Genomic DNA, 56,372 nt, shown 5'->3' with positions numbered 1-56,372 from the left:
GCAGCGCGGTGCTGGCGATCGCCGTCGCCAAACTGGCGCATATTCCGGTGCTGGCGACCGACATCGATCCGATCGCCGTCAGGGTCGCCGCCGCCAATGCCCGCCTCAACCACGTCAAGGCGCTGGTCGAAACGGTGACGGCGCCCGGCTTCCACCACCCGATCTTCGGCAAGCGCGCGCCTTTCGACCTCATCGTCGCCAACATATTGGCGCGGCCGCTGATGCGGCTGGCGCCTGAGATGGCCAGGCACATCAGCCTCGGCGGCTCGATCGTGTTGTCCGGCATCCTCGAGCGGCAGTGCAATGCGGTGATCTCGGCCTATGTCGGCCAGAATTTCCGGCATGTCAGGACCTTGCATCGCGAAGGCTGGGTAACGATCCACCTGAAGCACTGAGACGCAACGCGCTTTGGACCATCCGAGGCTGTTTGCGATTGGCGAAAATCGATTCCGGTTTTCCGGGTCATGCGCTACGGTCGCGCCCGATACAGGAGGCATACGATGTTCCAGACCTTCGATTCCGCAGGCGACCCGAGCGTCGGCAAGCCGCGCGTGACGTTGCTGCGGCGATGGCTGGCGGATAATGGCCTCGACGGTTTCCTGGTGCCGCGCGCCGACGAGCACCAGGGCGAGTATGTCGCCGACCGCTCGGCGCGGCTGAAATGGCTGACCGGCTTCAGCGGTTCGGCCGGCGTCGCGCTCGTGCTGCGCGACCGCGCCTTCATGTTCGTCGATGGCCGCTATACCTTGCAAGTGCGCCACGAAGTCGATCTCGACATTTTTGCAATCGAGAGTCTCGTCGACAACCCGCCGGCCTCCTGGATCAAGGACAATCTCGGCAAGGGCGCCAGGCTTGGCTTCGACCCCTGGCTGCACACGATCGCTGAGGTCAAGGCGCTGAAGGCTTCGGCCGAGCAATCCGGCGCGACGCTGGTGCCGCTGGACAATAACCCGATCGACATCATCTGGAAGGATCAGCCCGAGCCGCCGGTGGCGCCGGTCGAGATCCACCCGATCGGCTTTGCCGGGGAACTCGCCAAGGACAAGCTGGCGCGGCTGGCGGCGGCAATCGGCAAGGACGGCGCGACGCACGCCGTGCTCACCGACCCCTCCTCGATCGCCTGGGCCTTCAACATCCGTGGCGGTGACGTGCCGCACACGCCGCTGGCGCTCGGCTTTGCGATCCTCGCCGCCGACGGCAAGCATCAGCTGTTCATGGACAGCCGCAAGTTTTCGCGCACGGTCGCCGCCTATCTCACCCAACTCGCCGATCTGCACGAGCCCGGCGAATTCGAGGCGGCGGTCGCAGCCCTTGCCAAGGGCGGCGCCAAGATCGGGCTCGATCCGGTGCTGGCGGCGGAAAAGCTCAAAATGCTGGTCGAGGACAATGGCGGCGCATTTGTTTCAGCGGCCGATCCCGCCCGCATTCCGCGCGCCACCAAGAACCAGGCGGAAATCGCCGGCAGCCGCGCCGCGCACCGCCGGGACGGCGCGGCGGTGGCGAAACTGCTGTGCTGGCTGGAACGGCAGGAGCCGGGCACGCTCGACGAAATAACCGTTGTCACCAAGCTGGAGGAAACGCGCCGGCAGACCGGCGAGGAAACGCAGATGCCGCTGCGCGATGTCTCCTTCGACACCATTTCCGGCGCCGGGCCGAACGGCGCCATCATGCACTACCGCGTCTCGCGCGCCACCAATCGCAAGCTGGCAAAGGGCGAGCTGTTCCTGCTCGATTCCGGTGCCCAGTATCAGGATGGCACCACCGACATCACCCGCACCGTGCCGATCGGCCAGCCGACCGAGGAGATGCGCGAGCGCTTCACGCTGGTGTTGAAGGGCATGATCGGCATTTCGACGCTGCGCTTTCCCGCCGGCACGCGCGGCTCGGAAATCGACGCGGTGGCGCGCATGGCGCTGTGGAAGCATGGCTGCGACTTTGCCCATGGCACCGGCCATGGTGTCGGCTCGTATCTGGCCGTGCATGAAGGGCCGCAGCGCATCGCCCGCACCGGCACCGAAAAGCTGCTGGCCGGCATGATGCTCTCCAACGAGCCCGGCTATTACAAGGAAGGCTCCTACGGCATCCGCATCGAGAACCTGATCCTGGTGACACCGGCTGAACAGGTGGAGGGCGGCGACATCGCCATGCACGGTTTCGAGACGCTGACACTGGCGCCGATCGATATCAGGCTGATCCGCACCGACCTGCTGACGCGCGAGGAGTTGCAGTGGCTGGATACTTACCATGCCTGGGTGCTGGCCGAGATCGGCCCGATGCTCGACGGCGAGACGCTGGCCTGGCTGGAGAAGGCAACAGCGCCGCTGCCGCACGACGCCAAGATCTGAAATGAGCTTCTTTCTCCCCGTCACTATACGGGGAGGTGAGGAGCGGTCCGCGAAGCGGACGAAAAGCCAATTGCTTGGCTTTTCGAGTGACGAACGCCCGGCAGGGCAATGAGGGGCGGCGCCGACCGTTCGAAACTGATCTGCCGGCAGGCGCCCTATGCCACAAACTGCCGCGCGAGGATCAGCACCACCGCCCCGGCCAGAAACATCGCCATCAGGCCGGCGCGCAGCGAGACCACAGCGGCGACGACCAGTGCCGCCCATTCCGCCGGTCCGGCGCTGAGTGCGGCGGGCGCCACCAGCGTCGTCAGCACCGCCGCCGGCACGGCGTTCAAGCCGGCCTCGACGCGTGGATGGATGTGGTCGAAGCGCGAGATCACCAGATGGCCGCCGACGCGGGTGAGATAGGTGGCGATCGCGCCGGCAATGATGATCCACAAAGTCGCGCTCATCGTTTTGCCTCCACACCGCTATGGTGCGGCGGCAGGATGACGGCCAGAAGCACGCCTGCAACGGCGCCGATGGAGACGTGCCATGGCGATCCCACAGTCTTGTAGGCAATGATCGACGCCGCGGCGCTGGCGATCACCACCGGCAGCCACAGTGGCCGGTTGCGAAAGCCCATGACCAGCCCGAGGAAATAGATCGGCAGCAGGAAATCGATGCCCAGCGCATGCGTGTCGGGGATCAGCTTGCCGAACACCGCGCCCAGCGCGCTTTCGATCCCCCAGAACACATACACCGGCAGGCCAAGGCCCATATACCAGGCAAAGCCAACGGTCTCGCCGGCTTCGGCCCTGCGCTCCGCCACCGCGAACTGCGGATCGGTGAGCACGAAATAGCCCAGCGCTTGGCTGATAACCGGCCAGTGCGCGATTCGCCGGCCGATGCTGGCGGAGTAAAGCACGTGGCGGAAATTCACCGCGAAGATCGACAGCACGATCAGCCATGGCGCGACATGCTGGCCGAACAATTCGATGCCGACCATCTGGCTCGCGCCGCCGAAGATCAGCGCGCTCATCAAGAAAGCTTCGAGAACGGAAAAGCCGTTGTCGACGGCGATGGCGCCGAACAGCAGCCCAAATGGTGCCGCAGCGACAACGACCGGCATCGACAGCCGCACGCCGTCCCAGAAGTCGCTGGCCACAGAATTTTCGCTTAAGGTCTCTGCCGACATGTCACATTCCCATCTCGCGCTGCTATGTAGGAGCCGGCGTTTGAAAAGTCAGACGAATTCGCTTGAGCCAACAAATCAGCGAAACTGATGTTGTAAAAAAATGAGGGGTTCGGATGATCGCTTATGATTTCACCGGCAGGCACGCGGTCGTCACCGGCGCCGGTGGCGGTATGGGCGACGCGATCTCGCTGGCGCTGCTCGAGGCCGGCGCCTCGGTCACCGCCATCGACGTCAAGCCGCGTCCGGCGTCGCTTGCCGTCTATGACGACCGGCTCACCTTTGCCCAGGGCGACCTCACCGACGCCGCCTTCGTCGAGCAGACCATCAATGCCGCGGGCCGCGAGCGCGGCGGCATCGATTATCTCGCCAATGTCGCAGGCGTGCTCTGGTTCGGTCGCGACAAATCGGCCCTCGAGATGGACCTCGATGTCTGGGACCAGGTCTTCAACATCAATCTGAAATCCTTCGTCCACACCGCGCGGGCGGTGGTTCCCCATATGCGGGCCGGCGGACGCGGCGGCGCCATGGTGCACTTCTCCACCATCCAGTGGTATCGCGGCGATCCGACCCCGCAGGATGCCTACCAGGCATCGAAGGCCGGCGTCTGTGCGCTGTCGAAGTCGCTCGCCATGCAGTTGGCGGGCGATGGCATCCGCTCCAATTCGATCTGCCCGGGCATGGCGTTGACGCCGCTGCAGGCGCGCTGGGACACCGAGGAGAAACGCGCGGCCGTTGCCAATTATGCGCCGCTCGGCCGCATCGGCACGCCGCAGGACATGGCCAATGCCGCGCTATTCCTGCTTTCCGATGCGGCAAGCTACATCACCGGCATCGAACTGGCAGTCGACGGTGGTCTTTTGATGCGGATGTAGCCGTGCAGTGCGCCGGGCTGATTTAGCTCCGCGGTGCCGTGCCCTGGATCGCCCTGCCCCAGTCGAGCAGCGGCTTGGCGCGCAAGGCGAAATCGACAAGCTCGTCGACCAGCGTCGGCGCGTGAATTCCAGCCGGATCGATCATGTGCTGGACATAGAAGTGCCGGTTGCGGATGGCGTCGACAAGATCGGGTTCGTTGACCTGCTCGAAGCCACGCGGCGTGCGCTTCATGCGGCCCTCGGTTTCAAGTTCGAAGCCGTTTTTCTTCAGCGTTGAGAGCAGTTTTCGGAACTCGGCCGGCCGGGCGACGATCGCCTTGCGCATCGCCAGCAGCAGGGACGGCTCCGGATTCCACCAGGCGACATCGGCAAAGCAGCGGTCGATCCCGACATAGACGAAGAACACGCCCTGCTCCATCTTGGTGCCATCCGGCGACAGCATGGCCGACAAATGCTGGTTGTAGGGCCGCTTGTCCTTGGCGAAGCGCACGTCGCGGTTGATGCGAAACAGTGACTTCTTGCGGTCTCCGCGCAAGCCCAGACCCGCCGCCGCGAAGCGCTCGGTCAGCGTCTCGACCAGATCGCAGAACGGCTCATGCAACTCGCTGTCGTAAAGCGCGCGGTTTTCCTGGAACCATTCGCGGCTCTGGTGGAAGTCGAGCGCCTTGAGGAACGGTATGGCCTTTTGCCCGAACCCTTTGAACGAACCGGCCATCACGCCTTGCCGACCCGTTGCAGCCAGGTGTCCTCGTCGATGAATTCGACGCCGAGTTCGCTGGCCTGCTTCAGTTTGGAGCCGGCGCCCGGCCCGGCCACCAGCAGATCGGTCTTCGTCGACACCGAACCCGCCACCTTGGCGCCGAGCCGTTCGGCCATCGCCTTGGCTTCGGAGCGTGTCATCTTTTCTAGCGTGCCGGTGAAGACGATGGTCTTGCCGGCAACCTCGCTGTCGGTCGACACGGTGACGACATACGGCTTCGGCTTGACCTGTTCGAGCAGTCTGTCGAGCACGTCGTCATTGCGTTCATTGCCGAAGAAATCGCGCAACGCATCGATCACTGTATCGCCAATGCCGTTGATGGAGGGGAAGACGCTGTGCGGATCCTCAGCCGCCGCCGTTTCCTTGCCGACGCGGATCAGCTCCTCGACGGTCGAAAACGTCCGCGCAAGCACGGCCGCCGTCGTTTCGCCGATATGGCGGATGCCGAGTGCGAAGATGAAGCGGTCGAGCTCCGGCTGGCGGCGCGAATCGATGGCCGCGAACAGCTTGTCGAGACCTTCATAATTGCGGTCCTCGACACCGCGCACATTCTTGCGCGCCTTGCCCGATGCCGCCTCGCGCAGCCGCGCCTGCTCCTCGCGCCGCTCGGCCAGCGCCCTGGTGACGGCCGGGCGGCGATCCCTGAGGGTGAAGATATCGGCGGCGGTCTTGACCAGTCCCGAATTGAAGAACAGGTCGATATTCTCGGCGCCCAGCCCCTCGATGTCGAGCGCGCCGCGCGACGCGAAATGACGCAGCCGCTCCACAGCCTGCGCGGCGCAGATCAGCTCGCCGGTGCAGCGCCGGCGCGAATCCTCCTTGCCGGTCTTCTCGTTGATTTCGCGCGTCGCCGGCGAGCCGCAGACCGGACAAATGTGCGGGAATTCATAAGGCACCGCATCAGCCGGCCGCTTATCGACGACCACGCTGACGATCTGCGGAATGACATCGCCCGCCCGTTGTATGACAACCGTGTCACCGATGCGGACATCGATGCCGTCGCGAATCGGCAGGCCGTTGCTGTCGAAGCCCTTGATGTAGTCCTCATTGTGCAGCGTGACGTTTTCGACCACCACGCCGCCGACCGTGACGGGCGCCAGCCGCGCCACCGGCGCCAGCGTACCGGTACGACCGACCTGGATGTCGATCTTCTGCACCGTCGTCATCGCCTGTTCGGCCGGGAATTTGTGCGCAACGGCCCAGCGCGGCTCGCCGGTGACAAAGCCCCAGCGACGCTGCAATTCCAGCTGGTCGACCTTGTAGACGACACCGTCGATGTCGTAGCCGAGCGACGAACGCAGCTCCTCGATCTTGTGGTAGTGCGCGATCAGCTCCTCGACCGACTTCGCCCGCACCATCAACGGGCTGACCTTGAACCCCCATTCGGCGAATTTCTGCACCGAATCATATTGGGTCGGCGCCGGATCCGCTGTCGTGTAGCCCCAGGCATAGGCAAAAAACTTAAGATTGCGGCTGGCGGTGACGGACGCATCCTTCTGTCGCAAGGAGCCCGCTGCCGTGTTGCGCGGATTGACATAGTCCTGGCCCCCCACCGCCGCCGAGCGGGCCTTCAGTGCCTCGAATTCCGCATAGGTCATGTAGACTTCGCCGCGGATCTCGATGGTCTCGGGCCAGCCCGATCCTTTCAGTTTGGCGGGGATGTCGGCGATGGTCCTGAGATTGGCGGTGATGTCTTCGCCGACAGCGCCGTCGCCGCGCGTAGCACCCTGCACGAACACACCGCGTTCATAGCGCAGCGACGCCGACAGGCCGTCGATCTTCGGCTCGGCCGTAAACGCGATGTCGAGGTCCTTGTCGCGGTCGAAGAAGCGCCGGCCACGCTCGATGAAATCGGTGACGTCCTCGTCTGTGTAGGCCTTGGCGAGGCTGAGCATCGGCACCGCATGGCGCACCTTGGCAAAGCCTTCCGCCGGCGCGGCGCCGACCCGCAGCGAGGGCGAATCCTCGCGCACCAGACCGGGAAAGCGCTCCTCGATGGCAAGATTGCGCCGCCGCAGCGCGTCATATTCTGCGTCCGTAATCGTCGGCGCGTCCTCGGCATGATAGCGCCGGTCATGACCGGCGATCTCCTCGGCCAGCCGCTGGAGCTCATCCGCGGCTTCGCTTTCGCTCAACGATTCGACTGGTTTTTCAGACATGCAGCGGTCCCTGGACAGTGGCGAGGCACCATAAATCAGGATTTCGGAAAAAGCATTCCTGAACAGCGGGATGGAGCCATATCCTGACTCAGTCCGAAAGCCTTGCGACGACTACGCTGCAGCAATATTCTCGCGTAGCAGCCGTTCGGCGGCTGCGCGCGCCTCTTCGGTGATGGTGGCGCCGGCCAGCATGCGCGCAATCTCTTCCTGGCGCGCCGCCCGGTCCATTTCGGCGATGCCGGTGGCGACCCTGTCCGAGCCGCCGGATTTGGATATCAGGAAATGCGTCGCAGCACGTGCCGCCACTTGCGGAGCATGCGTGACCGACAGCACCTGCACGCGCTTCGACAGCCTGGCCAGCCTTTGGCCGATCGCATCGGCCACGGCGCCGCCGACGCCGGTGTCGATCTCGTCGAAGACCAATGTCGGCGCCGAGCCACGGTCGGCCAGCGCCACCTTGAGCGCCAGCAGGAAGCGCGACAGCTCGCCGCCGGAGGCGACCTTCATCATCGGCCCAGGCCTGGTGCCGGGATTGGTGCGCACCCAGAACTCGACCTGGTCGATGCCTTCTTCCATGCGGTTCTCGCCATCGCTGGCCAGTTCGACGATGAACTCAGCCCGTTCCAGCTTCAGCGCCGGCAATTCGGCCATCACAGCCTTGGTCAGGCCGACCGCGGCCGCATGGCGAAGGGCGGAGAGCTGGGCTGCGGAAATATCGTAGGCTTCGCGCGCCGCTGAGGCCTGCTTTTCCAAGAGATGCAGGCGCCCCTCGCCGGCATCAAGATCGGCGAGATCGGCGGACATGGTGTCGCGCAGTTGCGCCAGATCGTCGACGGCCACACTGTGCTTACGTGAGGCCGCACGCAGCGAAAACAGCCGCTCCTCCGCCTTCTCCAGCCGCTGCGGGTCGTATTCGGTAGCGCGCAGTGCCGCCTCGACGCCCGATTGCGCTGCATCCAGCGACAGCATCGCCTCGTCCAGCGACTTCACCACATCCTCGAGCAGTCCCGGCGCTTCGCTGGCCTTGCGCTGCAGGCGCCTCAACAGGCTGGCCAGTTGCGGCAGCGGCGAGGACGGGCCTGACAGCACATCCTGTGCGTCGTGTATTTCCGAGGCGATCTTTTCCGCCCGCATCATCGTTGCACGCAACTCCGCCAGTTGCGTCTCTTCGCCGGGCTGCGGATCGAGCTTTGCCAGTTCCGCCACCGAGGCCCTGAGATAATCGGCCTCGCGCGCCGCAGCCTCGACCTTGGCGCGGTGCTTGGCAAACTCCTGCTCGGCGCCGCGCCAGTAGCGCCACGCCTCGCCGGTCGCGCGGGCGGCGCCGAGATGGCCGCCAAAACTGTCCAGCAATTCGCGATGCGCGCCTGGATCGACCAGGGCGCGCTCGTCATGCTGGCCGTGGATCTCGACCAGCGCGTGGCCGATGTCGCGCATCAGCGTGACGCTGGACGGCTGGTCGTTGACGAAGACACGGGTACGGCCATCCGCCGTCTGCAGCCGGCGCAGGATGATGTCGCCGTCATCCTCGATGGCGTTCTCGGCCAGCAGCGCGCGCACCGGGTGGTTGCGCGGCACATCGAAGACGGCAATGACCTGGCCCTGGGCAGCACCGTGCCGCACCAGCGAGGCGTCGCCGCGGGCGCCAAGCGCCAGCGACAGCGCGTCGAGAAGGATGGATTTGCCGGCGCCGGTTTCACCGGTCAGCACGGAAAGGCCGGGCTGGAAGTCGATATCCAGCTTCTCGATCAGGACGATATCGCGGATCGACAGTCTGGAAAGCATCAGAACCCGGACCTCAAGCAATTCCAGGAAAAGTGCGTAGCGGTTTTCCGTCCGGAATTGCATAGAACAAAAAGTTAGGACGGTTCAGCGCCTCAATCAAACCACTGAACCGCTGTGAAGCGGCATGCGACCGATGGAGTCGCAGCGCCGCACTATCTTTTTGTTTGAGCGTCGGATCAATCCGAAAAGCGCGTTCCGCCTCAGTCGATGCTCGGGCGTCAGGCGCCGGTGATCAGCTTGCCGGCCTTGGATATCCACGAACCGGCATTCTCGCGCGGCTCAAGCCCGTTGCTCTGCAACAGCTTGTAGGTATCCTTGTACCATTGGCTGTCGGGATAATTGGTGCCGAGCACCGCAGCGGCGGTTTGCGCTTCCGAGGTCAAGCCCATCGCGTAGTAGCTTTCGGCCAGACGCGCCAGCGCCTCTTCGACATGGCGGGTGTTGGAATAGTTCTCGACCACGTTGCGGAAGCGCTTGACGGCAGCAATGTATTCGCGCCGCTCGAGATAATAGCGGCCGATCTGCATCTCTTTGCCGGCCAGCTGGTCGTTGGCGAAACGGATCTTTTCCTTGGCGTCGTCGACATATTCCGACGTCGGCCAGCGCGTCACCAGATCCTGCATCGTCTGCACGGTCTGGCGTGCTTCCTTCTGATCCTGGGTGACGTCCTTGATCTGCTTGTAGTAGCTCAGCCCGATAATATACTGGGCGTAAGCCGCGTCGTCGGTCGACGGATAGAGCGTGAGATAGCGCTTGGCCGAGCCGATCGCTTCGTCATAACGGCCGGCGCGATAGTCGGCGAAGGCGCCCATCACCATCGATTTGCGGGCGAATTCCGAATAGGGGTGCTGGCGGTCGACGGCGTCGAACTTCTTGCTCGCCTCATCCAGGCGGCCGGCATTGAGATTGGCAAGGCCTTGATTGTAAAGGACGTCGGCCGGTTCGGTCTGGTCGACATAGGTCGACAGGTCGACGTCTTTCTCGGACGACATGCAGGCCGAGAGGAACAGCGATGGCACAACCACCGAAAGCGCCAGGAAAACAGCCCGATACGGCGCTTTCGATTGACCAACTCGCTTGAAGAACATGATTGGATTGCGCCCTTTCGGCGTTAGTTCAATGCCTTTCGCATGGCGTTCCCTCAAAACTGATCCCCACTTTTGAGCGACATGCGCCTAACAGACGGCAGCAGCCATAAACCATAACTGCCTTGCCCAGCAACGCTATGTCTAGCCAATCGCACATTTTTGTGGCGGCTTGGTGTTGCCCGGAAAGCTATGCACTTTCACGGCCGGTGATGCATCCGTGCAACACCGGCCAGCGTTCAGAAAGCCAGAAATACGTTAAGAATCAGATCACCCAAGGTGCAAAGACAGGGCCGGTGACGGCGCTCATCTCGGCGGTGCGGCCGCGCTCGCGGCGCGTGGTCTCGACGACCTCGAAGGCCGAACGGTCGGACAGAAGCCGCCGCAAAGCAGCCGCATTCATCCGGTGACCGCCGCGATAGGAGCGGAAACAACCGATGAAACGGGCGCCGGCCAGCGCCAGATCGCCCATCGCGTCCATCGTCTTGTGGCGAGCGAACTCGTTGGGGTAGCGCAGGCCGCCCATGTTGATCACCCGGTTGTCGTCGCCGATCACCAGCGAGTTCTCCAGCGAGGAGCCCAGCGCATAGCCGGCCGCCCACAGCCGCTCGACATCCTTCATGAAGCCGAAGGTGCGGGCGCGCGCGATATCCTGGCGAAAGATGTCGGGGTTGATGTCGGAGGCGAATAGCTGGCGGCCGATCGCCGGGCTTTCGAAATCGATCTCGACCTCGAAGCGCGTGCCGCTATAGGGCCTGAACTCGGCCCAGGACGCGCCATTCTCGATGCGGACGGGCTTGACCACCCTGATGTAGCGGCGCTTGACCGCCAGCGTCTCGATGCCGGCTTGGTCGATGGCTTCCACGAACGCCACCGCACTGCCATCGAGGATCGGAACCTCATGACCGTCGATCTCGATGACGATGTTGTCGATGCCGAGCCCGAAAAGCGTCGCCATCAGATGTTCGACGGTGGCGATATGCTCGCCTGCCGGATCGCCGAGCATGGTGCAGAGATCGGTCGCGCCGACTTCAGCAACCAGCGCGCGGAACTCGCGGCTCTCGCTTCCGTTCGAAAGGTGGAAGAGCACGCCGGTGTCGGCGTCCGCAGGGAGGAAATTGACGGTGACCGGTTTGCCGCTGTGAACGCCGGTACCGGTCAGCGTTGCACGCGATTTCAGTGTCGTCTGATAGTCTTGCAAGACAAACCCCATAGCCCAAACGCCTAAGTCCGCTTTAACCCAAAAGGCGCGGCTCTTTTTTATCGGCAGGCAGGGCCACTTCCCCGAATCCCAGCACACCGAAAGTGCTGCGGCAAAGATAATGGTCTGTCAGGGAGACTCCAAATCACGGTTTCTTACTCTGTGTAACCGCGACAGACCTTGAGCGTCACATCGTAACGCCTTGTTATTAAACCCCTTTAAACGTTAACAGGCAGACAACCTCTCGTCTGCCTGTTAACAAGTGTTACATACCGTTAACGGCTCAGTTGGCCTGGCGGCGCAGGAAAGCCGGTATCTCCAGCTGGTCGTCTTCCTGGGTCGACCTGGTCTGCGGCGTCAACCGGCCCTGATCGTCGAGCTGGCCGCGGCGCGGCGCGTAAAGCTGCGGATCCTGGCTGGCAAGGCGGCGCATTTCCGGCGCCGCCTGGCGCAGTTTCGGTTCGCGCGGCTGTGCCGGCTGCAACCGGGCCGGCTCTTCTTCGCGGCGCGTCAGTCCGTTGGTCAGCCGCTTGAGCAGCCCCATCGGCCCGCTGTTTTCATGGTCGGCCGGACGGCCCTTGGCTTCCACCTCGGCCCGCACCACCGGCGGAAAATCCTCCACCCGCGGCATGCGCTGCGGTGCGGCAGCCACCGGCTGCGGCATTTCCCGCATCGGCGCCGGTTGCATCACCTGCTGCACGACAGGCTGCGGCTGGGCAGGCGGGGCCTGGAAGATCTTGCTCTGCGGGCGGAAATCTTCCGCCTGGGCCATCGGCGTCGGACGAGCCATTGCCGCCGCATTGGCCTCGGCAAGTTGGATCGCCTCGGCCACCGGATCGGCCGCGCGCTGCTCATAGGTCTGCTGCTGGACCGGTGCCGGACGGCCTTCCGCCCCCGGAGCCGCTGGGCGGCTGACCGGCTTCTGCTGCGGCGGCACGGCCCGGATCGAGATCGGCGCCGCGGCAATTTCAGCTGCCGATTTGTCGATGCCGGTGGCGACCACCGAGACGCGGATGACGCCTTCGAGTTCCTCGTCGAAGGTGGCGCCGAGGATGATGTTGGCGTCCTGATCGACTTCCTCGCGGATGCGGGTCGCGGCCTCGTCGACTTCGAACAGGGTTAGGTCGCGGCCGCCGGTGATCGAGATCAGCAGGCCCTTGGCGCCCCTCATCGAGGTCTCGTCGAGCAACGGATTGGCGATCGCCGCCTCGGCGGCGGCCATCGCGCGGCCCTCGCCCGAAGCTTCGCCGGTGCCCATCATCGCCTTGCCCATTTCGCGCATCACCGAACGCACGTCGGCGAAGTCGAGATTGATCAGACCTTCCTTGACCATCAGGTCGGTGATGCAGGCAACACCGGAGTAGAGCACCTGGTCGGCCATGGCGAAGGCGTCGGCAAAGGTGGTCTTGTCATTGGCCAGCCGGAACAGGTTCTGGTTGGGGATGACGATCAGGGTATCGACACATTTCTGCAGCTCCTCGATGCCGAGATCCGCCGTCTTCATGCGGCGCTGGCCTTCGAAATGGAACGGCTTGGTGACGACGCCGACGGTGAGGATACCCCGTTCGCGCGCCGCGCGGGCAACCACGGGAGCCGCACCGGTTCCGGTGCCGCCACCCATACCGGCGGTGACGAAGCACATATGGGTGTTGGAGAGATGATCGATGATCTCATCGATGCACTCTTCCGCCGCCGCACGGCCCACTTCAGGCTGCGAGCCGGCGCCGAGCCCCTCGGTGACATGCGCGCCGAGCTGGATCAGCCGCTCGGCCTTCGACATGGTCAGCGCCTGTGCATCGGTGTTGGCCACGACGAACTCGACACCGCGCAAGCCCGCGGTGATCATGTTGTTGACGGCATTGCCGCCGCCGCCGCCGACACCGAATACGGTGATCCGCGGCTTGAGCTCGGTGATGTCCGGCTTTTGCAGATTGATCGTCATTGTCTCCGTCCTTTGCCTTTCCCGCCGCTTCGCCGCCGCGGCCGCCTATGGGGCTGTCCCCGTCAATTAGAAACTGTCTCTCAACCACTGACTCATGCGATGCAGTTTTCCGCCCGTCCCGGTCATCCTGAGACCGGAAATTCCTTTCGCCGGATGGCTCTCGAAGCTCGCCATCTGCGGATAGATCAGCAGCCCGACCGCCGTCGAGAAAGCCGGCCCCTTGGCAGCTTCCGGCAGGCCCGCCACGCCGAGCGGGCGTCCGATGCGCACATTGCGTCCCAGAATGCGGCGCGCCGCCTCGGGGAGACCCGCAAGCTGGCTGGCGCCGCCGGTCAGCACGACGCGTTTTCCCACGGCATTGCCGTAGCCCGACTTGTTCAGCCGGTCGCGCAACAGTTCCAGCGTCTCGTCGATGCGGGCGCGGATGACGCGCGTCATCACCGAGCGCGGGATCTGCAGCGGCATCTCGCCGTCTTCGCCGATCGGCTGGATCGAGACCAGGTCGCGATCGTCGGCACTGCCAGGCAGCGCCGAACCATGCATCACCTTCAGCCGCTCCGCGGCGTCGAGCGAGGTCGACAGGCCCTTGGCCATATCGAGCGTCACATGATTGCCGCCGATGGCAATGGCATCGGCGTGGACGAATTTGCCTTCCGAAAACACCGAGATGGTCGTCGTGCCGCCGCCCATGTCGATGCAGGCCGCACCCATTTCCAGTTCGTCGTCGACCAGGGCCGCAAGCCCGCTGGCATAGGGCGTCGCCACCATGCGCTCGACCGAAAGATGCGAGCGGTTGATGCAGAGCTCCAGATTGCGCAGCGGCGCGGCATCGCCCGTCAGTACATGCATATCGACGCCGAGTTGGTCGCCGACCATGCCGCGCGGATCGCGCACGCCGCGCTCGGAGTCCAGCGAAAAGCCGACGGGCAGCGAATGGATCACGTCGCGTTCGGCCTTGAGCGCCTGCTTGGCGCCGGCGGCAAGCACGCGCTTGATGTCGGCTTCGTCGGCCTGATGGCCACCGAGATTGATCGTGGCCGAATAGGTTTCGCTCTTCAGCCGGCCCGCCGTCATGTTGACGATCAGCGAATCCACCGTCAGTCCCGCCATGCGTTCGGCGGCGTCGACGGACAGGCGAATGGCGTGCTCCGCACGGTCGAGATCGACGACCACGCCCGACTTCACGCCTTGCGATTTCTGGTGGCCGATGCCGATTACCTGGATGCGGTGCGAGCGGCCGCGCAACAGCTTGCCGTCCTCGCGCGGCTTCAGTTTCGCCACCACGCAGCAAACCTTGCTCGAGCCGACATCCAGCACGGTGAGCGTGCCGGAACGCCGCGAAGAGGCATCGCTGTTGCCGCCAAGCCAGCTCATATCTTCGTCCCCGACTTGCGCTTCAGATTTTGCGGCTTTTCATTGAGCGCGGCCTGGCGCTGCGTCGCCGCTTCCGGCGTCAGCTGCACCACCAGGCGATCGGAGATGCGCATGTCGACGGCGGCGATGTCCCGCGTCAGAAGCCCGTTGTCGTGGTCCATCCGAACCAGATCGGCGATCGCCTGATCCTCGCCATCCTCGGGCAGCTTGATCGTGATGCCGTTTTCCAGCTTCAGGTCCCAACGCCGTTCGCCGATGCGGATATAGCCTTTGACCCGAGCCGCGAGCTCGGGAAATTTCTTGATCTTGGCCACGAAGTCGGGCGCCTTGGCCGGTGCGCCGGTGCCGATGATCAGCGGCAGCAGCGCCTGCTTGCCGCCGGAGAACGGCGCGATCACCGCGCCGGAGCGTTCGATGACCGAAAGCTCCGCGCCCTGCTGCCAGAGCGCATAGGGCTCGCGCTCCTCGACACGCACTTCCAGCGTATGTGGATAGACCTTGCGCACCGCCGCCACTTCGACCCAGGGCAAGGTATCAATACGTTCACGCGCGGCCTCGGCATCGAAGCCGATCAGTGACGTCCAGCCGTCGAGCTCGAGCCGGTCCAGTATGTCGATCTCCGAAGTCTGGCGGTTGCCGACCACCTTGATCTGGTCGACGGCAAAGCCGGTCCGGGCGGTGATGCTCTGGACGATGTCGTCGGCATGACCGCCGAGAATGGCGCCATAGAGGCTGCTTGATGCAATGAGCGAAGCCGACAGGATGGCCGCGGAAAAGCGCGGCGCGACGAAGTCGCCGCCGCCCAGGCGCGCCAGCACGCGCACCGGCCGGCGCAGCACGCGCGGCAGCACGAAATGGTCGAACGACAACGGCATGCCGAACAGCGCCGGCCCGGCGCCGCCCCTGCCCTTGTCCTGTCCCCATTTCAACGCAGACACGAAGCGTCCTCCACCATCCAACTCAACAATTCGCCAAACGAGTGCCCGGCCTGGGCGGCGATTTCAGGCACCAAAGACGTCGGCGTCATGCCCGGCTGAGTGTTGATCTCGAGCCAGACAATCTCGCCGTTTTCGGAGTGACGGTCGTCATAGCGGAAGTCCGATCGGGAAACGCCCCGGCAGCCGATAGCCAGATGTGCCTTGAGCGCCAGTGTCTGTATTTTTTGGTAAATATTTGATGAAATTTTAGCAGGGATTTCGTGTTTTGATCCGCCGGCGACGTATTTTGAATCATAGTCGTAGAAGGAATGGCCGGTCGGAATGATCTCGCAGACGCCGAGCGCCACGTCGCCCATGACGGCGCAGGTCAGCTCGCGCCCATGGATGTAGCGCTCGACCATGACGGTCTCGCCATATTTCCATTCGGACGAGCCGATGACCTGCGGCGGATGCGACTGCCCTTCATGCACGATGACGACGCCGAAGCTTGAGCCTTCATTGACCGGCTTGACCACGTAGGGCGGCTTCATCGGATGCTTGTTCTGGATGGCAAAGCGGCTGGCAACCTTCGATTCCGCCACCGCGATGCCGGCAGCCTTGGCGACCTTCTTGGCTTGCTCCTTGTTCATGGCGAGCGCCGAGGCGAGCACGCCCGAATGGGTGTAGGGAATGGCCAGATATTCGAGGATGCCCTGGATGGTGCCGTCTTCACCGAACGGGCCGTGCAGTGCGTTGAAGACGACATCGGGCTTGAGTTCGGTGAGCACGGCGCCGACATCGCGCGCAACATCGACGCGGGTAACCTGGTAGCCTTCATTCTCAAGCGCATCCGCACACGCCTTTCCCGAAGACAGAGACACGGGCCGCTCGGACGAGAATCCGCCCAGGAGGACAGCCACATGCTTGTTCTTCATATCCCGTCATCCCTCTCACGGCGGGCCCGCAACCACGCATTCAGCGACCAGATTGAGTCCGAGTCTCCCGGCAGGTTGCCCCCCCAGACGGAAAACGCGGTCGACGCGTCGAACGACTCAAATCAGGAAACGCTTTAAGGCAGAGAATCAGAGAGTTGATTCGCTGGCAAGTGCTTATGATTCCGACAGATTCACTTTCCGCGAAAACGGCCGGAAAAAGCGTGTTGTGAGTCTTTGGACCAACGGTGGCGCTGTTGTTTCAGACCGTTTGAAGTTCAAGCATCACATGAACTTCAGCTTGCGCTAAAGAAGCTGTCCGAGGAATTCCTGCACGGCATGGCCGGGGCGGAAATTGCCGAGCCGCTTGATTTCCCACTGCAGGCGGATGCCTGAATTTTCAAGCACGCGGGCGCGCACCGTCTCGCCGAGATATTCGAGGTCGTATCCGGTCGCTGTTCCGGTGTTGATCATGAAGTTGCAGTGCATCGGCGACATCTGCGCGCCGCCGATCATCAGCCCGCGGCAGCCGGCCTTGTCGATTTCCTTCCAGGCCGAGGTGCCTTCCGGATTCTTGAAGGTCGAGCCGCCGGTCTTCTCGCGGATCGGCTGCACCGTCTCGCGATGCGTCTGGACGGCGTCCATGGCCGCCTTGATCGCCTCCTGGTCTTCCAGAACACCTTCGAAAACGGCGGAGGTGAAGATCAGCCCGGCAGGTGCGGCCGAGTGACGATAGGCATAGCCCATGTCTTCATTGCTGAGGGTGTGGAGATTGCCCTTGCGGTCGAGCGCCCGAACCTCGACGACACGTTCCCGCGTCTCGACGCCATTGGCGCCGGCATTCATCCTCAGCGCCCCGCCGATGGCGCCGGGAATGCCGTGATAGAAATGAAAGCCGCCAATACCGGCCTCATAAGCGACGGCCGCGACGCGCTTGTCGGGCGTCGCAGCACCGGCCTTGATGACGGTCGGCGAAACCACCTCGGCTTCGCCAAAGCCCTTGGCCGAAAGCCGGATGACGAAACCCGGAATGCCGCCGTCGCGCACCAGGAGGTTGGAGCCGACACCGACGATGGTGAGCGGGATGTCCTCCGGCACGGCGCGCAGGAAGGCAGCCAGATCCTCCTCGTCGGCCGGCTGGAACAGGGCGTCCGCCAGACCGCCGGCGCGGAACCAGGTGATCTTGTCCATCTCGGCATTGGGCGTGATGCGGCCGCGCAGGCCGGCAAGCCGGTCGCCAAGTTTGTCGAGCAGGTCCTGGCCGCGCATCATGAGACGGTACCGCCGAGTTCCCCAGGCAGCGCATAGGCCCATTGGGTGATGTTGCCGGCGCCCAGGAAGATGACGAAGTCGCCCGGTTTCGCCAACGCGCGGATGACGGGCGAAATCGCGGCAGGGGTTTCGACGTAGCGCGCATCGCGATGGCCCCCGGAGCGGATGCGCGACACCAGCGCCTCCGAGGTCACGCCGTCGATCGGCTCCTCGCCCGCCGCATAGACCGGCGCCACCATCACCGTGTCGGCATCGTTGAAACAGACCGAAAACTCGTCGAACAGATCGTGCAGCCGGGTGAAGCGGTGCGGCTGCGCAATGGCGATGACGCGGCCCTTGGTGGCGCTGCGCGCCGCTTTCAACACCGCCGTGATCTCGACCGGGTGGTGGCCGTAATCGTCGAAGATGTCGACGCCGTTCCACGAGCCGGTGTGGGTGAAGCGCCGCTTGACGCCGGCAAAGGACGACAGCCCTTTCTTGATCGCTTCGGCCGATAGGCCGAGTTCATGCGCGACCGCAATTGCGGCGGTGGCGTTGGAGACGTTGTGGCGGCCGGGCATCGGCAGCCGCAGATCCGATATCGTCGTCTGGCCGCCGGTCTTGCGGTCGCGGATCACCACGTCGAATGCCGAGACGGCACCGGCCATCCGGTGGTTGGTGAAACGCACATCGGCCTGCGCGTTCTCGCCATAGGTGATGACGCGGCGGTCCTCGATGCGGCTGACCAGCGCCTGTACTTCCGGATGGTCGGTGCACATCACGCCAAAACCGTAGAACGGCACGTTCTCGACGAATTGCCGGAACGCCTCGCGCACCTTGTCGAAACTGCCATAATGGTCCAGATGCTCGGGATCGATGTTTGTGACGACGGCGATCTCGGCCGGCAGCTTGAGGAAGGTGCCGTCGCTTTCGTCGGCTTCGACCACCATCCACTCGCCATCGCCCATACGGGCATTGGTGCCATAGGCATTGATGATGCCGCCATTGATCACCGTCGGGTCGAGCCCGCCGGCATCGAGCAGCGTCGCCACCATCGACGTGGTTGTGGTCTTGCCATGCGTGCCACCGATCGCGACCGCCTGGCGGAAGCGCATCAGTTCGGCCAGCATCTCGGCCCGGCGCACGATCGGCAGCAGTTTTTCGCGCGCGGCCTTCAGCTCGGGATTGGATTTCTTGATCGCGGTGGAGACGACCACCACTTCGGCCGCGCCGATATTCTCGGCCTTGTGGCCGACAAAGCATTCGATGCCCTTGTCGCGCAGCCGCTGGACATTGGCGCTGTCGGCCTGGTCCGAACCCTGCACCTTGTAGCCGAGATTGTGCAGAACCTCGGCGATGCCGCTCATGCCGATGCCGCCAATGCCGATGAAATGCACAAGGCCGATGGTCTGCGGCATCTTCATCAATGCGTCCCTTTCCTGAAATCCGAAACGGTTTTTCTGGACGCAATAGCCTCTGTGAGATCAGCGAGCAACCGTGCCGCGTTCGGCCGGCCAGCCGACTTCGCTCCGGCAGCCATGGCCGTCAGCCGCTCGGGAGTGTCCATCAGCCCGCCAATGAGAGCCGCGATGCGCTCCGGCGACAGTGACGATTGCGGATGCACCTCGCCGCCGCCCGCCGCGGCAAGGGCGGCTGCGTTCGCCGCCTGATCGTGATCCAGCGCATAGGGATAAGGCACCAGCAGCGCCGGCCGGCCGATGACGGCGATCTCCGAAACCGTCGAGGCGCCGGAGCGCGAGATCACCAGATGCGCCGCGCCCATGCGCTGTGCCATGTCGGTGAAGAAGGGCGAGACCTCGACATGGACGCCGAGTGCCGCATAGCCGGCCTTCACCCGCGCCACGTCGTCGGCGCGGGCCTGCTGGGTGATCACCAGCCGCTTGCGCTGCGCCTCCGGCAGAAGTGCGATCGCCGTCGGCATGGCGTCGGAAAAGAACTGCGCGCCCTGGCTGCCGCCGAACACCAGGAGCCTGAACGGATCCGCCCCTTTGGATGCGGTGTAGGGCGTCTTGGCCGCCTCCAGGATTGGCGGCCTGACCGGATTGCCTGTCGTCACCGTCTTGGCGCCTGTGGCACTTTCATCTTGCGGCAGGAAGCCGCCGGCAATCGCATCCACACGCCCGGACAGCGCCCGGTTGGCGCGGCCCATCACTGCGTTCTGCTCATGGATCAGCGTCGGCAGCTTGCGCCGCGTCGCGGCATAGAGCGGTGGCAAGGTCGGATAACCGCCAAAGCCGACGACCGCATCAGGCTTGATCCTGGCGATGACGGCAGAGGCCTGGCGCACGCCGCGCCAGATCTTCCAGAACGCTCCGAGCAGAGCGGCGGGGTTTTTCGAGCCCATCGTCGCCGACTGGATCGGATGGATGGCGGCGGCCGGGAAATGGCCGGCAAAGCGCTCGGCGCGGTCGTCCGTCGCCAGATGCACGCCCCAGCCGCGCTCGATCAGCTCATGCGCCAGCGCCTCGGCCGGAAACAGATGTCCGCCGGTTCCGCCAGCCGCGAGAAGGATGACACCCCGCGCCATATCACTCCGCCGGCAGGGCGCGCTGCGACAGGGCAAAGCCCATCTGCTTGCGCTTTTCCGGTCGCTTGCGCGTCAGCGCCAGCACCATGCCCATCGAGATGGCAATGGCGATCTGCGAGGAGCCACCATAGGAGATGAAAGGCAGCGTCATGCCCTTGGCCGGCATCAGTTGCAGGTTGACGCACATGTTGATGACCGACTGCAGGCCGAAGACGGTGACGAGACCGCCGACGGCGTAGCGGGTGAAATCATCATGTTCCTTCAATGCCGTGCTCAAGCCGCGCAGCACGATGAAGGCGAAGATCGACATGATGAAGAAGCACATGATCAGCCCGAACTCTTCGCCGGCGACCGAAAACACGAAATCGGCATGCGCGTCGGGAATGACCCGCTTGACCGTGCCCTCGCCCGGGCCGACGCCGAACCAGTGGCCGTTGATCAGCGCCTCGCGGCCCATGTCGACCTGGAACGTGTCGCCTTCGCCGGTCAGGAATTTGTCGATGCGGGCGGCGACGTGCGGGAACACCGTATAGGCGGCAAACAGGCCGCCGGCGCCGGTGGCGCCAAGCGCGATGATCCATAGCCATGGCAGGCCGGCCATGAAGAACATGACGCCCCAGGTGCCGGTCACCAGCATGGTCTGGCCGAGATCGGGCTGCGCCACCAGAAGCGAGATGACCAGGATCAGCAGCAGCATGGCAAACAAATTGCCGGGGATGTCGGGCTGGCGCTTGTGTTCGGCGAACAGCCAGGCGCAGACGATGACGAAGGCGGGTTTCAGAAATTCCGACGGCTGGATCGACATGCCGACAAACGACACCCAGCGCCGCGCGCCCTTCACCTCGACGCCGATGTAGAGCACGGCCACCATCAGCACCAGCATGATGCCCAGGATGATCAGCGCCATGCGCCGGATCTGCCGCGATTCCAGGAAGGAGACCGCCAGCATCACGCCGAGCGCCGGCACGGTGAAGATGATCTGCCTGGTGGCAAAGTGGAAACTATCGAGGCCGATGCGTTCGGCCACCGCCGGGCTTGCCGCAAAGGACAAGACGATGCCAAGCCCCATTAGCGACAGGAACGCCGCCAGGAACCAGCGATCGATCGTCCACCACCAGGTTGCAACCGGGCTTTTGTCGAGACGGCTTTGCATTATCGTGCCCCTCCGATGGGTTTGACACCCTCGATAGCATTCGCAGCTTGCCTGAAGGCTTCGCCGCGAACTTCGAAATTCTTGAACTGGTCGAAACTGGCGCAGGCCGGCGACAGCAGCACCACCACCTCGCCGTTGTCATCCTTGGCAGAGTCTTTCGCGGCATGGTCGACCGCGGCGGCCAGGGTGCCCGAGATTTCATAGGGCACGGCTTCGCCGAGCGTCGCCGAGAACGCGGGCGCCGCCTCGCCGATCAGATAGGCCTTGGCGATGCGTGGGAAAAAACCGCGCAGCGGCTCGATGCCGCCTTCCTTGGGCAGTCCGCCGGCGATCCAGTAAATGCGCGAAAAACTCGACAGCGCGGGTGCCGCCGCATCGGCATTGGTCGCCTTGGAATCGTTGACAAACAGCACGTGGTCCTTGCGTCCGACCTGCTCCATGCGATGCGCGAGGCCTGGAAAGCTCTCCAGTCCCGCCTGGATCTCGCCCAGGCTCAAGCCGACCCTGAGGCAGGCGGCAACAGCGGCAAGCGCGTTCTGCGCATTGTGCTGGCCGCGCAACGAACCGATGCCTTCGAGGAAGGCGACGCGGCTGTAGCGGCCATGGACGGCTTCCATCAGATCGGAACCGTCTGCGAAATAACCGTCGGTCAGCGGCAGCCGCTTGGAGATGCGGATCACCTCCCGGCCCGCCCTCTCCAGCCGGTCAGCGATCTGCGCGCACCAGGAATCGTCAACGCCGACGATCGCCGTCTCGCTGCCGGCAACCAGCCGCTCCTTGATCGAAGCGTAATGCTGCATGGTGCCGTGGCGGTCGAGATGGTCGGGCGTCAGGTTGAGCAGGATGCCGGCCGTCGGGTTGATCGAGGGCGCGAGATCGATCTGGTAGGACGAACACTCGACGACATAGTCCCGGTCAGCCTGCGGTGGATCGAGCGTCATGATGGCCCGGCCGATATTGCCGCCCATCTGCGTGTCGCGCCCTGCCGATTTGAGGATATGCGCGGTCAGCGCCGTGGTCGTCGACTTACCGTTGGTGCCGGTGATAGCGATGAACGGCGCATCAGGCGCGCGCGCAATCCGCTCGCGGCAGAACAATTCGATATCGCCGATCACCTCGACGCCGGAGCCACGCGCCAACTCCACCGTCCAGTGCGGCTTGGGATGCGTCAGCGGCACGCCGGGCGAGAGCACGAAGGCCGAGAATTTCGACCAGTCGGCGCCGCGCAGATCGGCGGTCGCAATGCCTTGGTCAGCAGCCTTGGCGACGCTATCGGGATTGTCGTCCCAGGCAAGCACGTCGGCGCCGCCCTCGATCAGCGCGCGCGCCGTGGCGATCCCCGAGCCACCGAGCCCGAAGAGCGAAACGCGTTTGCCCGAAAAGGATGCGGCGGGGATCAAGCGGGTTCCTATCTCAGCTTGAGGGTCGACAGGCCGACCAGCGCCAGGATGACGGCGATGATCCAGAAGCGGATCACCACCTGGCTTTCGGTCCAGCCGAGCTTTTCGAAATGATGATGGATCGGCGCCATCAGGAACACGCGCTTGCCGGTCATCTTGAAGTAGCCGACCTGAATGATGACCGACAGGATTTCCACGACAAACAATCCGCCGACAATGACCAGCACGATCTCGTGCTTGGTGGCGACCGCGACCGTACCGATCAGGCCACCCATGGCCAGCGAACCGGTGTCGCCCATGAAGATCGCCGCCGGTGGCGCGTTGAACCAGAGGAAGCCGAGGCCGGCGCCGATGACGGCGCCAAGCACGACAGCCAGCTCGCCGGTGCCGGGCACGAAATGGATCTGCAGATATTCGGCGAACACCGCATTGCCGGAGAGGTAGGCGATGACGCCAAAGGATGCCGCCGCAATCATGATCGGCACGATCGCCAGCCCGTCGAGGCCATCGGTCAAATTCACCGCATTGCCGGCGCCGACAATGACGAAGCAGGAGAACGGCACGAAGAACCAGCCGAGATTGATGATGAATTCCTTGGCGAAGGGGAAGGTCAGCGACGACGAGAACGGCGCCTGGCCATTATGCATGATCGCCCAGGCGGCGATGCCGGCGATGACGAATTCCAGCGCCAGCCGCGCCTTGCCGGAAAAGCCGAGATGCGACTGCTTGGTTACCTTGAGATAGTCGTCGTAAAAGCCGATCGAACCGAAGCCCAGCGTCACCAAGAGCACCACCCAGACATAGATCGAGGAGAGGTTCGCCCATAGAAGCGACGAGCCGACGATGCCGCACAGGATCATCAGCCCGCCCATCGTCGGCGTGCCGGCCTTCTTGAAATGCGTCTGCGGGCCATCGGCACGGATCGGCTGGCCCTTGCCTTGCCGCAGCCTCAGCGAATTGATGATGGTCGGCCCGAAGATGAAGACGATCAACGCCGAGGTGATCAGCGCACCGCCGGTGCGGAAGGTAATGTAGCGGAAGACATTGAAGACCGAGACCTTGTCCGCAAAATCGACGAGCAATGTAAACATGCGATTCCGTCCCCCGGACTAGTTCTGTTTCGCGCCTGCGGCTTCCGCCGGATATTTGCCGAGCAAGGCCTCGACCAGCTTTGAAAAGCCGATGCCTTTCGACGATTTGATCATCACAACGTCGCCGGCCTTCAGCGTCGACAACAACAGCGGCTTCAATTCCTCGGCGCCGGCGCGGTATTCCGTTTTGATCTCGTCGGGCAGGATGTCTGCCAGCGCCCGCATTTCCGGGCCGCCGAGAAAGACCGTGTGCGTGCCGGTCCCGACGATCAATTCGGCCAGGGCTGCATGCAGCTTGGCCGAATGGTCGCCGAGCTCGAGCATGTCGCCGAGCACGGCGATGCGCCGGCCCTCGCCCGTGACAGGCGTCGCGTTGAGCAGCGCCATGGCAGCAGCCATCGAGGCCGGATTGGCGTTGTAGCTCTCGTCGATCAGTGTGATCGGTCCCTTGGGATGGCGCAGCACATGGCGCTTGCCACGGCCACGCTCCGCAGAGAGATCGGCCAGCGCTTCCGCCACCTTTGCGATGTCAGCTTCAACGAGATGCGCCGCGCCAAGAACGGCGAGCACATTCTGCACCATGTGGCGGCCAGGCGCGCCGATCCGGGCAACGACATCCTGACCGCCGATCCTGGCGGTGATATCGGAATGACCGGCATGCAGCTCGCATTTGGTCAGCTTGTAGGTCGACCGTGCATTCTCGCCGAAGCCAAAGACATGTTCGACGCCGGCGGCCCGCGCCATCTTGTCGAGCAGCTTCCAGCGCGCATCGTCGCGGTTGAGCAAGGCCGCACCGCCGGGCTCGATGCCTTCAAAAATCTCGGCCTTGGCCTTGGCGATCTCGTCGAGATTTCTAAAGAAGCCGAGATGCGCGGCGGCGATCATCGTGACGATGGCCACATGTGGCCGGACCATCTTGACCAACGGCCGGATCTCGCCGGGATGGTTCATGCCGATCTCGAACACCGCATAGTCGCAATCGCCGGGCATGCGCGCCAGCGTCAGCGGCACGCCCCAATGATTGTTGAAGGACTGCGCCGAAGCATGCACCGTGCCGACGGCCGACAGCACATGACGCAGCGCCTCCTTGGTGGTGGTCTTGCCGGCCGATCCGGTCACCGCGATGATTTTTGCGCTGGAACGGGCGCGGGCGGCAACACCGAGTTTCTCCAGTGCTGCCAGCACATCCTGCACGACGATCATCGGCGCCGTCAGCCGCCCAAGCGACGGCAATTTGCCCTCGGCGACAACCAGAACGCCGGCGCCGGCCTTGATCGCCGCGGTCGCGAAGTCATGGCCGTCCATCGCCTCGCCCTTGATGGCGAAGAAGGCGTCGCCCGGCTGCAGGCTGCGGCTGTCGATCGAGATCCCCGAAATTCCCTCCGGCATCGGCCCGAGCGGCCGACCGCCCATGGCGTCGACCAGCGCGTCGGAAGTCCAGAGCACGCTCATGCGGCCCGCTCCCGCAGCGCCGACCGGACTTCTTCGTGGTCGGAGAACGGAAAAGTCTCGGCGCCGATAGTCTGGCCCTCTTCATGGCCCTTGCCGGCAACGATCAGCGTATCGCCCGCTTTCAGCATGGCGACCGCTTCGTGGATCGCCTTGCGGCGGTCGCCGATTTCAATGGCGCCGGGTGCGGCCGCCAGGATCGCGGCACGGATCGTTTCCGGCACTTCCGAGCGCGGATTGTCGTCGGTGACGATGACGACATCGGCGAGCCGCGTGGCGATCTCGCCCATGATCGGCCGCTTGCCCCGGTCGCGGTCGCCGCCGCAGCCGAACACGACGATGACGCGCCCGGTGGTGAATGGGCGCACGGCGGCCAGCACATTTTCCAGCGCATCCGGCTTGTGGGCATAGTCGACATAGACGGGCGCGCCATTGGCGGTGGCGCCGACAAGGTCGAGCCGTCCCGGTGCCCCCTGAAGTTTCTCCAATGCCATCAAAGCTTTGGCGACCGGCGTTCCAGTGGAAATGGCCAGCCCGGCCGAAACCAGGGCATTGGCGATCTGGAAGTCGCCGGCGAGCGGCAGGTCGATCTCGTAGAGCACGCCGTCGGCTTCGACCTCGGCGCGCTGGCGGTGGCGCTCGTGCTCGACCCGTTTCAGGCGCAGGAAATCGCCATGGCGGCCGACCGTCAGCACCTTGAGCCCGGCGGCCTGCGCAGCCTGGATGGTCGGCGCCGACCACGGATCGTCGGCAAAGATGACCGCTGGCGCGCCTTTCGGCAGCAGCGTGTCGAACAGGCGCAATTTCGCGCGATGGTAATCCTCGACCGTCGGATGATAGTCCATATGGTCGCGGCCGAGATTGGTGAAGCCGCCCGCGGCGAGCTTGACGCCATCGAGGCGGCGCTGGTCGAGACCATGGCTGGAAGCCTCCATCGAGGCGTGGGTGACGCCGGCCTCCGCCAATTCCTTGAGCAACTGGTGCAAAGCCACCGGATCGGGCGTGGTCAGCGAACCGTAATCGTTGCGGCCCGGCGCCACCACGCCGGTGGTGCCAATGGACGCGGCGGCAAAGCCGGCCTGCTCCCAGATCTGCCGGATGAAGGCGGCGACCGAGGTCTTGCCTGCGGTGCCGGTAACCGCGACCATCGTCTCCGGCTGGCTGCCGAAGAAACGTGCCGCGCTCAGCGCCAGCGCCAGGCGTGGGTCGTCGACGCTGAGCACCGGGACGGACAGGCCGGAAACGGCGCCGGCCTTGCCCACGACAACCGCCGCTGCGCCGCGCTTTGCCGCATCGGCGGCATAGGCCGAACCATCCGCCTTGCTGCCGGCGAGCGCGAAAAAGACCACGCCGGTCTTGACCGTGCGGGAATCCGACGAAATCCCGGTTACCTCCACATCGCGGGAAGATGTTCCCTCGACAGGCAGGATACCGGCTAAATCTCTCAGGTGCATCGAACCCCGTTTATCTCAACAAAATAGCGCGCAGTTGCCGGCGCGCCCTAAGAATCACCGATAGGAAACCAGCGTTGCGCCATTTTCATGGCTGAAATCTGGCTTCACGCCAAGCATGGCGGCTGCCCGCCTGATGATGTTTCCGGCCATGACACCCGCATTGTTGGCGGCGACGTCGGTCATCCCGGGCTTTTCCGGGTGCGGAGCGTCGGCGATCGTAAACACCAGATATTGCGGATCGTCCATCGGGAAGGCGGCGACGAAGGTGTTGAAATTCAGTTCCTTCGAGTAGCGGCCATTGATCACCTTCTCGGCGGTTCCGGTCTTGCCGCCAACGCGGTAGCCGGGGGCCCTGGCGTTTCTGGCCGAGCCTTTCTCGGCATTGAGCGTGTAGAGGTAGCGCATGCCCTCCACAGTCCTTTCGCTGACCACTCTCTTGGCCACCGCCATGGCATCCTGCTCGCTGCGGACCAGGAAAGTCGGCGGGATCAAATAGCCCTGCATCAGCGCCGCGCAGCCGACGGCCGCCTGCAGCGGCGTCGTCGACACGCCATGGCCGAAGGCGATGGTGAAGGAGTTGACCTGCTTCCAGACCTTCGGTTCGGTCGGGCGGGCGACTTCAGGCAGTTCGGTCTGCATCCTGTCCAGAAGGCCAAGGCGATGCAGGAACTCGCGGTGCCCTTCGATGCCGACCATTTCGGCCTCACGGGCCGATCCGATATTGGAGGAGTAAAGGAACACCTCCGGCAATGACAACACGCGGTTCTTGCCGTGGAAATCGTGGATGGCCTGATGGCCGACCCGGATTGGGTGCGAGGCGTCGAAACGGCTGTTCATGTTCGCCTTGCCGGAATCGAGCGCCATGGCCGAGGTGAAGCTCTTGAAGGTCGATCCCATCTCGTAGAGGCCGGCCGACATGCGGTTCAGCCGATCCTTGTCCTGCGCATTGAAGGGATTGTTCGGATCGAAATCCGGCACCGAGGCCATCGCCACCACTTCGCCGGTCTTGATGTTGAGCACGACGGCGCCGGCGCCCATGGCGCGATAGCGCTCGAGGCCGGCGGCAATCTCGTCGCGCACCACATGCTGGACGCGCAGGTCGATCGACAGCTGAACCGGCTTCAGATCCTTGGCGATCGCCAAGCCTGAGGCCTGCAGGTCGCTCAGGCCCTGCTCGTCAATGTACTTCTCCATGCCGGAGATGCCCTGATTGTCGATGTTGGTGAGGCCGACAATGTAGGACGAGGTCACGCCGGCAGGATAGAAGCGGCGCTTTTCGGTGCGAAAGCCGATTCCGGGAATGCCGAGCTGCATGATGTCGGCCTGCTGCTTGGGCGTCAGCTGCCGCTGCAGCCAGACGAAGCCGGCGCCGCTTTTCAGCTTGTGATAGGTCTGCTCGGGGTCGATATCTGGCAGAATGGTCGACAGCTTTTCGATCGCCTCGTCGGCATCGACGATGCGGCGCGGCTCGGCAAACAGCGATGCCGTCTTGATGTCGGTCGCCAGCACCTCGCCGTTGCGGTCGACGATGTCGGGACGCGACGCCGTCACCCGGCTTTGCGGCCCATTCGACATGTCGGGGGACTGGAAACCGAGATAGACCAGCCGCCCGGCGATGGTCGAATAGATGCCGAAGAACACCGCCATCGTCATCACGATGCGGGTCTTGGCCTTGCCGCCGGTCGCCTTGCGCGCGCCTTCGACCACGATGGAGCCGTCCTCGCCGGTCCGTGCGCGGCGCTTCAGCAATTTGCCGACCGACGGAAGTTTGGCGCGCATTGGAAATCCAGCGATCATTGGACGATGGCTCCGGTGACCACGGGATCCTTGTCGGCTGGTCCTTTGCCGGAATTGTCGGCCATGCCGCCAAGCCGTTGCGACGACAGGTCCTCGATGTTGAGCGGTTTTGCCGGCAGGTCGTCGAGCCCGACGATCTGCCGCGCATTGACCGGCTCGAGTGCGAGCTGCGATTTGTAGATTTCAGCCAGCTTCTGCAGGCGCGACGGCTGGGTCAGCAGGCTCCAGTCGGCCTTGAGCAGGTCGATAGTGTCCTCCTCATAGCGGATCTGCGCCTCGATCTTCTGCACCGAAGCCAGCTGTTCCTCGGCCTCGCGCTTGGCCTTGTAGGTCAGGGCCGCGGCCGAGACCATGACGGCGATCAGGACTATGTCGCTGGTTCGAAACACGTATTCACCTCTCTCGCGGCGCCTGGATGCCGGGAAGCTTTGGAAGGCCGAAAATGGTGAGATCACCGGCGCGCGCCGGCGCCTCGGTGCGGATGGCGGTACGCAGCCTGGCCGAGCGCGCCCGCGGATTGGCAGCGACCTCGGCATCGCCTGCCGTCACGCCGCCACCAGCCTTGCGGAAGGTCGCAGCGCGCGCGTGCGCCTCGGGCAAATGACGTGAGCCGGTGGCGACGTCGGCGCGGTCGGCGATGAAGCGCTTGACGATGCGGTCTTCCAGCGAATGGAACGTCACCACCGCAAGCCGCCCGCCGGGCTTCAATACCCGCTCGGATGCCATTAGGGCTTTGGCCAATTCGCCCAGCTCGTCATTGACGAAAATGCGCAGCGCCTGGAAGACGCGGGTGGCCGGATGAATCTTGTCCTTCGGCGCGCGGCCGATATGCGTTTCGATGGCGTCGGCGAGATCGAGCGTGCGCTCGAACGGACGTTTTTCGCGGCGTGACTCGATCATGCGGGCAATGCGGCCGGCATTCCGCTCTTCGCCGAGGAAGCCGAAGATGCGGGCAAGGTCGCCTATCTTGAACGAATTGACGACGTCGGCAGCACTCAAGCCCGCCTGCGCCATGCGCATGTCGAGCGGCCCGTCGGTGCGGAACGAAAAGCCGCGCTCGGGCTGGTCGACCTGCATGGAGGAAATGCCGATGTCGAGGACAACGCCGTCGGCGCTTTCGACCTGCTCGTCCAGCGTCGAAAATGGCGCCTGCACCAGCCTTAGCCTGCCGCCGGATTGCTGTTCCAGGCCGCGCCCGGCGGCAATCGCATCGGGATCGCGATCGATCGCCACCACCGAGGCGCCGCTCGCCAGGATCGCCTTGGTATAGCCGCCGGCGCCAAACGTGCCGTCGACGATCACATCGCCGGCTTTGGGTGAGAGCGCCTCCAGCACTTCGGCGAGGAGGACCGGAATGTGGCGGACCGGTCCGCCAACGGCGCTGAGATCATCGCCGTGATCCGCCATCATTCCGGCCGCTCCCCAGCCTTGGCCTCGTGAGCCTTCGTCCCCTGCCGAAGCTGCAAAAGCCGAGCGCGCGCCTGCGCCCCATAGGCGGCCAGCCGTCCAGGCTCCCAAACTTGAAAGAAATTGCCACGGCCGACAAAGGCCACTTCGCTCGTGATGCCCGTATGCTCGCGGATGAAATCGCTCATCGTGATGCGGCCATCCTGATCGAGCTTCAGGAACGTCCCGTCGCCATGGCAGAAGAACGACATATCGTCCGCCGTCTGCAAAAAAGGGTCTTCCAGCGCGATGCGCTGCTCGTAGCGGTCGAGCAGATCGAGCCCGCCGACATCCATCGCAGGCACGTCCAGGCCGCGCAGCGCATAGAGTTCCGAATAGCCGCGCTTCTGCACGACCGCGCGGAAATGCGCCGGAACGGAGACCCGCCCCTTCGCATCGATCCTGTTCACCGCGCTTGACAGAAACCGGTCCATGACACGCTGCAGCCGCTTCCGCCGCCGCACCCCTCTCCATGTTTTCGTCCGCGCCGAAGCGCGTCCCCTGCCGAAAATCCGCTTCGATCCCAGCGGCAAAACCCCGCAAACGCACAGCCGCCGCGGCTGCCCGATTGGCGTACGCTTTACCCTGACGCGGAACGAAGGCTTTGGTATCGAAATGGGATATCATGGGGCACTATGGGCGTCAACGGGAACAGGCTTCACAAACGCGCGCCACAACCGGTGAGAGCAGCTCTGACAACACTCCCGTCTTTATCTCCCATTAAGCCTAACGAACCGTTTAGAGCGGGCTGGCCCAAGCGGAAGCGGCTTGCCGCGCATCACTGCCGCGAATAGCGTCGTCAGTCTTTTCGCTGAGCAACAAGGTCAGAAATCCATGTCCGAAACAGCAAGGTCCCGCGCGGCCTCCCTTGCCCATCTGCGGCGCGACGGACTTGCCAAAGGCGACCCCATCCCATTGCCGCTGACCATGGCCGCTATTTTCCACAACCCGGGCGACGGCGCCGGCTACAGCCAGTACGGCCGCTACAGCAACGCCACCTGGGATGCAGTCGAGCACATGCTGGCGCATCTCGAATACGCGCCATGCGTCGGCTTCCCCTCAGGAATGGCGGCAATCTCGGCGGTGTTTTTCGGCCTGTTGAAATCCGGCGACCGCGTGCTTTTGCCTTCGGACGGCTACCATGCCACACGCGCGCTGGCCGAACGTTTCCTCAAGCCCTTCGGCGTCGCCTATGATCTGCGGCCGACAGCTACATTCCTCGACGGCGGCTTCGACGGCTACCGCCTTGTCTACGTTGAAACCCCGTCAAATCCGCGATTGGACATTTGCGACATCACAGCGGTCGCCGAGGCCGCGCACCAAGCGGGCGCGATCGTCGTCGTCGACAACACCACGATGACGCCGTTCGGCCAGCGCCCGCTCGATCTCGGCGCCGACATCGTCGTTGCTGCCGACACCAAGGCGGCCAACGGGCATTCCGACGTGCTGTTCGGCCATGTCGCCAGCCGCAATCCAGACATCATCGCGGACGTCACCGGCTGGCGCGAGACCGCGGGCGGCATTCCCGGCCCGTTCGAGGCTTGGCTGGTGCATCGCGGCCTGGAGACGCTGGAGGTACGCTTCGACCGCATGTGTTCTTCTGCCGAGGTGATCGCGAAGCGCCTGAAAAACCATCGCGCCGTTAGCGGCTTGCGCTACCCCGGGCTGGAGGGCGACCCGTCGCACAACCTCGCCCGGGCGCAGATGGAGCGCTTCGGCTTCCTCGTGTCCTTCGAACTCGCTTCCCAGGAGAAGGCCGAGGATTTCATCAACAACTGCACGCTGATGCAGGCGGCAACGTCGTTCGGGGGTGTCCACACCTCCGCCGAGCGGCGGGCCAAGCGAGGAGATTCGGTTCCGCCCGGCTTCGTGCGCCTGTCGGTGGGCTGCGAGCCGGTGGAAGAACTCTGGCAGGCGATCGAGGCATCGCTGGACAAGATCGGCATCTGAGCTGGCGGTTAGGTCACCAAGTCGTCGGCGCCAATATCGCGCCTGCCGTGCAAAACGCGGACGATCTCGATCGCGTCTTCGCCCATGCGATACAGAGTGACATATTCGCCGACGATCAGATGACGAATGCCGGGCGCGATATCATCGCGCGGCGCACCTGAGAACGGGTGCAAGGTGAGCAGTGTCCAGCGCCTCTCCAAAGCGTCCACAAGGCGCATGGCTCCCTTTGGGCTATGTTCCGCAATGTAGTCACCGATGCCTTCGACATCTGATATCGCCTGAGGAAGCAGCCGATATTTCACTCTTCCGAGCCTGCAGCTTCCGACATCCTGTGATATTTGGCTCGCAGCCGGTCCATGAAGGGCTGGCCGTCCACCGCCGGTCCGCTGTCGATCCCCTCCTGAACCAGCCTGCGCAATTCCTCGACCGTGTAGCCGAGAAGATCGCGGCGGTCTTTCCATTGCCGCAGCGCATCACGGATGACTTCGCTGGCCGAGGCATATTCGCCGGCGGCCACGACATCGTCGACCGCCGCCGCCAGTTCCGGCGAAAGCGTGATGCTGCGTTTGTCGACGTGACCCATGATGCGCTCCTGATCAAACCATGACAATCATGGTACGATTAAATCGTACCAGCTTCAAATGCGTTTGTCTCGACCCCAGCATGCGTACTTGATTCAATCGCTCAAGCACCTGAATCGCCAGCTGCGCCCGAAGGCGCAGACTGCTGATCCAAAGGATTAATCGCGATATGGGGGAGAAATTGCCAGCTGGCCTGTAAGCCGGGTTTTGTATGGCCCTCGCCCCTTTCGGGGCGAGAACGTGGCGGCCATTCATCTTGGGCGCATGTTGCCATGCGCCTCACGCAACCTACCCGGACGGTGAGCCGGAAACAGCCCTCGAAGGTTTCCCCTCGCACCGTCCCTATTCGGTTTTGCTCCCGGTGGGGTTTACCGTGCCGCTCCTGTTGCCAGTCGCGCGGTGGGCTCTTACCCCACCCTTTCACCCTTGCCCCGATAAATCGTGGCGGTTTGCTTTCTGTGGCACTTTCCCTGGGGTCGCCCCCGCCGGCCATTAACCGGCACCGTGTTTCCATGGAGCCCGGACTTTCCTCACCCGCAGCCTTTCGGCTTTGCGGGTGCGGCCGCCCGGCCAGCTGGCAGAGCGTATAAAGGGGTTCACGTTCCAAAACGCAAATGAAAAAGCAGACTTATGCCGGCGATCCCAATGCCGCCAACTGCACCTTGACCTTGCCGCAATAGGCCGCCGACACCGGGTTCATCCTCGTCGCGGCATGGCCGGCATTGTATTTCAGGATCGTGCCGCAGGTGGTGCCGCCGCCGAGATTGCGCGCCATGGCAAGGTACTTCATGCCGTATTTGATGTTGGTGTCGGGATCGAACAGACCCTTGGCGGAGCCGCTATAACCCATCATCCGCGCCGTTGCCGGCTTGATCTGCATCAGGCCGATTTCACCCGCGCTGCCGACGATGTTCGGCCGGTAGTTGCTCTCGATCTTGATGACCGCCTGGGCCAGCGACACCGGCACGCCTTCGGCCGCAGCATAGCGGGCAATGATTGCCGAATACTGGCCGCCAAGCGCGGCTGCCGCAGTCGACTCCGCAGCGGTGCTTGGGCGGATCGATGCGGTCGTCGTCAGGTCGACGCTCTTCCTGTTGCGCTTAAAATGCCTCTTGGCCGTGGCTTTTCTGGCCTTCACCACGGCTGCTTTGCGCACTTTCGCGGTGGTTGCCCTTTTTGTTTTTGGGTTTGCCTTCGTCATGGTGGCTTTGGCGGGTGCGGCGATGAAGCCCTGGTCTGCCCTCTGGCTCAGTGGTGCGGCATCGGCCGTGCTGAAGGCAAAAGTCATTACGCCGGCAGCAATAGCTGCCGTTACAACGGTCAATTTCTGCATGTGGTCCTGTTCTGTTTGGCCGCGCGAAGATCTTCACGCAGCAACGCCTAATCAATATCGGAGCATCCGGGGGGCTGGAGGTCCGATAACTTGCACGAACCGCGTTTGAGGGCGGAATTTGTGTCGAACAAGGCGAGGCAATTCACTTTCAGTGACAGGCTGTAACTTGAATATCAGAAAAAGCTTATTTAGAGGCAACTGACCTAAGGGAAGTCAGCAGGCTTTGCAGCGTGCTAGACGTAGAGCCGTCGGCGACACCATTCACCAGGCGCGGTCGGAAATGCCGCTGAAAAGCTTCGACGACGATTTCGGTCTGGCGGTCGAAGACACCTGATATCTCGACGCCATAGCCATAGAGCGCCAGCATAGACTGCAGTGCCTCGATCTGGGCGCCGGTATCGCCGGCTTTCAGCACCGCGCCGCGCCGGACCGGCGCCGCAGGCACGAGATGGCCGACCCCGGCCGCAAACAGCGCATTCCAGGGGAATTTCTCGCCCGGGTCGATCTTGCGCCCCGGCGCGATGTCGGAATGGGCAAGCACCCTTTGCGCCGTAATGGAATGGCGTTCGATGATACCAAGGCAAAGCCCGATCACCGCTTCCACCTGCCGCTTGGGAAAGGCCGAATAGCCGAGCGAATGGCCGGGATTGACGATTTCGATGCCGACCGAACAGGAGTTGATGTCGCGACGACCGAACCAGGAACTTGCACCGGCATGCCAGGCGCGGTCGCTTTCGCGCACCATCTGGATGATGCGGCCATCCTCATGGACGAGGTAGTGCGACGAGACTTCGCTTGCGGGGTTGCACAACCAGGCTTCCGCGGCAGCACCAGTCGCCATGCCGGTATAGTGCAGCACGATCATATCGGGCCTGAGCGTTTCGCGCCGCGGGCCGAAATTCGGCGATACCCTGACCTCCGCGCTTGGCTCGTCGGGCGAGAAGCCGGTCATGCGTGCCTGAGGCCCCGCTCGATCATTTCATAGGCCGCGTTGATAGCCGCGACCCTGGTCGTTGCAATCTTGATGAATTCCTGCGGCAGGCCGCGCGCTATCAGCCGGTCCGGATGATTGTCGGAGACCAGCTTGCGGTATCGTTTCCTGACCTCCTCGAACGGTTTGCCGCGCTCAATGCCGAGCACGATATAGGGATCGCCGGCGCCGAGATTGACGTGCCTGGCCATGATGGCTTCGTAGTGCACCTCGTCGATGCGGAAAATCTCGGCAATACGGTGCAGGAAAATCCCTTCGCGCTCATGCACCAGCCCATCCGCCTTGGCGATATGGAACAGACCGTCGAGTATGTCTTCCAGCATGACGCAGTTCGAATGGCCCGAGCCGCACATCTGCGCCATACTCTCGGCATAGGTCTCGAACCCGGCGACGTCGCGCTTGGCCAGATCGTAAAGCCGCGCCACATTGCGGGTCTGTTCTCGCGGCACCTCGAATATTTCCTGGAACGCGCGAACCTCGTCCTGGGTGACGATGCCATCGGCCTTGGCCATCTTGGCTGACAGCGCAATCATCGCCACAGAGAAGGCGACGCGCCGGCGCAGATCGGCGTCACCGGAGAAAACCGTGCGCACGGCCTCGACCACATCGGCGACGCCGGACGTGGCTGAAGATGAAACGCGGGTGATGAAGTCGCCGAGGCGATCCCAAATCGACATGAGCGCTTATTAGGGCCGCCGGCCATTGCTATCAAGCCAAGACAGCGCCGCAGAGTGGATCGAATTTACGCAAGCAACCGACGCGCCAGATCCCAAACCGTAGGAAAGAGCCGGTTCAAGGCCCTTGAGCCCCGAATCGACCTAAACGCAGGAAGGCCGGCGCGAAGCCGGCCTCCTCTCTCGTCACGTCAAAGTGACCGAGACTGCTGCTACTGCGCGGGGGCAGGAGCAGGTGTTGCCGGAGCCGGTTCTGCAGGCTTCGGTGCATCCGGCGTCGCCGGCTTCATGGGCTCGGCGGCTGGCGGATTGGTGCTCTGGGTGGTGGTGTTATCCGTACCGCTGTCGCTGCAGGCGGCAACGCCGAACAGGGCCAGGGCGGAAACGGAAGCAAGAATGAGCTTTTTCATGACATCTCTCCTTCAACACACGCTCACGTTGCGGTGAACGGTCGAAGGCAAAATGCATCAAACGGCCATGAGTTTCGTAACGTTGCGTTTCCTGATGTAACATCCGCGCACTACCGATTGCGGGCCGGGCGATGCCGAACTAACAGTCTGGACCCAAATGCAATGCCGGAGTTCTGCGTGGACAAGAAATGGGATTTTTGGATCGACCGCGGCGGCACCTTCACCGACGTGATCGGACGTGATCCGCAAGGCGGTTTGCATCCCAGGAAATTCCTGTCGGAAAATCCCGAAGCCTATCCCGACGCGGCCATAGCCGGCATCCGCGAGCTTCTGGGGCTGAAATCCGGCACCGCTATTCCTCCGGGCCTGGTCGGAGACGTCAAGATGGGTACCACCGTTGCCACCAACGCGTTGCTGGAGCGCAAGGGCGACCGTGTGCTTTTGCTCATCACCAAGGGCTTTCGCGACGCGCTCAAGATCGCCTATCAGGCGCGGCCGGACATCTTCGCCAAGGAGATCATCCTTCCGGAACAGCTCTACGAGCGGGTCATCGAGATCGACGAGCGTGTGCGCGCCAATGGCGAGGTCGAGCGCCTGCTCGACATCGCTGCCTGCCGCCCCGCCATCGAACAGGCGAAGGCTGACGGCATCGATGCGGTGGCCATCGTCTTCATGCATGCCTGGAAATATCCCGACCACGAGAAGGCGGTGGCGAAAGTCTGCCGCAAGATCGGGTTCAGCCAAGTCTCGGTCAGCCATGAAGTCTCGCCACTGATCAAACTGGTCGGCCGCGGCGACACCACCGTGGTCGATGCCTATCTGTCGCCGATCCTGTCGCGCTATGTGCAAAGGGTGGCGGGAGAACTGGGCGCGACGCCAATCTCCCCACTTGTGGGGGGTGAGGAGCGGTCGGCCAAAGGCCGAGAAAAAGCCAACGATTTGGCTTTTTCAGCGACGAATGCCCGGAGCCATAGCGAAGGGCAGTCCGCAAAGCGGCCAGAGGGGGTCCGCTCGGAAGGCACCGCCAATGCGCTGAGCCCAGTCGATCCAACCCCACCCGGCGGCTCCGCCGCCACCCTCCCCTCGAGGGGCAGGGAAAACCCTCGCCTGATGTTCATGATGTCGTCGGGCGGGCTCACCGCCGCCGACATGTTCCAGGGCAAGGACGCGCTGCTGTCCGGCCCGGCCGGCGGTGTCGTCGGCATGGTCGAGACGGCGAAACTCGCCGGTTTCGAGAAAGTCATCGGCTTCGACATGGGCGGCACCTCGACCGACGTCGCCCATTATGACGGCGAGTATGAGCGCGCCTTCGACACCGAGGTTGCCGGCGTGCGCATCCGTGCGCCGATGATGCGCATCCATACCGTCGCTGCCGGCGGCGGCTCGATCCTGCATTACGAAGCCGGCCGCTTCCGCGCCGGGCCGGATTCCGCCGGCGCCAATCCCGGCCCCGCCGCCTACCGGCGCGGCGGCCCGCTTGCCGTCACCGACGCCAATGTCATGCTGGGCAAGCTGCAGCCCGATTTCTTCCCGGCGATTTTCGGACCCGGCCAGGACCAGCCGCTGGACGTCGCCGCCGTGCATAAAAGATTCGCTGCGCTCGCCGCCGAAATCGGCGATGGCCGCACGCCGGAAGCCGTCGCCGAAGGGTTCGTTACCATCGCGGTGGAAAACATGGCCAATGCCATCAAGAAGATCTCCGTGCAGCGCGGCTACGACGTCACTGAATATCTCTTGAACTGTTTTGGCGGCGCCGGCGGCCAGCATGCCTGCCTGGTTGCCGACGCGCTCGGCATGGAGGCGGTACTGATCCACCCCTTCTCCGGTCTGCTCTCAGCCTATGGTATCGGCCTGTCGTCGGTTTTCGCGTCGCGGCAGCAGGCGCTGCTGAAGCCGCTTGCCGAAGAATCCAGGACCGAGATCGGCAGCCTCATCGGCACGTTGAAAAAAGCCGTCATCGCCGAATTGGCAGCGCAAGGCATCGCCGAGGACAAGATTGCGGCAAAGCCGGTGCTGCATATCCGCTATGACGGCACCGACACCACGCTGCCGGTGAATTTCGAACAGGGCTCGATCTTCCAGGCCAGGCGCGATTTCGAAGTGGCCCACAAGGCGCAGTTCGGGTTCGTCTATGACGACAAGCCGATGATCGTCGAGACCGTTGGCGTGGAAGGCGCCGAGATCGTCGAGACCACGGCCGAAGCCGTTGCGCCCGCCGAACCGGCAAGGGTTGAAACCGGTGCGTCCGGAACGCGGCGCATCTATACCGAGGGCCGCTGGCATGAAGCCGGCATCCATCGCCGCGAAAACCTGCGCCCATCCAATCTGGTCCCAGGCCCCGCTTTGATCATCGAGCCGAACCAGACCATCGTCGTCGAGCCGGGCTGGCAGGCCGAAATCACCAACCTCAATCACGTCGTCATCCGCCGCACGGAACGGAAAGTTCGCACGGCTGCCCTCGGTACCGAAGCCGATCCGGTGATGCTGGAGGTCTTCAACAACCTCTTCATGTCGATCGCCGAGCAGATGGGCGTCACGCTGCAGAACACCGCCTATTCCGTCAACATCAAGGAAAGGCTGGACTTTTCCTGCGCCGTCTTCGATCGTCATGGCGCGCTGGTCGCCAACGCGCCGCACATGCCGGTGCATCTCGGCTCCATGGACCGCTCGGTCGAAACCATCATCCGGCTGAACTCCGGCGACATCCATCCCGGCGACGTCTTTGCGCTGAACGCCCCCTACAATGGCGGCACGCATTTGCCTGATATCACCGTGGTGACGCCGGTGTTTTCCCTCCCCCTTGAGGGGAGGGTGGCCGCGCAGCGGCCGGGTGGGGTCCTCTCAGAAGGCACCACAAGAGCGTCGAGCACTGCCGCAACGACCCCCTCCGGCGGCTCCGCCGCCACCTCCCCCTCAAGGGGGGAGGAGGTAATCTTCTACGTAGCCTCACGCGGCCATCATGCCGATATCGGCGGCACTGCCCCCGGCTCGATGACGCCGCTTGCCACCACGGTCGACGAGGAAGGCGTGCTGTTCGACAATTTCCGCGTTGTCGATCGTGGAAAATTCCGCGAGGCGGAGTTGCAAACGCTGCTCACCGACCACCCCTACCCTGCCCGCAACCCACACCAGAACATCGCCGACCTAAAGGCGCAGATCGCCGCGAATGAAAAGGGCGTGGCGGAATTGCGCAAGATGGTCACCCATTTCGGCCTCGACGTCGTCGAAGCCTATATGGGTCATGTCCAGGACAACGCCGCCGAAAGCGTGCGCCGCGTGCTGGAGCGGCTGCCAGATAGTTCCGAGTACGAATACCCGACCGACACCGGCCAGGTGATCAAGGTGAAGATTACCGTCGATCGGCAAAAGCGCGAGGCGACCGTGGACTTCACCGGAACGTCGAAGGTCGAGAAGAACAATTTCAACGCGCCCGAGCCCGTCGCCCGCGCAGCCGTGCTCTATGCCTTCCGTGTCATGGTCGAGGACATGATCCCGATGAATGCCGGCTGCCTGCGGCCGATCAACATCATCATCCCCGACGGCTCGATGCTGAAGCCCGCCTACCCCGCCGCCGTCGTCGCCGGCAATGTCGAGACCTCGCAGCATGTCACAAACGCCCTGTTCGGCGCCATGGGTGCCATGGCCAATGCGCAAGGGACGATGAACAACCTGACCTTCGGCAACAAGCAGTACCAGTATTACGAGACCATCTGCTCCGGCTCGCCGTCAGGCCGGATGAACTCCGGCCGCGGCTTTGCCGGGACATCCGGCGTCCACACCCACATGACCAATTCGCGCCTGACCGACCCGGAGGTGCTGGAATTGCGCTTTCCCGTGCTGCTCGAGGATTTTCACATTCGCGAAGGCTCCGGCGGCAAAGGCAAATGGGATGCCGGCGACGGCACCAGGCGCACCATCCGTTTCCTCGAAAAGATGGAATGCGCCATCCTGTCCTCGCACCGCAACCGCCCGCCGCAAGGCCTCGACGGCGGCGGTGACGGCGAGGTCGGCTCGACCAAGGTCCGCCGCCAGGACGGCAGCGTCGAGACGCTGAAGGCCTGCGACCAGACCGTGCTCGACGCCGGCGACGCCGTTATCCTGACGACGCCGACACCGGGGGGATTTGGCAAGGCCTGAACTCGCGTCAACAGGCTGTCACCCGCCTGTCATGCCCCTGAGTTACCCGCTTGCGGCAAAGCAAATGGGGAATCACTTTGCCATGACGGACGTCTCCTCGGATCTCGTTTTTCGCCGCGGCAAGGAAGTTGGAAAAGCCGTCTACCAGAACCGCCCGCTTTCGCAGGCCGGCCTTTCCGAACGACTGTTTGCGCTGCTGTTTTCCGGCCTTGTCTATCCGCAGATCTGGGAAGACCCTGAAGTCGACATGGAGGCCATGCAGCTTGGCCAGGGCCACCGCCTCGTCACCATAGCGTCGGGCGGCTGCAACATCCTCGCCTACCTCACCCGCTCGCCTGAACGCGTCGATGCGGTCGACCTCAACGCCGCCCACATCGCCTTGAACCGGATGAAGCTGGAGGCGGTGCGGCATCTGCCCTCGCAGGGCGATCTGTTCCGTTTCTTCGGCGCCGCCGGCACCAACCACAATTCGCAAGCCTATGATCGCTTCATCGCGCCGCATCTCGACCCGGTCAGCCGCCACTATTGGGAGCGTCGCAGCTGGCGCGGCCGCCGGCGCATCACCGTCTTCGACCGCAATTTCTACCAGACCGGCCTGCTCGGCCTGTTCATCGCCATGGGCCACCGCATCGCCAAATTCTTCGGCGTCGATCCCGCCGGTATCATGGCGTCGAAGAGCCTCGCCGACCAGCGCCGCTTCTTCAACGAAGAGCTGGCGCCGGTCTTCGACAAGAAGCTGTTGCGCTGGGCTACCTCGCGCAAGGCTTCGCTGTTCGGCCTCGGCATTCCGCCGGCGCAGTACGATTCGCTGATCACCTCGGGCGATGGTTCGATGGCCAGCGTGCTGAAGGCCCGGCTGGAAAAGCTCGCTTGCGATTTTCCGCTGAAGAACAACTACTTCGCTTGGCAAGCCTTCGCCCGTCGCTATCCCAATCCGGGTGAGGCCGCCCTGCCCGCCTATCTAGAAGAGGCCAACTACAAGGCGATCCGCAACAATGTCGATCGCGTCGGCATCCACCACGCCAATCTGATCGAATTTCTGGCCGGCAAGGACGCAAGCACCGTCGATCGTTTCGTCCTGCTCGACGCGCAGGACTGGATGACGAACGACCAGCTCAATGCCCTTTGGTCGGAGATCACCCGCACCGCCTCGGTCGGCGCCCGAGTCATCTTCCGTACCGCCGCCGAGCCCAGCCTGCTGCCGGGCCGCGTCTCGATCTCGCTGCTCGACCAGTGGACCTACGAGGACGAGGCCTCGCGCGACTGTTCGGCCCGCGACCGCTCGGCCATCTATGGCGGCTTCCACCTCTATGTGAAGCGCGCGGCATGAGCGCGAGCGAGCTGCCGGCCGACCATGCCGAACTGATGGACGGCGTCTATCGCTGGCAACGCCATATCTACGACCTGACCCGCAAATACTATCTGCTTGGCCGCGACCAGATGATAGCCGGGCTGGATGTGCCGGCGAATGGCAGAGTGCTCGAACTTGGCTGCGGCACCGGCCGCAACATCGCGCTTGCCGCCCGCCGCTATCCCGACGCCCGCCTCTACGGCCTCGACATCTCGGCCGAGATGCTGGAGACGGCGAGCAAGGCGATCGGCCGCGACGGCCTGTCCGGCCGCGCCGTGCTGGCGCGCGGCGACGCCACCGATTTCGACGCCAAGACGCTGTTCGGCGTCGAGCGCTTCGACCGCATCTTCGTGTCCTATTCGCTGTCGATGATCCCCGGTTGGGAAAAGACGGTTTCGGCAGCCCTTGCGGCACTCGCGCCCGGCGGCTCGCTGCATGTCGTCGATTTCGGCCAGCAGGAAGGCTTGCCCAACTGGTTCCGGACATTGCTGCGCGGCTGGCTCAAGAAATTCCATGTCACCCCACGTGAATCATTGCGCGAAGTCTTGGAATCGGAATCTCGGCGAACCGGCGCAAGCTTCTGTTTCCGCGCGCTTTATCGCGGCTATGCCTGGCTGGCGGTCGTCAAGATCGCGCACTCTTACCTCCCCCTCGATGGGGGAGGTCGCGCCGAAGGCGCGGGTAGGGGTGAAGTGCCAGGCACCCCGCCCGGCGCTACGCCCCCGCCCTCCCCATCAAGGGGAGGGTAAAGGGAGCTAGCGCAGTGCCTTCATCAGCGCGCCGACCATCACCTGCGGCCGGTAGCCGAGCTTGGCCGGCGTCAACCCCAGCCGCACCACCACCAGTTGCTCCGACGGGATGATGGCGACCGTCTGGCCGTCATGGCCCTCCATCCAGTAGGTATCGTTGGGCAGGCCGGCGGCGACGCCGGCGCCGGGATTTCCTTCGTCCCCCGGGGCTTCGATCCAAAGTTGCCCCTTGCCGTAGACTTTCGAGGCCGGTGCCGGTTCGCGCATCCAGTCGACGAAACCGGCCGGCAGGATCTGGTTGCCGTTCCAGACGCCGCCCTGCAGCAGGAATTGGCCGAACCGCGCCCAGTCATGCCCCGTGGCATAGAGGTAGGATGAGCCGACAAAGGTACCCTCCTCGTCGGTTTCGAGCACCGCGCTTTGCATGCCGAGCGGCCCGAACAGCGCTGCCCTTGGCCACATCAGCGCCTTGTCCTTGTCGCCGATAGCATCCTGCCACAGCCGCGACAGCATCACCGCCGTGCCGCTCGAATAGGAAAAGACCTTGCCGACGTCGCCGGTCAGCGGCTTGGCCTCGGCGAAGCCCGCCATATCCGGTTCGAGGTAGAGCATGCGCGTCACATCGGCAACGTCGCCATAATCCTCGTTGAACTCGAGTCCGCTCGACATCGCCATCATATCGGCAAGGCTGATGGCGGCGCGGCCGTCCGCCTTCCATGAGCCGAACAGGCCCTGATTGGTCACCGCCATCTTGCCGTCCTTGACCAGCGTGCCGACGAGCGCGGCGTTGACTGTCTTGGTCATCGACCAGCCCAGCAGCGGCGTTTTCGCCGAAAAGCCGTCGCCATAACGCTCCGCAACAATGCGGCCATTTTTGACCACCACCACGGCGCGCATGCCGATGCCGGTCATCGCCGCACCGTCGAGGATCTTGTTGATTTCGGGATTTTGCGAGGCATCGACTCGATCTCCCTCGGGCCACAGATCGCCCTTGGTGGCCGCCGACGCCTCGGCAGGGATTGACGTGCGCCGTGCCTTGCCGACGTCGCCATCAGGAACCGAGGCGCAACCCAGGCCGGCGCGCGCAACGGCAACGCTCTTGCCGAGGAAGCCAAGCAGCCCGGCCGAGACGGTCCCCCTGTTCTTGTCGACCGACACCTTCATCAGCCTGAGAAGCGGATGGCCGGGCGCCTGCACGTCGATGGCAAGCACCTCATTGGGATCACGGCCGGCGATAAAAACATTGGAGCAGACAATCTTGGCGGAATAACCGGAACCGACCCGGATCAGGTCGGGCGGCGCGATGTAGAGCCAGGTAAACAGGGCGGCTATGGCCAACACGACCAGGCCGAGCAGCCATTTGATGATCTTCACGGCGATCCGCATCTTTCCGTCCCTGCTTTTCCGCTGGCCGTGGCTTGCGGCCCGATTTATGTCATCGATTTGCCGCCATTGCTTCCGCACAATCGGTGTTCTTGTCGAGCGCCGTCAACCTGTTATCAACCATGATCGGCGATCACTGATGCATGTCGCCCAAAAGTGCGCAGCGGTTTTGGGACAACGACATGCACGAAAATAGCGTATCAGGCGATGCTGTGGGGCGATCGCCTGAGGGGCACCTGCAACGACAACCCAACAGCGACCGGCTGATTCCGGCTCGGGAAATGCGATGCGCCGTTTTGCGGCCCTCATCACGTTGACGCTGCTGGCCGCCTGCTCGACCGCCAGCGATCTCGTGCCCTCGATGTCGCCATCCAGCAGCCCGACGGTTGCCGTGCGCGCACCGCGTTTCGAAGACTCCAAGCCGCATGAATGGGATAGCGGCGCGCCCTGGAACTATGCCGTTCACGGCACCGACGTCTCCAAATACCAGACCTCGGTCGACTGGCCGACGGCCAAGGCCAGCGGCATCTCCTTCGCCTTCATCAAGGCGACCGAGGGCGGCGACCGTTTCGACGAGTATTTCAACGAGCATTGGTCGCGCACCAAGGCCAATGGCATTCCGCGCGCGGCCTACCATTTCTTCTATTTCTGCACGCCGGCCGCCACCCAGGCGCGCTGGTTCATCCAGAACGTGCCCGTCGACCGCTCGGCCATGCCGCCGGTGCTCGACATGGAGTGGAACCCGCAATCGCCGACCTGCCGGCTGCGCCCGGATTCGGCAACGGTGCGGGCCGAAATGACCACCTTTCTCGAGATGATCGAGCGGCACTATGGCAAGAAGCCGATCATCTACACCTCGGTCGACTTCTTCGACGATAACGACCTTTCGACCTTCCGCGGCTATCCCTACTGGCTGCGCTCGGTCGCCGGCCACCCCCGCCAGAAGTACGGCAGCCACCCCTTCGCCTTCTGGCAATACACCGGAACCGGTATCGTTCCCGGCATGACCGGCAAGTCCGATATCAACGTCTTCAACGGCACTGAGTCAGCCTGGAAAAAGTGGCTGCGGCAGAACACCCGTTGACACCGGCTCTGCCGCCTGCTTTTCGACGTCCCATGCGCACCTACCTGCAACCACTGGGATATTTACGCCGGAAACAGTCGAAGAGCCGCCTGCGCTCCGGGCTGCTCGCGGCCCTGCTGCTCGGCGCTACGGCGATGCCGGCGGGGGCGCAGGAATGCGGCGGCGACTTCGAAACCTGGAAGCAAGGCGTGGCGGCGGAAGCCAAGGCGGCCGGTGTCGGCGCTGTGGGCCTTGACGCACTGGAAGCCGCCACCGTCGACGACAAGGTGCTGGCGCGTGACCGCGCCCAGGGCGTCTTCGCACAGACCTTCATCCAGTTCTCCAACCGCATGATCTCGGCCTACCGGCTGAAGCAGGGCGCGGCCAATCTGAAGAAATACGCCGAAATCTTTGCGCGCGCCGACCAGCAGTTCGGTGTCCAGGCGCCGATCATCACCGCCTTCTGGGGGCTGGAGACCGATTTCGGCGCCGTACAGGGCGATTTCCACACGCTGAGCGCCTTGGTGACGCTGTCGCATGACTGCCGCCGCCCGCAGCTGTTTCGGCCGCAACTGCTGCCGCTGTTGACGCTGATCGATCGCGGCGTCGTTCCGGCCGACGTCACCGGCGCCTGGGCCGGCGAGATCGGCCAGACCCAGATCCTGCCTTCCGATTATCTCGCGCGCGGAGTCGACGGCGACGGCGACGGCATCGTCGACCTCAGGCGCAGCGTACCCGACGTGATCATGACCACGGCCAACAAGGTGCTGTCGCGCGGCTGGAAACGCGACCAGCCCTGGATCGAGGAAGTGCGCGTGCCCGAGGACATGCCCTGGGAGCAGACCGGCCGCACCAACAAGTTGCCGCTGTCGCAATGGGCCGCCTGGGGCGTCACCAATCCCGATGGCACGCCGCTGATCGACAATGGCCTGAAGGCCGGCCTGGCGCTGCCGATGGGCCGCAAAGGTCCGGCCTTCCTCGCCTACGACAATTTCGACGTCTATCTCGAATGGAACCAGTCCTTCACCTACGCGCTAACCGCCGCCAACTTCGCCAGCCGGCTGGCCGGGGCACAGCAGTTCGACCCGCGCAATCCCGAAACCGGGCTCAATGGCGACCAGATGAAGGAATTGCAGACCAAGCTCGAAGCCAGGGGCTATGACGTCGGCACCGTCGACGGCATTCTGGGCACCAACACCCGCGAAGCCATCCGCAAGGAACAGATGCGGCTCGGCATGCCGGTAGACGGCTGGCCGACGCCGGAGCTTTTGGGGAAACTGTGAGTAGAATCTGCCCAAGCTGGGTTCCTTATTCCCTACTCCTTGCCCGGACGAAGTCGATAAATGCCCGCAAAGCCGGGGGGACGTGCCTCGAACTCGGGTGATACAGGAAGAAGCCTGGAAAGCTGGGCGACCAGGGCTCTAGAAATCTCATCAGCCTGCCCGCATCGATCCAGGACTGGACCTGATAGTCGATCATGTAGGCAACGCCTGCTCCACCCAGTGCCGCGTTCAGCATCAGCTCGGTGTCGTTGACAGTCAGGCTGCCCTCGACGGCGATTTCCAGAGACCGTTTGCCGCGCGCGAACTCCCATCGATAGAGGTTGCCGCCACCAGGCCACTGGAATTTTATGCATTGGTGCTGATGCAACTCCTGCGGATGGCGCGGTATGGCCCGGTTTTCGAGATAGACGGGAGCGGCCACCGCCGCCATCTGCAAATCCCCGCTCAGTTTCACTGCCACCATGTCCTTCTCCAGCCGCTCGCCAAGCCTGATTCCGGCATCGAACCGTCCTCGAACAATGTCGGTCAGCGTATCGTCGACGATGACGGTCAGCGCGATATCAGGATAGGCGCGTTGGAAGTCGCCAAGGATCGGGCCGATGAACCGCACCGCGGCAACACGCGGCACGTTTATTCGTAGCGAACCCGCCGGTCGATCACGCGCGGCATGAATGTCCGCTACGGCGCCCTCTAGCTCTTCGAACGCAACGGCAAGGCGCGCAAACAGCGTCTCGCCGGCACCAGTGGGTGAAACACTACGCGTCGTGCGATTCAGCAACCTGACGCCGATGCGAGCCTCCAGTTGCCGGATCGACTGGCTGAGCGCCGGCGGGGAAACACGCAGCCGGGCGGCGGCGCGGACGAAACTACGCTCTTCCACGATTGCGGCAAATGCCTTGAGCTCGGCGAATTCAGAACCGCGCATTGTGTATTCCTAGATTAACACGCTAGTCAGATAATAGGCCATTATCTGATCAGTTGCATGGCCCTATTTCTCGACTAGCGGACCCGTCGGATGAAACCGGCACTGGCCTGAATGATTGAAGGAAACGTATCATGCCCAAGTCCTTGCAAGGCAAAACCGCACTCGTCACCGGCAGTTCGCGCGGCATTGGGCGAGTCATCGCCGAAGGCCTCGCCTCCAAGGGCGCTGCCGTCGTCGTCAACTATGTCGGCAACCACGAAGCCGCTGACGAGGTCGTGGCCGCCATCGCCGGCAAGGGAGGAAAGGCGATCGCCGTCCAGGCCGACATATCAAGCGTCTCGGATATTCATCGCCTGTTTGACGAGGCTGAGAGTGAGTTCGGCGCGATCGACATCGTGGTTGCCAATGTCGGCGTCGCCGTCATCAAGCCTCTGACCGAGGCAACCGAAGCCGATTTCGACCATGTCTTCGGCACCAATGCCAAGGGCACGTTCTTCGTGCTTCAGGAAGCAGCGCGCCGTGTGCGAAACGGCGGCCGCATCATCGCGGTCTCCACCGGCGGCACCAAGATGTTCTTCACGCAAACGGCGCTCTATCTCGGCAGCAAGGGCGCCGTCGAACAATTCGTTCGTGTGCTCTCGCGTGAACTCGGACCGCGCGGCATCACCGTGAATGCGCTGTCGCCTGGCTTCACCGACACGGACCTGCTTCCCGAGCGCGATCGCGCCGTGGCGGCCGGCATGTCTCCATTTGGCAGGATCGGCGCGCCCCGCGACGTTGCCGATGTCGCGGTCTTCCTGGCCAGCGACGAGGCCCGCTGGCTGACCGGCGAGAATATCCAGGCCGGTGGCGGGGTCGCTTAGTCCGCCATCGTCTCCAGGCTGGCGAATCCCTGCGGCGCATCGCCTTCGTCAAACGGTGTCGTCACCTCGACAAATGTGTCGGGATAAAAACCGTTGAAGCGGGTTCTCAGCGACAGCGAATAGGCGCCGATATGGCCGATCTCGATCCAGTCGCCGGTGTCGACGGTTTCCGGCAGCCAGAACGGCCGCGACAGGATGTCGACGGAATCGCAGGTCGCGCCGCAGACCTTGAACGGCACGATGTTCTTCTCCTCGCCATTGCGCGAACGGATCGCCGGATCGGGGATGAAGCGGGCCGGCAGTGTGATCTTGCCGGTCCAAGAATCCGACAGCGACGCCCAGATGCCGTCATTGATGTAGAGCCGCTTGCCCTTGCGCAGCAGCACCCGCACGATCAGCGACAGGCAGCGCGCCACGATCACCCGGCCGGGCTCGGCCACCAACGGGATCTGGTCGAACTGGTATTCCCTCAGGTCGCCCGACAGCCGCGACATGATCTGGCCGAGCGACGGCATCTCGAGCTGCTTGCGATTGGGGTCATGGCCGTACTCGGCGGGAAAGCCGCCGCCGACATCGAGCCCCGCAATGTCGAAGGTCAGCCGGTTGCGCACCCAATCGGCGGAGGCCAGCGCCCGTTCATAGGTGTCGGGATCCTCGATCTGGCTGCCGACATGGAAGCACAGGCCGACCTTGTAGCCGGTGCGGTTGAGCCGCTCGGCGAGTTCCACCGCATAGGCCGGCCCGGCGCCGAATTTCTTCGACAGTTCATAGGCCGCCGAACCCTTGGTCTGGATTCGCACGAACACGCTGATGGAGCCCGGATCGATGTCAAGCGCCCGCACCACCCGCGTCAGCTTGGTGATCTCGTCCTCATGGTCGAGCGAAATGACCCGGATGGCGTATTTTTCCAGCGCAAGCTTGATGTCCGACTGCGCCTTGACCGGATGCATGTAGAGCATCTCGGCGTCGGGTGAGACGGCGCGCACTGCGGCGAACTCGCCGGGCGAGGCCACATCGAAGGCGGTGACGCCGGCTTCGACCAGCGCCTTCAGCACGATCTGCTCGCCATTGGTCTTGACTGCGTAGGCGGTCTTGCCGGGAAACATGCCCATGAACTGTTTGGCATCCGCCTTCAGCACCTGCGGGCGAAAGCAGTAGACCGGATCGTCCGGCCGAAGCGCCAGCGCCGCCTCGCGGGCATTCTCGAATCGCTGCATGGACGAATCCCCTGACTTCTCGGCTGCGCACAATTAATCCAAGCTAGCGGCCAAAGAAAACAATTCTGTGTCTGGCGGGCACTGACCCAGCGGCGCACCCTCCTGGCAGCACTGTTGCCAGCAATCAGGTTTCGGGTGGCTCTTGTCGCCGGACCCGATATGCCTTCTGCCTGAGTGGCTGGCATTGATGCCGCGGGGAAGGACGTTCACGATGGCAATAGCCACGACAGCCGTGCAGCGCGGACCGATGACGCTGAGGGACTGGGGACAGCTTCTGCTGCTCGGCGCCATCTGGGGCGGCTCGTTCTTCTTTGCCCGCATCGCCGTTGCCGAAATGCACCCGCTGGTGCTGGTGCTGTTTCGCGTTGCCATCGCGGCCATCGCACTTCAGCTCTATCTCGGCATTCGCGGTCCGTCCTTCCGCCTCGCCTTCCCGCATGCCGGCCTGTTTTTCCTTTTGGCGCTCGCCAACAATGTCGTCCCGTTCTCGCTGATCTTTGCCGGCCAGACCGCGCTTGGCGCCGGCGTCGCCTCGGTGCTCAATGCGACGACGCCGTTCTGGACGCTGATCCTCGCCAACGCGCTGACAGCGGACGAAAAGCTCTCCTGGAACAAGCTTGCCGGCATCGGGCTCGGCATCGCCGGCACCGCTGTCATGATCGGCCCCGGCCTGCTGGCCGGGCTCGGCGGCCCGGTCTGGGCGAAATTCGCGCTGATCGGCGCCTCGCTGTCATACGCCGTCGCGCTGATGATTGCCCGCCGCTTCAAGGGCGTGCCCTCGCCGGTCATCGCCACCGGACAATTGACGGCGTCGACCATCATCATGATCCCGGTGGTGCTGCTCACCTATGGCCCGGCCGGCCTGTTCTCGGCCTCGCCGCCGGTCTGGACGGCGGTGCTGGCGCTGGCGCTGCTCTCCACCGCCTTCGCCTACATCCTCTATTTCAACCTCGTCGCCTCGGCCGGCGCCACCAACGCCTCGCTGGTCACCCTCATCGTCCCGGCCAGCGCCATCCTGCTCGGCCTCCTGTTCCTCGGCGAGCGGCTCGCTCTGTTCGAGTTCTGCGGTATGGCACTGATCGCGCTTGGCCTGGTGACGATCGACGGGCGGTTGTTTGGTCGGCGCTAATGCCTGTCGACCAAAAGTGCGCAGCGGTTTTGGAACAACGACGCGCTTTAGGTCTGGTAGCGCTGCCATGCCTCGCTTTCGCCACGGCCGCGTCACAATTTATTCACAGGCTGCCAGCGGCTTTTGCCGAAGAGTTTCAAGGCTTAACGACAGGTGGCAGGTCGCAAATTCCACAATCGCGTCGCATTGCAGCATATTTTCCGCTTGCCTGTGGCACAAATGCCCCTAGACTCCACCCATAGCTCTTGAAGAGGAGACTATGACATGGGACTTACGAGGCCAATCAACGCATTGATGATCTGTGCTGCATTTGCCTTCATTGGCGCCCTTATCATAGGTGTTCTTCCGTAACCGCCGGAGCGGAAGAACAGCAGCAATAGCCCACAAATTCGAAAGGCCGGGTGTTTCGCCCGGCCTTTTGCATTTCAGATTTCATACCACGATGAAGCTCAGGCGGCGGCGGATCCAGCTGCCTCTGTTTCATGGGAGCGGATGCCGATCATATGGCAGATGGCAAACACCAGGTCGGCCCGGTTCATGGTGTAGAAATGGAAGTCGCTGACGCCGCGCTCGACGAGATCGAGCACCTGCTCGGCCGCCACGGCAGACGCCACGAGCGCATGCGTCTGCGGATCGTTGTGCAGCCCTTCGAAACGCTCGGCCAGCCATGCCGGCACCAGCGCGCCGCAGCGTGCCGAGAAATTGGCGACCTGGGTGAAATTGTGCACCGGCAGGATGCCGGGCACGATCGGGATGTAGATGCCGGCGCGGCGCGCCTTCTCGACGTAACGCTCGTAGAGATCGTTGTCGAAGAAGAACTGGGTGATCGCCCGCGTCGCGCCATTGTCGGCCTTGCGCTTCAGCATGTCGAAGTCGGTGGCAAAGTCCGGGCTTTCCGGATGCTTTTCCGGGTAGGCCGAGACCGAGATGTCGAAATCGCCGGCGTCTTTCAATGCCCCAACCAGTTCGGCGCCATTGGCATAGCCATCGGGGTGGGGCCGGTAGGCGGTGCCGACACCGGCCGCCGGATCGCCACGCAAGGCGACGAAGCGCTTCACGCCCATGTCGGCGAATTCGCGGACGACGGCGTCGACCTCATGGCGGGCGGCGTCGACGCAGGTCATGTGCGCCGCCGGCGTCAGCGTCGTCTCGTTCAGGATGCGCTTGACCGTGCGCGCCGTGCGCTCCCGCGTCGAGCCGCCGGCGCCATAGGTCACCGAGACGAATCTCGGCTTCAGCGGCTCCAACCTGGTGACGGTGTCCCAGAGCCTGGCTTCCATCTCGTCGGTCTTCGGCGGGAAGAACTCGAAGGAGACGCGGACCTTGTCGCCAATGTCGGGACGGCGGGAAAAGCGGAACTGGTTCATCAGGCGATTTCCCCCATAGGGTACGCTTTGGTGGGTTGGGTGTCATTGGAAGGCTCGGCCATCAGCATGCGGCGGTCGCGGCCGAGCCACAGCTTGACGGTGAGCCTGGCTTCGTTGCCGCCGCACGGCTCGAATTCCTGGGCATCCTCGAGATCGAGCCCGGCCTCGGCAAACCATTCTGAGATCTGCCGGTCGGAAAAGCCCAGCCTGACATGCGCGTGCTGGTCGCGCAGGAACTCCAGCGCATGCGGCGCGAAGTCGACGATCACCAGCCGGCCCGCCGGACGCAGCAGCCGCGCCGCCTCGCGAATGGCGCGTGCCGGGTCATCGAGATAGTGCAGCACCTGATGGATGGTGACGAGGTCGAAGGCGTCGCGCTCGACCGGCGGCGCGAAAATGTCGCCTTGGCGGACCTGCGCATTGGCGATGCCTGCCTTGTCGAGATTGGCCCGCGCCACCGTCAGCATTTCGCGCGACATGTCGATGCCGACGCCGCGCCGGTAGAGCGGCGAAAATATCTCCAGCAGCCGCCCGGTACCGGTGCCGAGGTCTAGCATCGACTGGAACGGCCGCTTGCCGACCAGCTTGAGGAGTGCGGCTTCCACCGCGCGGTCCGGCACATGCAGCGAGCGGATGTGATCCCAGCTGGCGGCGTTCTCGGAGAAATACTCGGCGGCACGGTCCTGGCGCTTGCGCTTGACCGATGCCAACCGCTCGAGATCGCGCTCGACCTGTGGATCGGCGCCGCGAATGCCAGAGACGAGCCCCATGACGAAGTCGCGCGCGGAATCCGTATCCGACAGCCGGAAGAAGGCCCACGAGCCCTCCTGGTAGCGGCCGATCAACCCGGCCTCCAGCAGCAGCTTCAAATGCCGCGACACCCGCGGTTGCGACTGGCTGAGGATCTCGGTGAGGTCGGACACGGTGAGATCGCCGCGCGACAGCAGCGCCAGGATGCGGAGCCGGCTCGATTCGGCCGCAGCCTTCAACGTATCAACCATCGTATCGAGCGAAACATGCATTGGCGCGTTCTCGTTGAAAAAGATATAAACATATGTTTATGTCAGCTTTGGCGGCATAGCAAGGCCTATGTCGCTTCCTGACAAGAAAATGCCGCACACATGGTCCCCGCCCGAGAGAACCGCTTTTCCCTGACGATCGGCTGCAAACTTGTGCTAGGGCGAAAGCCATGTTCGAGACGCGCGACGGCGAAAAGCTCCTGCAGACTGACCCGGCTGACATGCCGGCGGATGGCCATATCGTGTTCATCGGCCGCATCGCCTCGCCATGGACATCCAGGCAAACCTGCCCAAAGAACATGCGCGCGGCGCGCGAGGCCGGACAGGCGGCCACGGTTCTCATCGACCCTGCCTATCGCGACGGCCTGCTTGCGCTGGAGCGGGCCAGCCACATCGTCATCCTGTCCTGGCTGCATCACGCGCCGCGGGCACTGATTGTCCAGAGACCCCGCCATGCGGCTGAGCCGAAAGGCGTTTTCTCGCTGCGCTCCCCTGCCCGGCCGAACCCAGTCGGGCTGCATATCGCCAGGCTGATCGCCGTCGACATCGACCACGGCCGCATCGCCATCGACGCCATCGATGTGCTCGACGGCACCCCGGTGATCGACATCAAGCCCTATTTCGCCTCGACCGACGCCTTTCCCGAGGCGACCATTGCCGGGCGTGACGAAAAATGAGCGCGCCCACCGGCCGCCGCCGCGCCATCGCCAAGGCGCTGACCGCACTGCTGCCCCTGGCGCCCTATGCCGATATGGAGAAAATCCGCACCGAGGCCGGCGCCGTGCACATGAAGACGCTGCCGCCGGGCATCGCGGTCTGGCTGGCGACGATCGCCCATATCAGGCACGGCCATACCGACTATGAAAAGCTGCTGGCCGAGGGCTATGACCGCGACTCGGCGCGGTTCTTCGTCATCGAGCAAACAAACATGGTGCTGACCCGTTGGCGCGCCACGCGCCTGCTCGATGCAGAGGACGAAGAGGAATAACTTCAGCTACCGTCGCTTCAATACGGCAACCGCATTGTAGGGCTGGCCGTCGGCCTGGCCAACCCAGGTCCAGGACAGGTTCCCTTTGAAAAATCGGACGGTGATGCCGCCACCGTCGATGCACTTGTCCTGGCCGTAGCTGATGTTTTCCCGGTATTCCGCCGAACTGTCGTCGCGAGAAATCTGGGTCAACGATCCGCCGCAGCCGAGCGACGGATAGTCGATCGACGCGGCGCCATCGCCGATTGTCATTGCGATCGCCCAATCGGCGCCGGCAGCCCCGGCCGGACTTTGATGACCGCTGCCGGTCCAGACGCCGTTGAGCCCCGCCGCGTTGACCACGCAAGGCACGTTCTGAAAGATCGGCGTCAGCTCGCTGCCCATCTTCTCGCAACGATAGGTCTGGCCGTTCTGGCACAGCGCCTCGCCCTCGCGAGCGCATTGCGCGAAGGCATAGCCAGTGACGAAGACGAGGAAAATTGCAAAGCTGATGGTCCGAAAAGATCTGCCCATTTTGCCCCTCCCGGCCGGATATTTTCAAGCCGGACCATAGGGCATATCGAATGTGCTACCTAGGACAAACAGCGATGGTTGGGTGGCCCTATGCCGCCTGCAGGGGACCACTAGCTTGAATCTGCCGCATCAAGCCGAAGGGACCAATCGCCATGAACCGAAGCGCAGCAGCCGGTAGCATTGTGCCATTGCCGGCTTTGTCGGATCGCCATATCGATCCGCATTCCTATCCCGACGGCATCGCCTTTCTCGATGGTCAGTATCTGCCGATGTCGCAAGCCAAGATCTCGGTGCTGGATTGGGGCTTTCTGCATTCCGACGCCACCTACGACACCGTGCATGTCTGGGACGGGAGCTTCTTCCGACTCGACCTGCATCTCGACCGCTTCTTCGCCGGCTTGCAAAAACTGCGCATGACGATCCCGTCCGACCGCGATGGTGTGGCCGAGATTCTGCACAATTGCGTGGCGCTGTCGGGCCATCGCGCCGCCTATGTCGAAATGCTGTGCACACGCGGCGCCTCGCCGACCTTCAGCCGCGATCCGCGCCAGGCGGTCAACCGCTTCATGGCCTTCGCAGTTCCCTTCGGCTCGGTCGCCAATGCCGAGCAGTTGCGGCGCGGCCTGCATGTCGCCATTAGCGACAAGGTGCGCATTCCGCCGGTCTCGATCGATCCGGCGATCAAGAACTACCACTGGCTCGACCTCGTGCGCGGCCTCTACGACGCTTATGACCGTGGGGCCGAAACCGCATTGATTCTCGACTTCAACGGCAATGTCGCCGAAGGCCCCGGCTTCAACGTGTTCTGCGTCAAGGACGGCAGGCTGTCGACGCCGGCCGCCGGCGTGCTGCCCGGCATCACCAGGCGCACCGTCTTCGACCTCTGCGCCGAGGCAGCGCTTCCCACCACGGCCGTCGACGTCAGCGTTGCCGCGCTGAAGGCTGCCGACGAAGTCTTCATCACTTCCACCGCCGGCGGCATCATGCCGGTGACAGTGATCGACGGCGCTGCTGTCGCCGACGGCAAGATAGGCGGGATCACAAAGCGCTTGATGGCGCTCTACTGGCAAAAGCATGACGACCCGGCCTGGTCGAGCCCGGTGCGCTATCCCTGACCGGCGAAGGTCCTGCTCCACACGATGACGTGACCAAAAAGATTCCCCCTCGCCTCTGGAAAATCGCTCGACGCACCGTATATCGCGGAAGCGGAGAAGCCTCCGCTTCCCAGTTCACGGCCCGCATGGGCAAGGATTCCACGTCATGACAAGCAAGGTTTGGTTCATCACCGGATCGTCGAAAGGCTTTGGCCGAGTCTGGGCCGAGGCCGCACTCGCTCGCGGCGACCGTGTCGCCGCAACCGCGCGCGATGCCGGCACGCTCGCCGATCTCGTCGCGAAATACGGCGATAATGTCGCCGCGATCAAGCTCGACGTCACCGACAAGAAGGCTGTCGAAGCGGCCATCGCCGAGGCGCACAAGCGCTTTTGCCGGCTCGACGTCGTCATCAACAATGCCGGCTATGGCCATTTCGGCGCCATCGAGGAAGTCAGCGAACAGGAAGCCCGCGACCAGATCGAAACCAATGTGTTCGGCGCGCTCTGGGTCACCCAGGCGGCTTTGCCGATCATGCGGGCGCAGGGCTCCGGCCACTTCATCCAGATCTCGTCGATCGGCGGCGTCAACGCCTTTGCGTCGCTCGGCCTTTACCATGCCTCGAAATGGGCGCTCGAAGCCTTCAGCCAGTCGCTCAGCATCGAGGTCGCCGAATTCGGCATCCATGTGACGCTTGTCGAACCGGGCGGCTTCTCCACCGATTGGTCCGGCGCCTCGGCCAAGGTCTCCAAAGCGATCGAGGCTTACGCGCCGGCCCGCGCCAAGATGGCGGAACGCCGCGCCAACTCGGTCGCCGGCGACCCCGAGGCCACCGGACCGGCGATGCTTGAAATCGTCGACGCGGCCGAGCCGCCGCTGCGCGTCTTCTTCGGCGATGGCGGCCTGCCGATGATCAAGCAGGAATACGCCAACCGCATCGCGCTGTGGGAAAAGTGGGACCACGTTTCCGTCGAGGCGCAGGGCGCCAAGAAGAACCGCAAGGCGGCCTGAGCGCGTCTTGAAATCCGGCTGCGTCGCCCCGGCGGCGCAGCCCGTGCCCTAGCCCGGTACTAGGATCGATAAATCCACTGCTCGGGCACGCGCACCGAGATCTCTTCCCCTGTTGTCATACGACCCGGTTTCTCGACCCAGGCAACGAGGCCGCGCAGCCGTTTCGCCGCCTTCGGGAAGGCCAGCGCGCCGGCCTCCCGATCGG

General features: G+C 63.7%; 50 protein-coding genes, 1 other RNA gene and 1 pseudogene (2 of these 52 only partly in view). 15 read left to right on the top strand and 37 right to left on the bottom strand.

Annotated elements, in window-relative coordinates:
- On the top strand, positions 1-395 hold the 3' end of the coding sequence (locus tag NLY43_RS29425) for a 50S ribosomal protein L11 methyltransferase (RefSeq protein WP_023682125.1). 478 nt of this gene lie to the left of the window's left edge; 395 of the gene's 873 nt are visible here — the last part of the coding sequence; the start codon falls outside the window, past its left edge; its stop codon occupies positions 393-395.
- A gap of 105 nt (positions 396-500) precedes the next feature.
- A complete protein-coding gene (locus NLY43_RS29420) occupies positions 501-2,345 on the top strand; it encodes an aminopeptidase P family protein (RefSeq protein ID WP_023712444.1) in 1,845 nt (614 codons plus the stop codon).
- A 155-nt stretch (positions 2,346-2,500) separates the two neighbouring features.
- Here the strand turns inward: NLY43_RS29420 and NLY43_RS29415 are convergent, their stop codons facing one another.
- Both NLY43_RS29415 and NLY43_RS29410 read right to left on the bottom strand, forming a co-directional pair.
- On the bottom strand, positions 2,501-2,797 hold the full coding sequence (locus NLY43_RS29415) for an AzlD family protein (RefSeq protein ID WP_023712443.1): 297 nt from the start codon (positions 2,795-2,797) through the stop codon (positions 2,501-2,503).
- Positions 2,794-3,522, bottom strand: a complete 729-nt coding sequence (locus NLY43_RS29410; protein ID WP_023712442.1) for an AzlC family ABC transporter permease — start codon at positions 3,520-3,522, stop codon at positions 2,794-2,796. Before NLY43_RS29410 ends, NLY43_RS29415 begins: the two co-directional genes overlap by 4 nt.
- A gap of 113 nt (positions 3,523-3,635) precedes the next feature.
- Between NLY43_RS29410 and NLY43_RS29405 the strand changes: the two genes are divergently transcribed.
- Positions 3,636-4,394, top strand: a complete 759-nt coding sequence (locus tag NLY43_RS29405) for an SDR family NAD(P)-dependent oxidoreductase (RefSeq protein ID WP_023712441.1) — start codon at positions 3,636-3,638, stop codon at positions 4,392-4,394.
- A gap of 22 nt (positions 4,395-4,416) precedes the next feature.
- On the opposite strand, the gene NLY43_RS29400 is transcribed toward NLY43_RS29405, so the two are convergent.
- The 21 genes from NLY43_RS29400 to mraZ all read right to left on the bottom strand — a co-directional run bounded on the left by NLY43_RS29400 (position 4,417) and on the right by mraZ (position 30,572).
- Positions 4,417-5,109: a DUF2461 domain-containing protein gene (locus NLY43_RS29400; RefSeq protein WP_023712440.1), complete on the bottom strand. Its 693-nt coding sequence runs from the start codon at positions 5,107-5,109 to the stop codon at positions 4,417-4,419.
- Positions 5,109-7,313, bottom strand: a complete 2,205-nt coding sequence (gene ligA / locus NLY43_RS29395) for an NAD-dependent DNA ligase LigA (protein ID WP_286459183.1) — start codon at positions 7,311-7,313, stop codon at positions 5,109-5,111. The genes NLY43_RS29400 and ligA overlap by 1 nt, the downstream gene beginning before the upstream one ends.
- 111 nt (positions 7,314-7,424) lie before the next feature.
- Entirely contained in the window at positions 7,425-9,098 is a 1,674-nt protein-coding gene (recN, locus tag NLY43_RS29390) for a DNA repair protein RecN (RefSeq protein ID WP_023712438.1), read from the bottom strand.
- A gap of 218 nt (positions 9,099-9,316) precedes the next feature.
- Positions 9,317-10,186 (bottom strand): outer membrane protein assembly factor BamD, encoded by an 870-nt coding sequence (locus NLY43_RS29385; protein WP_023668284.1) that lies wholly within the window; start codon positions 10,184-10,186, stop codon positions 9,317-9,319.
- Positions 10,187-10,448: 262 nt separating this feature from the next.
- A complete protein-coding gene (gene lpxC / locus NLY43_RS29380; protein ID WP_023668283.1) occupies positions 10,449-11,396 on the bottom strand; it encodes a UDP-3-O-acyl-N-acetylglucosamine deacetylase in 948 nt (315 codons plus the stop codon).
- A gap of 271 nt (positions 11,397-11,667) precedes the next feature.
- Complete coding sequence (gene ftsZ / locus NLY43_RS29375; protein ID WP_023712437.1) at positions 11,668-13,326, bottom strand: cell division protein FtsZ; 1,659 nt, start codon at positions 13,324-13,326, stop codon at positions 11,668-11,670.
- 66 nt (positions 13,327-13,392) lie between these two features.
- Positions 13,393-14,700, bottom strand: a complete 1,308-nt coding sequence (gene ftsA / locus NLY43_RS29370; protein ID WP_023682133.1) for a cell division protein FtsA — start codon at positions 14,698-14,700, stop codon at positions 13,393-13,395.
- Positions 14,697-15,638: a cell division protein FtsQ/DivIB gene (locus tag NLY43_RS29365; RefSeq protein WP_023712436.1), complete on the bottom strand. Its 942-nt coding sequence runs from the start codon at positions 15,636-15,638 to the stop codon at positions 14,697-14,699. The genes ftsA and NLY43_RS29365 overlap by 4 nt, the downstream gene beginning before the upstream one ends.
- Positions 15,626-16,552, bottom strand: a complete 927-nt coding sequence (locus NLY43_RS29360) for a D-alanine--D-alanine ligase (protein WP_023668279.1) — start codon at positions 16,550-16,552, stop codon at positions 15,626-15,628. Before NLY43_RS29360 ends, NLY43_RS29365 begins: the two co-directional genes overlap by 13 nt.
- A gap of 303 nt (positions 16,553-16,855) precedes the next feature.
- A complete protein-coding gene (gene murB / locus NLY43_RS29355) occupies positions 16,856-17,821 on the bottom strand; it encodes a UDP-N-acetylmuramate dehydrogenase (protein ID WP_027050618.1) in 966 nt (321 codons plus the stop codon).
- The gene (gene murC / locus NLY43_RS29350; RefSeq protein WP_023668277.1) at positions 17,818-19,224 is read right to left on the bottom strand and encodes a UDP-N-acetylmuramate--L-alanine ligase; all 1,407 of its coding nucleotides are present in this window, start codon (positions 19,222-19,224) and stop codon (positions 17,818-17,820) included. Before murC ends, murB begins: the two co-directional genes overlap by 4 nt.
- Positions 19,224-20,348, bottom strand: coding sequence for an undecaprenyldiphospho-muramoylpentapeptide beta-N-acetylglucosaminyltransferase (gene murG / locus NLY43_RS29345; protein WP_023705550.1), 1,125 nt, complete (start codon positions 20,346-20,348; stop codon positions 19,224-19,226). The genes murC and murG overlap by 1 nt, the downstream gene beginning before the upstream one ends.
- Position 20,349: 1 nt before the next feature.
- Positions 20,350-21,501: a putative lipid II flippase FtsW gene (ftsW, locus tag NLY43_RS29340; protein ID WP_023668275.1), complete on the bottom strand. Its 1,152-nt coding sequence runs from the start codon at positions 21,499-21,501 to the stop codon at positions 20,350-20,352.
- Complete coding sequence (murD, locus tag NLY43_RS29335; RefSeq protein ID WP_023712435.1) at positions 21,501-22,901, bottom strand: UDP-N-acetylmuramoyl-L-alanine--D-glutamate ligase; 1,401 nt, start codon at positions 22,899-22,901, stop codon at positions 21,501-21,503. The genes ftsW and murD overlap by 1 nt, the downstream gene beginning before the upstream one ends.
- Before the next feature lie 8 nt (positions 22,902-22,909).
- Entirely contained in the window at positions 22,910-23,992 is a 1,083-nt protein-coding gene (gene mraY / locus NLY43_RS29330; protein ID WP_023668273.1) for a phospho-N-acetylmuramoyl-pentapeptide-transferase, read from the bottom strand.
- Between the two features lie 18 nt (positions 23,993-24,010).
- The gene (locus NLY43_RS29325; protein WP_023712434.1) at positions 24,011-25,444 is read right to left on the bottom strand and encodes a UDP-N-acetylmuramoylalanyl-D-glutamyl-2,6-diaminopimelate--D-alanyl-D-alanine ligase; all 1,434 of its coding nucleotides are present in this window, start codon (positions 25,442-25,444) and stop codon (positions 24,011-24,013) included.
- Complete coding sequence (locus tag NLY43_RS29320; protein ID WP_023712433.1) at positions 25,441-26,895, bottom strand: UDP-N-acetylmuramoyl-L-alanyl-D-glutamate--2,6-diaminopimelate ligase; 1,455 nt, start codon at positions 26,893-26,895, stop codon at positions 25,441-25,443. The genes NLY43_RS29325 and NLY43_RS29320 overlap by 4 nt, the downstream gene beginning before the upstream one ends.
- A gap of 54 nt (positions 26,896-26,949) precedes the next feature.
- Complete coding sequence (locus NLY43_RS29315; protein WP_023712432.1) at positions 26,950-28,674, bottom strand: peptidoglycan D,D-transpeptidase FtsI family protein; 1,725 nt, start codon at positions 28,672-28,674, stop codon at positions 26,950-26,952.
- Positions 28,675-28,688: 14 nt separating this feature from the next.
- Positions 28,689-29,081 (bottom strand): cell division protein FtsL, encoded by a 393-nt coding sequence (gene ftsL, locus NLY43_RS29310; RefSeq protein WP_023682142.1) that lies wholly within the window; start codon positions 29,079-29,081, stop codon positions 28,689-28,691.
- Between the two features lie 4 nt (positions 29,082-29,085).
- Positions 29,086-30,102: a 16S rRNA (cytosine(1402)-N(4))-methyltransferase RsmH gene (gene rsmH, locus NLY43_RS29305; RefSeq protein ID WP_023712431.1), complete on the bottom strand. Its 1,017-nt coding sequence runs from the start codon at positions 30,100-30,102 to the stop codon at positions 29,086-29,088.
- Positions 30,099-30,572, bottom strand: coding sequence for a division/cell wall cluster transcriptional repressor MraZ (mraZ, locus tag NLY43_RS29300; RefSeq protein ID WP_023682144.1), 474 nt, complete (start codon positions 30,570-30,572; stop codon positions 30,099-30,101). Before mraZ ends, rsmH begins: the two co-directional genes overlap by 4 nt.
- A gap of 400 nt (positions 30,573-30,972) precedes the next feature.
- Here mraZ and NLY43_RS29295 point away from each other — a divergent pair, with 400 nt between their 5' ends.
- Positions 30,973-32,088, top strand: a complete 1,116-nt coding sequence (locus NLY43_RS29295) for a cystathionine gamma-lyase (protein WP_023712430.1) — start codon at positions 30,973-30,975, stop codon at positions 32,086-32,088.
- A gap of 8 nt (positions 32,089-32,096) precedes the next feature.
- Here the strand turns inward: NLY43_RS29295 and NLY43_RS29290 are convergent, their stop codons facing one another.
- From NLY43_RS29290 to NLY43_RS29260, 7 genes are all read right to left on the bottom strand, one after another.
- The gene (locus tag NLY43_RS29290) at positions 32,097-32,390 is read right to left on the bottom strand and encodes a type II toxin-antitoxin system RelE/ParE family toxin (RefSeq protein ID WP_023668265.1); all 294 of its coding nucleotides are present in this window, start codon (positions 32,388-32,390) and stop codon (positions 32,097-32,099) included.
- Positions 32,387-32,671, bottom strand: coding sequence for a type II toxin-antitoxin system ParD family antitoxin (locus tag NLY43_RS29285; protein WP_023668264.1), 285 nt, complete (start codon positions 32,669-32,671; stop codon positions 32,387-32,389). The genes NLY43_RS29290 and NLY43_RS29285 overlap by 4 nt, the downstream gene beginning before the upstream one ends.
- A gap of 178 nt (positions 32,672-32,849) precedes the next feature.
- An RNA gene (gene rnpB, locus NLY43_RS29280) (RNase P RNA component class A) lies at positions 32,850-33,247 on the bottom strand.
- Between the two features lie 50 nt (positions 33,248-33,297).
- Positions 33,298-34,002: a lytic transglycosylase domain-containing protein gene (locus NLY43_RS29275; RefSeq protein ID WP_023712429.1), complete on the bottom strand. Its 705-nt coding sequence runs from the start codon at positions 34,000-34,002 to the stop codon at positions 33,298-33,300.
- A 184-nt stretch (positions 34,003-34,186) separates the two neighbouring features.
- Positions 34,187-34,954, bottom strand: coding sequence for an N-acetylmuramoyl-L-alanine amidase (locus NLY43_RS29270; RefSeq protein ID WP_023712428.1), 768 nt, complete (start codon positions 34,952-34,954; stop codon positions 34,187-34,189).
- Positions 34,951-35,670, bottom strand: a complete 720-nt coding sequence (locus NLY43_RS29265) for a J domain-containing protein (RefSeq protein ID WP_023668261.1) — start codon at positions 35,668-35,670, stop codon at positions 34,951-34,953. The genes NLY43_RS29270 and NLY43_RS29265 overlap by 4 nt, the downstream gene beginning before the upstream one ends.
- 209 nt (positions 35,671-35,879) lie before the next feature.
- Entirely contained in the window at positions 35,880-36,077 is a 198-nt protein-coding gene (locus NLY43_RS29260) for a hypothetical protein (RefSeq protein WP_023668260.1), read from the bottom strand.
- Between the two features lie 177 nt (positions 36,078-36,254).
- Here NLY43_RS29260 and NLY43_RS29255 point away from each other — a divergent pair, with 177 nt between their 5' ends.
- The 3 genes and pseudogenes from NLY43_RS29255 to NLY43_RS29245 form a co-directional block, all read left to right on the top strand.
- Positions 36,255-40,214 carry a hydantoinase B/oxoprolinase family protein gene (locus NLY43_RS29255; protein ID WP_286459175.1) on the top strand — a complete coding sequence of 1,320 codons (3,960 nt, stop codon included), beginning with the start codon at positions 36,255-36,257 and terminating at the stop codon, positions 40,212-40,214.
- Positions 40,215-40,245: 31 nt separating this feature from the next.
- A complete protein-coding gene (locus tag NLY43_RS29250) occupies positions 40,246-41,544 on the top strand; it encodes a BtaA family protein (protein WP_031199608.1) in 1,299 nt (432 codons plus the stop codon).
- A pseudogene (locus NLY43_RS29245) lies at positions 41,541-42,197 on the top strand (class I SAM-dependent methyltransferase); the annotation flags it as partial. The gene NLY43_RS29250 and the pseudogene NLY43_RS29245, both read left to right, overlap by 4 nt.
- A 123-nt stretch (positions 42,198-42,320) precedes the next feature.
- Here the strand turns inward: NLY43_RS29245 and NLY43_RS29240 are convergent.
- Positions 42,321-43,700, bottom strand: a complete 1,380-nt coding sequence (locus NLY43_RS29240; RefSeq protein ID WP_023712426.1) for a serine hydrolase domain-containing protein — start codon at positions 43,698-43,700, stop codon at positions 42,321-42,323.
- Between the two features lie 283 nt (positions 43,701-43,983).
- Between NLY43_RS29240 and NLY43_RS29235 the strand changes: the two genes are divergently transcribed.
- Both NLY43_RS29235 and NLY43_RS29230 read left to right on the top strand, forming a co-directional pair.
- On the top strand, positions 43,984-44,781 hold the full coding sequence (locus tag NLY43_RS29235; protein ID WP_023712425.1) for a glycoside hydrolase family 25 protein: 798 nt from the start codon (positions 43,984-43,986) through the stop codon (positions 44,779-44,781).
- A 32-nt stretch (positions 44,782-44,813) separates the two neighbouring features.
- On the top strand, positions 44,814-46,043 hold the full coding sequence (locus tag NLY43_RS29230; RefSeq protein WP_023712424.1) for a lytic murein transglycosylase: 1,230 nt from the start codon (positions 44,814-44,816) through the stop codon (positions 46,041-46,043).
- 25 nt (positions 46,044-46,068) lie between these two features.
- Here the strand turns inward: NLY43_RS29230 and NLY43_RS29225 are convergent, their stop codons facing one another.
- Entirely contained in the window at positions 46,069-46,968 is a 900-nt protein-coding gene (locus NLY43_RS29225) for a LysR family transcriptional regulator (protein WP_023668252.1), read from the bottom strand.
- A 131-nt stretch (positions 46,969-47,099) separates the two neighbouring features.
- On the opposite strand from NLY43_RS29225, the gene NLY43_RS29220 reads away from it, so the two are divergent.
- Positions 47,100-47,831 carry an SDR family oxidoreductase gene (locus NLY43_RS29220; protein ID WP_023712423.1) on the top strand — a complete coding sequence of 244 codons (732 nt, stop codon included), beginning with the start codon at positions 47,100-47,102 and terminating at the stop codon, positions 47,829-47,831.
- On the opposite strand, the gene NLY43_RS29215 is transcribed toward NLY43_RS29220, so the two are convergent.
- Positions 47,828-49,048: an alanine racemase gene (locus tag NLY43_RS29215; protein WP_023697033.1), complete on the bottom strand. Its 1,221-nt coding sequence runs from the start codon at positions 49,046-49,048 to the stop codon at positions 47,828-47,830. The two genes, NLY43_RS29220 and NLY43_RS29215, sit on opposite strands and share 4 nt — an antisense overlap.
- A gap of 211 nt (positions 49,049-49,259) precedes the next feature.
- On the opposite strand from NLY43_RS29215, the gene NLY43_RS29210 reads away from it, so the two are divergent.
- On the top strand, positions 49,260-50,177 hold the full coding sequence (locus NLY43_RS29210) for a DMT family transporter (protein ID WP_023682155.1): 918 nt from the start codon (positions 49,260-49,262) through the stop codon (positions 50,175-50,177).
- A gap of 449 nt (positions 50,178-50,626) precedes the next feature.
- Here NLY43_RS29210 and metF read toward each other — a convergent pair whose 3' ends face one another.
- Positions 50,627-51,544 (bottom strand): methylenetetrahydrofolate reductase [NAD(P)H], encoded by a 918-nt coding sequence (gene metF / locus NLY43_RS29205; protein ID WP_023688016.1) that lies wholly within the window; start codon positions 51,542-51,544, stop codon positions 50,627-50,629.
- Positions 51,544-52,566 carry an ArsR/SmtB family transcription factor gene (locus tag NLY43_RS29200; protein ID WP_023712422.1) on the bottom strand — a complete coding sequence of 341 codons (1,023 nt, stop codon included), beginning with the start codon at positions 52,564-52,566 and terminating at the stop codon, positions 51,544-51,546. Before NLY43_RS29200 ends, metF begins: the two co-directional genes overlap by 1 nt.
- 167 nt (positions 52,567-52,733) lie before the next feature.
- On the opposite strand from NLY43_RS29200, the gene tsaA reads away from it, so the two are divergent.
- Both tsaA and NLY43_RS29190 read left to right on the top strand, forming a co-directional pair.
- Positions 52,734-53,240, top strand: coding sequence for a tRNA (N6-threonylcarbamoyladenosine(37)-N6)-methyltransferase TrmO (gene tsaA / locus NLY43_RS29195; protein WP_023712421.1), 507 nt, complete (start codon positions 52,734-52,736; stop codon positions 53,238-53,240).
- Positions 53,237-53,551, top strand: coding sequence for a DUF2293 domain-containing protein (locus tag NLY43_RS29190; protein ID WP_023668245.1), 315 nt, complete (start codon positions 53,237-53,239; stop codon positions 53,549-53,551). Before tsaA ends, NLY43_RS29190 begins: the two co-directional genes overlap by 4 nt.
- 6 nt (positions 53,552-53,557) lie before the next feature.
- On the opposite strand, the gene NLY43_RS29185 is transcribed toward NLY43_RS29190, so the two are convergent.
- On the bottom strand, positions 53,558-54,064 hold the full coding sequence (locus NLY43_RS29185) for a hypothetical protein (RefSeq protein ID WP_023712420.1): 507 nt from the start codon (positions 54,062-54,064) through the stop codon (positions 53,558-53,560).
- 152 nt (positions 54,065-54,216) lie between these two features.
- On the opposite strand from NLY43_RS29185, the gene NLY43_RS29180 reads away from it, so the two are divergent.
- Together NLY43_RS29180 and NLY43_RS29175 are read left to right on the top strand one after the other, a co-directional pair.
- Entirely contained in the window at positions 54,217-55,179 is a 963-nt protein-coding gene (locus NLY43_RS29180) for a D-amino acid aminotransferase (protein ID WP_023668243.1), read from the top strand.
- Between the two features lie 145 nt (positions 55,180-55,324).
- Entirely contained in the window at positions 55,325-56,167 is an 843-nt protein-coding gene (locus tag NLY43_RS29175; protein ID WP_023712419.1) for an SDR family oxidoreductase, read from the top strand.
- Between the two features lie 59 nt (positions 56,168-56,226).
- On the opposite strand, the gene NLY43_RS29170 is transcribed toward NLY43_RS29175, so the two are convergent.
- On the bottom strand, positions 56,227-56,372 hold the end of the coding sequence (locus NLY43_RS29170) for an MOSC domain-containing protein (protein ID WP_023712418.1). Its footprint extends 472 nt past the window's final position; 146 of the gene's 618 nt are visible here — the last part of the coding sequence; its start codon lies off the right edge, out of view — the gene reads right to left on this strand; the stop codon is at positions 56,227-56,229.

It is taken from the genome of Mesorhizobium sp. C416B (genome assembly GCF_030323165.1).
GTDB lineage: Bacteria > Pseudomonadota > Alphaproteobacteria > Rhizobiales > Rhizobiaceae > Mesorhizobium.
Note: the sequence above shows the minus strand (reverse complement) of the source record. Positions and strands in the feature narration are given on the sequence as shown.

What these genes read in the sequence shown, in the direction of transcription:
- NLY43_RS29250 (WP_031199608.1), top strand. Translation starts at nt 40,246, where the DNA reads ATGCCCCTGAGTTACCCGCTTGCGGCAAAGCAAATGGGGAATCACTTT.
- metF (WP_023688016.1), bottom strand. Translation starts at nt 51,544, where the DNA reads ATGAACCAGTTCCGCTTTTCCCGCCGTCCCGACATTGGCGACAAGGTC.
- NLY43_RS29190 (WP_023668245.1), top strand. Translation starts at nt 53,237, where the DNA reads ATGAGCGCGCCCACCGGCCGCCGCCGCGCCATCGCCAAGGCGCTGACC.
- ligA (WP_286459183.1), bottom strand. Translation starts at nt 7,313, where the DNA reads ATGTCTGAAAAACCAGTCGAATCGTTGAGCGAAAGCGAAGCCGCGGAT.
- NLY43_RS29410 (WP_023712442.1), bottom strand. Translation starts at nt 3,522, where the DNA reads ATGTCGGCAGAGACCTTAAGCGAAAATTCTGTGGCCAGCGACTTCTGG.
- ftsW (WP_023668275.1), bottom strand. Translation starts at nt 21,501, where the DNA reads ATGCAAAGCCGTCTCGACAAAAGCCCGGTTGCAACCTGGTGGTGGACG.
- NLY43_RS29225 (WP_023668252.1), bottom strand. Translation starts at nt 46,968, where the DNA reads ATGCGCGGTTCTGAATTCGCCGAGCTCAAGGCATTTGCCGCAATCGTG.
- mraZ (WP_023682144.1), bottom strand. Translation starts at nt 30,572, where the DNA reads ATGGACCGGTTTCTGTCAAGCGCGGTGAACAGGATCGATGCGAAGGGG.
- tsaA (WP_023712421.1), top strand. Translation starts at nt 52,734, where the DNA reads ATGTTCGAGACGCGCGACGGCGAAAAGCTCCTGCAGACTGACCCGGCT.
- NLY43_RS29315 (WP_023712432.1), bottom strand. Translation starts at nt 28,674, where the DNA reads ATGCGCGCCAAACTTCCGTCGGTCGGCAAATTGCTGAAGCGCCGCGCA.
- NLY43_RS29385 (WP_023668284.1), bottom strand. Translation starts at nt 10,186, where the DNA reads ATGTTCTTCAAGCGAGTTGGTCAATCGAAAGCGCCGTATCGGGCTGTT.
- NLY43_RS29230 (WP_023712424.1), top strand. Translation starts at nt 44,814, where the DNA reads ATGCGCACCTACCTGCAACCACTGGGATATTTACGCCGGAAACAGTCG.
- murG (WP_023705550.1), bottom strand. Translation starts at nt 20,348, where the DNA reads ATGGCGCGGGGTGTCATCCTTCTCGCGGCTGGCGGAACCGGCGGACAT.
- NLY43_RS29295 (WP_023712430.1), top strand. Translation starts at nt 30,973, where the DNA reads ATGTCCGAAACAGCAAGGTCCCGCGCGGCCTCCCTTGCCCATCTGCGG.
- NLY43_RS29180 (WP_023668243.1), top strand. Translation starts at nt 54,217, where the DNA reads ATGAACCGAAGCGCAGCAGCCGGTAGCATTGTGCCATTGCCGGCTTTG.
- recN (WP_023712438.1), bottom strand. Translation starts at nt 9,098, where the DNA reads ATGCTTTCCAGACTGTCGATCCGCGATATCGTCCTGATCGAGAAGCTG.
- NLY43_RS29400 (WP_023712440.1), bottom strand. Translation starts at nt 5,109, where the DNA reads ATGGCCGGTTCGTTCAAAGGGTTCGGGCAAAAGGCCATACCGTTCCTC.
- NLY43_RS29405 (WP_023712441.1), top strand. Translation starts at nt 3,636, where the DNA reads ATGATCGCTTATGATTTCACCGGCAGGCACGCGGTCGTCACCGGCGCC.
- NLY43_RS29185 (WP_023712420.1), bottom strand. Translation starts at nt 54,064, where the DNA reads ATGGGCAGATCTTTTCGGACCATCAGCTTTGCAATTTTCCTCGTCTTC.
- NLY43_RS29235 (WP_023712425.1), top strand. Translation starts at nt 43,984, where the DNA reads ATGCGCCGTTTTGCGGCCCTCATCACGTTGACGCTGCTGGCCGCCTGC.
- NLY43_RS29360 (WP_023668279.1), bottom strand. Translation starts at nt 16,552, where the DNA reads ATGAAGAACAAGCATGTGGCTGTCCTCCTGGGCGGATTCTCGTCCGAG.
- NLY43_RS29240 (WP_023712426.1), bottom strand. Translation starts at nt 43,700, where the DNA reads ATGCGGATCGCCGTGAAGATCATCAAATGGCTGCTCGGCCTGGTCGTG.
- NLY43_RS29220 (WP_023712423.1), top strand. Translation starts at nt 47,100, where the DNA reads ATGCCCAAGTCCTTGCAAGGCAAAACCGCACTCGTCACCGGCAGTTCG.
- NLY43_RS29265 (WP_023668261.1), bottom strand. Translation starts at nt 35,670, where the DNA reads ATGTCGATTTGGGATCGCCTCGGCGACTTCATCACCCGCGTTTCATCT.
- NLY43_RS29275 (WP_023712429.1), bottom strand. Translation starts at nt 34,002, where the DNA reads ATGCAGAAATTGACCGTTGTAACGGCAGCTATTGCTGCCGGCGTAATG.
- NLY43_RS29215 (WP_023697033.1), bottom strand. Translation starts at nt 49,048, where the DNA reads ATGCAGCGATTCGAGAATGCCCGCGAGGCGGCGCTGGCGCTTCGGCCG.
- NLY43_RS29285 (WP_023668264.1), bottom strand. Translation starts at nt 32,671, where the DNA reads ATGGGTCACGTCGACAAACGCAGCATCACGCTTTCGCCGGAACTGGCG.
- rsmH (WP_023712431.1), bottom strand. Translation starts at nt 30,102, where the DNA reads ATGATGGCGGATCACGGCGATGATCTCAGCGCCGTTGGCGGACCGGTC.
- ftsZ (WP_023712437.1), bottom strand. Translation starts at nt 13,326, where the DNA reads ATGACGATCAATCTGCAAAAGCCGGACATCACCGAGCTCAAGCCGCGG.
- NLY43_RS29200 (WP_023712422.1), bottom strand. Translation starts at nt 52,566, where the DNA reads ATGCATGTTTCGCTCGATACGATGGTTGATACGTTGAAGGCTGCGGCC.
- NLY43_RS29270 (WP_023712428.1), bottom strand. Translation starts at nt 34,954, where the DNA reads ATGACCGGCTTCTCGCCCGACGAGCCAAGCGCGGAGGTCAGGGTATCG.
- NLY43_RS29420 (WP_023712444.1), top strand. Translation starts at nt 501, where the DNA reads ATGTTCCAGACCTTCGATTCCGCAGGCGACCCGAGCGTCGGCAAGCCG.
- mraY (WP_023668273.1), bottom strand. Translation starts at nt 23,992, where the DNA reads ATGTTTACATTGCTCGTCGATTTTGCGGACAAGGTCTCGGTCTTCAAT.
- NLY43_RS29325 (WP_023712434.1), bottom strand. Translation starts at nt 25,444, where the DNA reads ATGAGCGTGCTCTGGACTTCCGACGCGCTGGTCGACGCCATGGGCGGT.
- lpxC (WP_023668283.1), bottom strand. Translation starts at nt 11,396, where the DNA reads ATGGGGTTTGTCTTGCAAGACTATCAGACGACACTGAAATCGCGTGCA.
- ftsA (WP_023682133.1), bottom strand. Translation starts at nt 14,700, where the DNA reads ATGAGCTGGCTTGGCGGCAACAGCGATGCCTCTTCGCGGCGTTCCGGC.
- murC (WP_023668277.1), bottom strand. Translation starts at nt 19,224, where the DNA reads ATGAAGATGCCGCAGACCATCGGCCTTGTGCATTTCATCGGCATTGGC.
- NLY43_RS29260 (WP_023668260.1), bottom strand. Translation starts at nt 36,077, where the DNA reads ATGAAAAAGCTCATTCTTGCTTCCGTTTCCGCCCTGGCCCTGTTCGGC.
- murB (WP_027050618.1), bottom strand. Translation starts at nt 17,821, where the DNA reads ATGATGCGCGGCCAGGACCTGCTCGACAAACTTGGCGACCGGCTTGCC.
- NLY43_RS29175 (WP_023712419.1), top strand. Translation starts at nt 55,325, where the DNA reads ATGACAAGCAAGGTTTGGTTCATCACCGGATCGTCGAAAGGCTTTGGC.
- NLY43_RS29320 (WP_023712433.1), bottom strand. Translation starts at nt 26,895, where the DNA reads ATGCACCTGAGAGATTTAGCCGGTATCCTGCCTGTCGAGGGAACATCT.
- NLY43_RS29415 (WP_023712443.1), bottom strand. Translation starts at nt 2,797, where the DNA reads ATGAGCGCGACTTTGTGGATCATCATTGCCGGCGCGATCGCCACCTAT.
- NLY43_RS29210 (WP_023682155.1), top strand. Translation starts at nt 49,260, where the DNA reads ATGGCAATAGCCACGACAGCCGTGCAGCGCGGACCGATGACGCTGAGG.